General features: G+C 70.5%; 42 protein-coding genes and 4 tRNA genes. 32 read left to right on the forward strand and 14 right to left on the reverse strand.

Translation table 11 applies throughout. From position 1 onward, the window contains the following. Positions 1-108: 108 nt before the first annotated feature. The 4 genes from ACFWY9_RS10615 to ACFWY9_RS10630 form a co-directional block, all read right to left on the reverse strand. Positions 109-183, reverse strand: a tRNA-Val gene (locus tag ACFWY9_RS10615). Between the two features lies 1 nt (position 184). Then, a tRNA-Cys gene (locus ACFWY9_RS10620) sits at positions 185-255 on the reverse strand. 23 nt (positions 256-278) lie between these two features. After that, positions 279-351: transfer RNA gene (locus ACFWY9_RS10625), tRNA-Gly, on the reverse strand. 138 nt (positions 352-489) lie between these two features. Continuing rightward, positions 490-915 (reverse strand): SsgA family sporulation/cell division regulator, encoded by a 426-nt coding sequence (locus ACFWY9_RS10630; RefSeq protein WP_005159130.1) that lies wholly within the window; start codon positions 913-915, stop codon positions 490-492. Between the two features lie 385 nt (positions 916-1,300). Between ACFWY9_RS10630 and ACFWY9_RS10635 the strand changes: the two genes are divergently transcribed. The 5 genes from ACFWY9_RS10635 to ACFWY9_RS10655 all read left to right on the forward strand — a co-directional run bounded on the left by ACFWY9_RS10635 (position 1,301) and on the right by ACFWY9_RS10655 (position 7,112). Continuing rightward, a tRNA-Val gene (locus ACFWY9_RS10635) sits at positions 1,301-1,372 on the forward strand. 732 nt (positions 1,373-2,104) lie between these two features. Beyond that, the gene (locus ACFWY9_RS10640; protein WP_378338709.1) at positions 2,105-3,637 is read left to right on the forward strand and encodes a sugar transferase; all 1,533 of its coding nucleotides are present in this window, start codon (positions 2,105-2,107) and stop codon (positions 3,635-3,637) included. Positions 3,638-3,798: 161 nt separating this feature from the next. Further along, entirely contained in the window at positions 3,799-4,404 is a 606-nt protein-coding gene (locus ACFWY9_RS10645) for a malonic semialdehyde reductase (protein WP_378338710.1), read from the forward strand. 114 nt (positions 4,405-4,518) lie between these two features. Continuing rightward, complete coding sequence (gene thrS / locus ACFWY9_RS10650; protein ID WP_378322421.1) at positions 4,519-6,579, forward strand: threonine--tRNA ligase; 2,061 nt, start codon at positions 4,519-4,521, stop codon at positions 6,577-6,579. After that, positions 6,576-7,112 carry an HIT family protein gene (locus ACFWY9_RS10655; protein ID WP_378322422.1) on the forward strand — a complete coding sequence of 179 codons (537 nt, stop codon included), beginning with the start codon at positions 6,576-6,578 and terminating at the stop codon, positions 7,110-7,112. Before thrS ends, ACFWY9_RS10655 begins: the two co-directional genes overlap by 4 nt. A gap of 420 nt (positions 7,113-7,532) precedes the next feature. Here the strand turns inward: ACFWY9_RS10655 and ACFWY9_RS10660 are convergent, their stop codons facing one another. Further along, a complete protein-coding gene (locus ACFWY9_RS10660; protein ID WP_378322423.1) occupies positions 7,533-8,081 on the reverse strand; it encodes a YceI family protein in 549 nt (182 codons plus the stop codon). A gap of 114 nt (positions 8,082-8,195) precedes the next feature. On the opposite strand from ACFWY9_RS10660, the gene ACFWY9_RS10665 reads away from it, so the two are divergent. The 6 genes from ACFWY9_RS10665 to ACFWY9_RS10690 all read left to right on the forward strand — a co-directional run bounded on the left by ACFWY9_RS10665 (position 8,196) and on the right by ACFWY9_RS10690 (position 12,679). Beyond that, complete coding sequence (locus tag ACFWY9_RS10665; RefSeq protein WP_378322424.1) at positions 8,196-8,726, forward strand: MarR family winged helix-turn-helix transcriptional regulator; 531 nt, start codon at positions 8,196-8,198, stop codon at positions 8,724-8,726. Between the two features lie 99 nt (positions 8,727-8,825). Next, complete coding sequence (gene pgsA, locus ACFWY9_RS10670; protein WP_378338711.1) at positions 8,826-9,467, forward strand: phosphatidylinositol phosphate synthase; 642 nt, start codon at positions 8,826-8,828, stop codon at positions 9,465-9,467. After that, positions 9,464-10,375 (forward strand): phosphatidylinositol mannoside acyltransferase, encoded by a 912-nt coding sequence (locus ACFWY9_RS10675; RefSeq protein WP_378322426.1) that lies wholly within the window; start codon positions 9,464-9,466, stop codon positions 10,373-10,375. Before pgsA ends, ACFWY9_RS10675 begins: the two co-directional genes overlap by 4 nt. A gap of 25 nt (positions 10,376-10,400) precedes the next feature. Next, positions 10,401-11,546, forward strand: a complete 1,146-nt coding sequence (locus ACFWY9_RS10680) for a glycosyltransferase family 4 protein (RefSeq protein WP_378322741.1) — start codon at positions 10,401-10,403, stop codon at positions 11,544-11,546. Next, the gene (locus ACFWY9_RS10685; RefSeq protein ID WP_378322428.1) at positions 11,543-12,025 is read left to right on the forward strand and encodes an NUDIX hydrolase; all 483 of its coding nucleotides are present in this window, start codon (positions 11,543-11,545) and stop codon (positions 12,023-12,025) included. The genes ACFWY9_RS10680 and ACFWY9_RS10685 overlap by 4 nt, the downstream gene beginning before the upstream one ends. A gap of 144 nt (positions 12,026-12,169) precedes the next feature. Then, the gene (locus ACFWY9_RS10690; RefSeq protein ID WP_378338712.1) at positions 12,170-12,679 is read left to right on the forward strand and encodes an XdhC family protein; all 510 of its coding nucleotides are present in this window, start codon (positions 12,170-12,172) and stop codon (positions 12,677-12,679) included. Positions 12,680-12,689: 10 nt separating this feature from the next. Here the strand turns inward: ACFWY9_RS10690 and ACFWY9_RS10695 are convergent, their stop codons facing one another. After that, on the reverse strand, positions 12,690-14,798 hold the full coding sequence (locus ACFWY9_RS10695) for an elongation factor G-like protein EF-G2 (RefSeq protein WP_378338713.1): 2,109 nt from the start codon (positions 14,796-14,798) through the stop codon (positions 12,690-12,692). A 174-nt stretch (positions 14,799-14,972) separates the two neighbouring features. Between ACFWY9_RS10695 and ACFWY9_RS10700 the strand changes: the two genes are divergently transcribed. Next, the gene (locus tag ACFWY9_RS10700; protein WP_378338714.1) at positions 14,973-16,427 is read left to right on the forward strand and encodes an FAD-binding oxidoreductase; all 1,455 of its coding nucleotides are present in this window, start codon (positions 14,973-14,975) and stop codon (positions 16,425-16,427) included. Between the two features lie 105 nt (positions 16,428-16,532). Then, on the forward strand, positions 16,533-17,447 hold the full coding sequence (gene pdxS, locus ACFWY9_RS10705; protein ID WP_378322432.1) for a pyridoxal 5'-phosphate synthase lyase subunit PdxS: 915 nt from the start codon (positions 16,533-16,535) through the stop codon (positions 17,445-17,447). Positions 17,448-17,507: 60 nt separating this feature from the next. On the opposite strand, the gene ACFWY9_RS10710 is transcribed toward pdxS, so the two are convergent. Both ACFWY9_RS10710 and ACFWY9_RS10715 read right to left on the reverse strand, forming a co-directional pair. Next, positions 17,508-19,712, reverse strand: a complete 2,205-nt coding sequence (locus ACFWY9_RS10710) for a penicillin acylase family protein (protein WP_378338715.1) — start codon at positions 19,710-19,712, stop codon at positions 17,508-17,510. A 57-nt stretch (positions 19,713-19,769) separates the two neighbouring features. Then, entirely contained in the window at positions 19,770-20,342 is a 573-nt protein-coding gene (locus ACFWY9_RS10715; RefSeq protein WP_378322434.1) for a helix-turn-helix domain-containing protein, read from the reverse strand. Between the two features lie 68 nt (positions 20,343-20,410). Between ACFWY9_RS10715 and ACFWY9_RS10720 the strand changes: the two genes are divergently transcribed. The 14 genes from ACFWY9_RS10720 (at position 20,411) to ACFWY9_RS10785 (ending at position 33,538) form a co-directional block, all read left to right on the forward strand. Further along, positions 20,411-21,118 carry an AzlC family ABC transporter permease gene (locus ACFWY9_RS10720; RefSeq protein ID WP_378322435.1) on the forward strand — a complete coding sequence of 236 codons (708 nt, stop codon included), beginning with the start codon at positions 20,411-20,413 and terminating at the stop codon, positions 21,116-21,118. After that, positions 21,118-21,438 carry an AzlD domain-containing protein gene (locus tag ACFWY9_RS10725; RefSeq protein ID WP_378322436.1) on the forward strand — a complete coding sequence of 107 codons (321 nt, stop codon included), beginning with the start codon at positions 21,118-21,120 and terminating at the stop codon, positions 21,436-21,438. Before ACFWY9_RS10720 ends, ACFWY9_RS10725 begins: the two co-directional genes overlap by 1 nt. A gap of 63 nt (positions 21,439-21,501) precedes the next feature. Beyond that, on the forward strand, positions 21,502-22,125 hold the full coding sequence (gene pdxT, locus ACFWY9_RS10730) for a pyridoxal 5'-phosphate synthase glutaminase subunit PdxT (protein ID WP_378322437.1): 624 nt from the start codon (positions 21,502-21,504) through the stop codon (positions 22,123-22,125). 45 nt (positions 22,126-22,170) lie between these two features. Continuing rightward, the gene (locus ACFWY9_RS10735; RefSeq protein ID WP_378322438.1) at positions 22,171-22,926 is read left to right on the forward strand and encodes a YebC/PmpR family DNA-binding transcriptional regulator; all 756 of its coding nucleotides are present in this window, start codon (positions 22,171-22,173) and stop codon (positions 22,924-22,926) included. A gap of 89 nt (positions 22,927-23,015) precedes the next feature. Then, positions 23,016-23,537, forward strand: coding sequence for a DUF4262 domain-containing protein (locus ACFWY9_RS10740; protein WP_378338716.1), 522 nt, complete (start codon positions 23,016-23,018; stop codon positions 23,535-23,537). 97 nt (positions 23,538-23,634) lie between these two features. Beyond that, positions 23,635-24,234 carry a crossover junction endodeoxyribonuclease RuvC gene (gene ruvC, locus ACFWY9_RS10745; protein WP_378322441.1) on the forward strand — a complete coding sequence of 200 codons (600 nt, stop codon included), beginning with the start codon at positions 23,635-23,637 and terminating at the stop codon, positions 24,232-24,234. Continuing rightward, the gene (gene ruvA / locus ACFWY9_RS10750; protein ID WP_378338717.1) at positions 24,231-24,827 is read left to right on the forward strand and encodes a Holliday junction branch migration protein RuvA; all 597 of its coding nucleotides are present in this window, start codon (positions 24,231-24,233) and stop codon (positions 24,825-24,827) included. The genes ruvC and ruvA overlap by 4 nt, the downstream gene beginning before the upstream one ends. A gap of 6 nt (positions 24,828-24,833) precedes the next feature. Next, positions 24,834-25,910, forward strand: a complete 1,077-nt coding sequence (ruvB, locus tag ACFWY9_RS10755; protein ID WP_378322444.1) for a Holliday junction branch migration DNA helicase RuvB — start codon at positions 24,834-24,836, stop codon at positions 25,908-25,910. A 133-nt stretch (positions 25,911-26,043) separates the two neighbouring features. After that, positions 26,044-26,457, forward strand: a complete 414-nt coding sequence (gene yajC / locus ACFWY9_RS10760; protein WP_378322445.1) for a preprotein translocase subunit YajC — start codon at positions 26,044-26,046, stop codon at positions 26,455-26,457. Between the two features lie 180 nt (positions 26,458-26,637). Further along, a complete protein-coding gene (gene secD / locus ACFWY9_RS10765) occupies positions 26,638-28,410 on the forward strand; it encodes a protein translocase subunit SecD (protein ID WP_378338718.1) in 1,773 nt (590 codons plus the stop codon). A gap of 1 nt (position 28,411) precedes the next feature. Then, entirely contained in the window at positions 28,412-29,656 is a 1,245-nt protein-coding gene (gene secF, locus ACFWY9_RS10770) for a protein translocase subunit SecF (protein ID WP_378322447.1), read from the forward strand. A 14-nt stretch (positions 29,657-29,670) separates the two neighbouring features. Further along, complete coding sequence (locus ACFWY9_RS10775) at positions 29,671-30,189, forward strand: adenine phosphoribosyltransferase (protein ID WP_378322448.1); 519 nt, start codon at positions 29,671-29,673, stop codon at positions 30,187-30,189. Between the two features lie 112 nt (positions 30,190-30,301). Beyond that, positions 30,302-32,662 carry a RelA/SpoT family protein gene (locus ACFWY9_RS10780; RefSeq protein WP_378322449.1) on the forward strand — a complete coding sequence of 787 codons (2,361 nt, stop codon included), beginning with the start codon at positions 30,302-30,304 and terminating at the stop codon, positions 32,660-32,662. A gap of 96 nt (positions 32,663-32,758) precedes the next feature. Next, a complete protein-coding gene (locus ACFWY9_RS10785) occupies positions 32,759-33,538 on the forward strand; it encodes an enoyl-CoA hydratase-related protein (RefSeq protein WP_378322450.1) in 780 nt (259 codons plus the stop codon). A gap of 4 nt (positions 33,539-33,542) precedes the next feature. Here the strand turns inward: ACFWY9_RS10785 and ACFWY9_RS10790 are convergent, their stop codons facing one another. From ACFWY9_RS10790 to ACFWY9_RS10800, 3 genes are all read right to left on the reverse strand, one after another. After that, entirely contained in the window at positions 33,543-34,193 is a 651-nt protein-coding gene (locus ACFWY9_RS10790; protein WP_378322451.1) for a hypothetical protein, read from the reverse strand. A gap of 86 nt (positions 34,194-34,279) precedes the next feature. After that, entirely contained in the window at positions 34,280-34,474 is a 195-nt protein-coding gene (locus ACFWY9_RS10795; RefSeq protein ID WP_378338719.1) for a hypothetical protein, read from the reverse strand. A 250-nt stretch (positions 34,475-34,724) separates the two neighbouring features. Then, positions 34,725-35,606 carry a peptidylprolyl isomerase gene (locus tag ACFWY9_RS10800; protein WP_378322453.1) on the reverse strand — a complete coding sequence of 294 codons (882 nt, stop codon included), beginning with the start codon at positions 35,604-35,606 and terminating at the stop codon, positions 34,725-34,727. Positions 35,607-35,796: 190 nt separating this feature from the next. Between ACFWY9_RS10800 and ACFWY9_RS10805 the strand changes: the two genes are divergently transcribed. Then, complete coding sequence (locus ACFWY9_RS10805; RefSeq protein WP_378338720.1) at positions 35,797-36,387, forward strand: MBL fold metallo-hydrolase; 591 nt, start codon at positions 35,797-35,799, stop codon at positions 36,385-36,387. Continuing rightward, the gene (locus ACFWY9_RS10810) at positions 36,384-37,040 is read left to right on the forward strand and encodes a hypothetical protein (RefSeq protein WP_378322455.1); all 657 of its coding nucleotides are present in this window, start codon (positions 36,384-36,386) and stop codon (positions 37,038-37,040) included. Before ACFWY9_RS10805 ends, ACFWY9_RS10810 begins: the two co-directional genes overlap by 4 nt. Here ACFWY9_RS10810 and ACFWY9_RS10815 read toward each other — a convergent pair. From ACFWY9_RS10815 to ACFWY9_RS10825, 3 genes are read right to left on the reverse strand one after another with little or no spacing between them, the layout of a single operon-like run. Next, on the reverse strand, positions 37,012-37,287 hold the full coding sequence (locus ACFWY9_RS10815) for a hypothetical protein (RefSeq protein WP_378338721.1): 276 nt from the start codon (positions 37,285-37,287) through the stop codon (positions 37,012-37,014). The genes ACFWY9_RS10810 and ACFWY9_RS10815 overlap by 29 nt on opposite strands. A gap of 38 nt (positions 37,288-37,325) precedes the next feature. After that, positions 37,326-38,864, reverse strand: a complete 1,539-nt coding sequence (locus ACFWY9_RS10820) for a YibE/F family protein (protein WP_378338722.1) — start codon at positions 38,862-38,864, stop codon at positions 37,326-37,328. 48 nt (positions 38,865-38,912) lie between these two features. Beyond that, positions 38,913-39,890, reverse strand: coding sequence for a GlxA family transcriptional regulator (locus ACFWY9_RS10825; RefSeq protein ID WP_378322458.1), 978 nt, complete (start codon positions 39,888-39,890; stop codon positions 38,913-38,915). A gap of 98 nt (positions 39,891-39,988) precedes the next feature. On the opposite strand from ACFWY9_RS10825, the gene ACFWY9_RS10830 reads away from it, so the two are divergent. The 3 genes from ACFWY9_RS10830 to ACFWY9_RS10840 all read left to right on the forward strand — a co-directional run bounded on the left by ACFWY9_RS10830 (position 39,989) and on the right by ACFWY9_RS10840 (position 44,291). Then, entirely contained in the window at positions 39,989-40,693 is a 705-nt protein-coding gene (locus tag ACFWY9_RS10830) for a DJ-1/PfpI family protein (protein ID WP_378322459.1), read from the forward strand. Between the two features lie 152 nt (positions 40,694-40,845). After that, positions 40,846-43,692 (forward strand): tetratricopeptide repeat protein, encoded by a 2,847-nt coding sequence (locus ACFWY9_RS10835; protein WP_378338723.1) that lies wholly within the window; start codon positions 40,846-40,848, stop codon positions 43,690-43,692. Between the two features lie 110 nt (positions 43,693-43,802). Continuing rightward, on the forward strand, positions 43,803-44,291 hold the full coding sequence (locus tag ACFWY9_RS10840) for a hypothetical protein (RefSeq protein ID WP_378322461.1): 489 nt from the start codon (positions 43,803-43,805) through the stop codon (positions 44,289-44,291). Positions 44,292-44,400 lie beyond the last annotated feature (109 nt).

Consider the following 44,400-nt stretch of genomic DNA (forward strand, 5'->3'; position numbering starts at 1 on the left):
CGGGCGGGGGGGGGGGGGGGGGGCCCCCCCCCCCCCGGGTCAGCACGCACCACGAGCACGGGAAAGGGGCGCCCCGAAGGGGACGCCCCTGAACAGCACAAACCCGAGTGGTGCGCGATACTGGGATTGAACCAGTGACCTCTTCCGTGTCAGGGAAGCGCTCTCCCGCTGAGCTAATCGCGCGAGGTGGAGACGGGATTCGAACCCGTGTACACGGCTTTGCAGGCCGTTGCCTCGCCTCTCGGCCACTCCACCGTGCAAGGCTCGCGAGCCTTCCGAGCGGACGACGGGATTCGAACCCGCGACCCTCACCTTGGCAAGGTGATGCGCTACCAGCTGCGCTACGTCCGCACTTCCGCGGATCCAGGCTTCCGGCTCAAGACCTTCGGTCTTGTTTCCTGCCCCGTCTCCGTGGTGTGTAAGTACATTATCGGACCCGGAAAAACCGCCCGACACCGGGGTGTCATCTCGCCGTCGCGGGCCGGTTGATCAGGCCAGATCGTTCGGGATGAGGTGGGTGAGCGCGTCGTCGACGTCGACCCACAGGTGCTCGTTGCCCGGCAGTACGACGTCGTAGGTGCGGTCGAGGAAGTCGGCGAGCTCCTGGGCCGACGCCTCGAACATGGCGTGCCCGGAGGGGGAGTTGAGCTCGATGAGCACGGACTCGGGATCCTCGACCGAGGGACGGATGCGGACGTCCCCGTCACCCGCGTCGGCGAGCAGGCCGTCCGCGAGGAGGTCGCGCGCGTAGACCCACTCGACCCAGCCGGCCCGGCCGGTGCGGAAGGCGGCCACGACCGCGTAGGGGTCGCGGGTGTCGTAGCGGAGCTCCACCTTCACCGGAACCGCGGGAGTCCGCGGCGCCAGCAGGTCGAAGACCGCCGTCGAGCGGAGGGTCACGTGATCGTTGCGCATCGTCCTACCTTTCGTCTCCCTTCCCGGCCCGGCCGACCGAGGACGATGATGAGACGCGCCAGGAGGCCGATTCGATCGCGGGTTCTCCGGAGATCACCCGTCTGGGGTCATCGGCCCCTGTGGCGCTCGTCAACGTCCACGACGCGCAGCCTTCGCGTGCGCCTGCGGGCAGGCCACACGTACATACTGCGCGGTTTAGCCGCCGTGCGATAGCACCGTCGCACGGACGCCGATCGGCGCGTCGGGCGGCCCCGAGCCCGGATGACCTCCGTTAGCTCGGGGTTGTTCGCTCCGTACCTGCGGTTATGCGGAGGGTGGTCGCTTTGAACCACCCGTTTGCAGGCCCCCAAAAGTCGTGTTGTAGAGTCTGTTTCACACCGCGAGGGGGCGATTAGCTCAGCGGGAGAGCGCTTCGTTCACACCGAAGAGGTCACTGGTTCGATCCCAGTATCGCCCACCCCCACAAAGGCCCTGGACCTGCGAGTCCAGGGCCTTTGTCGTTTCTGCGGCCACCCTGCCTCGTCCGGGTTTCCTGCCCTCGACGGCTCTTCCGGCCCCGGCGCCGGGGGCGCGCCCTTCCTGCCGGGCGTACGGCCTGGAGCGGGTGATGTGATCCTGCGCACTCCTTCTCCCCGGGTGCGGTCCAGACCACTGAGAGCGCCCCTCCGTCGCCGTGGCGGCGGTCACGCCGGGTCGCGTCCGTATCGCGGGAGGTGGCTCGCCGGGGCGGGGTGGATCTGTGACGAAAAGGTGTCGTGGTGACAGGTTTCCGGAAAGTGTCACCGGACGGTTACCGGCCACCTTCCGCGCGCCGCGGCGTTCCATTGTGGACGGCCGGGAACTCGATCGTCCACAATGGAAGGTCGAGGGACGGGTCGCGGCGCGTGGTCGGTTAGTCTCTCGCATTGTGGTCGCGGTGAATTTTCCTGCTACTTTCAGTAGTTATCGGCGGGGATACGTCTTACTCCGAGTTGTCATCATCCCGTTATATTGACGCCATTCTTTCGCCGGGACGACCCTGGGGATGTGGCAGAAAATCCTTGTAACGAAGCGTCGAGAGGCGCCGATACCTTGGCGAGCGTCGCTCGTTGGGCGCCCGGACGGGATGAGTGCCGATTACCCGGCGCAATCATTCTCGTTCACGCAGAGTGCTGACGGAGACCCTATTTCCCTGGTTCCGGGAGGTCTGATGGAAGAGTCGGTGCGGCCTTCGTCCACAGTTCGGACACCGCCGCCGCACATCGACCTCCAGGCTGTTCCGCGTCCGGCGGAAGAGATGGCACAGCCCGCCGATGTGCTCGAACCCGGCACGGCGCCGCTGTCGAGAACAATGCCCGCGGCATGGGAAAGACGGTACTGGGCCTGGGTGGTCGGCAGTGACGTTTTCGCGGTCGCGCTGGTGATCGCCGTGAGTGCCTACATCATCGATCGGGTCGCCCCGCACGACATGCACGCGTTCGGCACCGCCGCCGCCGTCCTGTGCTCGCTGCCGCTGAGCCGCGCGTGGAGCCAGCGGGTGCTCGGCGAGGGGGCGGAGGAGTACCGGACGCTCGGGCGCGGCCTCATCCTCGCCGCGGTCGTCGTCGCCTTCGGCGGTCTGCTGTTCGGCGCGCTGGAAGTACAGCCGTGGGTGTTCATCGTGGTGCCGGCGATCGCGCTCGTCGCCTTCCCGCAGCGGTACGTGCTGCGCCAGGTGCTGCACCGGCGCCGCCGCCACGGCCGCTGTCTCCTGCCGGTGATGGCCGCGGGGAGCGCGGACACGGTCGCCGACCTGATCGAGCGCACCCGTAAGGAGGCGCACGTCGGCTGGCGGGTCGAGGCGGCGTGCACGTCCGGCACCGGCGCGGAGCGTGACAGCGGGGAGATCGACGGTGTCCCCGTGGTCGGCAAGCTCGACGAGCTGGCGCGGCACGTCCGCCGCGGTGGTTACCGGGTCGTCGCGATCACCGCGGACCAGTACTGGAGCCCGCGACGGCTGCAGCAGCTGGCCTGGGATCTGGAAGGCACCTCGGCCGAGATGGTCGTCGCTCCGGTGCTGATGGAGGTCGCCGGCCCCCGGCTCAACGTCTCCGGTGTGCTCGGCATGCCGTTGCTGCGGGTCGCGGCGCCGAGCTTCAGCGGCGGACGCCGGGTGGTGAAGGAGATCGTCGATCGCTGTGGTTCGGCCTTCCTGCTGACGCTGCTTCTCCCGCTGCTGCTCGTGATCGCGGTCGCGGTCAAGCTCGGTGACCGTGGCCCGGTGATCTACCGTCAGCGCCGGGTCGGCCGCGACGGCGCGACGTTCACGATGCTCAAGTTCCGCACCATGGTCACCGACGCCGACCGGATCCGCGCGGCGCTCGAAGCCGACAACGAGGGCGCCGGGCCGCTGTTCAAGATGCGCCGGGACCCGAGGGTGACGCGGGTGGGCGCGATCCTGCGGCGCTACTCGCTCGACGAGCTGCCCCAGCTGATCAACGTGCTCACCGGCCGGATGTCGCTCGTCGGCCCGCGCCCGCCGCTGCCGGAGGAGACGGAGAAGTACGCGCCGGACGCGCGGCGCCGTCTGCTGGTGAAGCCGGGGCTCACCGGGCTCTGGCAGGTGAGCGGCCGCAGCGATCTCACCTGGGCCGAGAGCATCCGGCTGGACCTGCGCTACGTCGAGGACTGGTCGCTGGCACTGGATCTGGTGATCCTCTGGAAGACCTTCCGCGCCGTGGTGTTCGGCCAGGGAGCCTACTGACGCCACGCCTCGTTTTCCCCACGCGGCCGCCGTTTCCCGACCGGGACGGCGGCCGTCGTCGTTTCCGGTTGTGATCCACCGCATATCCGGCCGCGCGGGAAATAGTGAAACGCTCAACTATGTTGGTCATGGCAGACCGGCGAGTGAAAGGAACCAGCCCCATGACCACCACCGAGACCGCCCTCCAGCTGCCTGCCGACGTCCAGGACCTGCTGTTCCGCGAGGCGCGCACGGCGAACAGCTTCAGCGACGAGCAGGTCACCGACGAGCAGCTCCGCGCGATCTACGAACTCATCAAGTGGGCGCCGACGTCGATGAACACCCAGCCGCTGCGGGCGCTCGTCATCCGTACCGACGAAGCGAAGCAGCGTCTGCTGCCCCTGATGTCCGAGGGCAACCGTGCCAAGACCGAGGCCGCCCCGCTGACCGTCGTGCTGGCCGCCGACGTCGACTTCCACGAGAACCTGCCCCAGCTGTTCCCGCACTTCCCCGGCGCCAAGGACGTCTTCAGCGAGGAGCCGGGCAGGGTCGAGGTCGCGAAGCTGAACACCTCGCTGCAGATCGGCTACTTCATCATCGGCGTGCGCGCCGCCGGGCTGGCCGCCGGCCCGATGACCGGTTTCGACGCCGAGGGCGTGGACAAGGAGTTCTTCGCCGACCGGCCGTGGAAGTCGCTCGTCGTGGTGAACATCGGCAAGCCGGGCGAGAACCCGTGGTTCGACCGCCTGCCGCGGCTGGCCTTCGACGAGGTCGTCGAGTCGCTCTGACCTGCGTGTTGTCCCTCGCGTAATGCGGATGAGGCCGGGCACCGGCGGCAGATAACATGACGGAGATGTCAACAGCAGTTGGCATCTCCGTCATCCGTCTCCGAGGAGCCGACCGTGTCCCAGCAGCCCCCAGTTTCCGTCGTACCCGCCGCGCGCGTGGTGGTACCGGCGGGCACTACGGCCGGGGCCGCGGTCCGCGAAGCGGGATTGCCGACCAAGGGGCCGGACACCGTCGTCGTGGTGCGCGACGCCGAGGGCAAGCTGCGGGACCTTTCCTGGGCGCCGGAAGCCGGCGCCGAGGTCGAGCCGGTCGCGGCGAGCACCGAGGACGGCCGCAGCGTCATCCGCCACTCGGCGGCGCACGTGCTCGCCCAGGCGGTGCAGCAGCAGTTCCCGGACGCCAAGCTCGGCATCGGGCCGCCGGTGAAGGACGGGTTCTACTACGACTTCGCCGTGGACACCCCGTTCACCCCGGAGGACCTGCAGGCGCTGGAAAAGCGCATGAAGCAGATAGTCAAGGGCGCCCAGCAGTTCTCCCGCCGCGTGTTCGACTCCGTCGACGAGGCGAAGAAGGAGCTCGCCGACGAGCCGTTCAAGCTCGAGCTCGTCGACCTCAAGTCCGAAGTGGACACTTCCGAGGTGATGGAGGTCGGCGAGGGTGAGCTGACCATCTACGACAACCTCGACCCGCGCACCAAGGAGAAGGTCTGGGGCGACCTGTGCCGCGGCCCGCACGTGCCGACCACGAAGTTCATCCCGGCGTTCAAGCTGACCAGGGTCGCCGCGGCGTACTGGCGGGGGAGCGAGAAGAACCCGCAGCTGCAACGGATCTACGGCACCGCGTGGGAGTCGGCCGAGGCGCAGGACGCCTACCTGGAGCGGCTCGCCGAGGCAGAGCGGCGTGACCACCGCAAGCTCGGCGCGGAGCTGGACCTGTTCTCGTTCCCGGACGAGATCGGCTCCGGGCTCGCCGTGTTCCACCCCAAGGGCGGCATCATCCGCCAGGAGCTGGAGGACTACTCGCGGCGCCGCCACGTCGAGGCGGGCTACGAGTTCGTCTACTCGCCGCACATCACCAAGGGCACGCTCTTCGAGACCTCGGGGCACCTGGACTGGTATCGCGACGGCATGTACCCGGCGATGCACCTGGACGCCGAACTGGACGACGAGGGCAACGTCCGCAAGCCCGGCCAGGACTACTACCTCAAGCCGATGAACTGCCCGTTCCACGACCTGATCTTCCGCTCGCGCGGCCGGTCGTACCGGGAACTCCCGCTGCGGATGTTCGAGTTCGGCTCGGTGTACCGCTACGAGAAGTCCGGTGTGGTGCACGGGCTGACTCGCGTTCGCGGTATGACGCAGGACGACGCGCACATCTTCTGCACCCCCGAGCAGGTGCCCGGTGAGCTGAAGTCGTTGCTGGACTTCGTGCTGAACCTGTTGCGCGACTACGGTCTCGACGACTTCTACCTGGAGCTGTCGACCCGCAACGACGAGAAGTACGTCGGCACCGACGAGATGTGGGCCGAGGCGACCGAGGTGCTGCGGGTGGCCGCCGAGGACTCCGGGCTGGAACTGGTGCCGGATCCGGGCGGCGCGGCGTTCTACGGCCCGAAGATCTCCGTGCAGGCCAAGGACGCGCTGGGCCGCACCTGGCAGATGTCGACCATCCAGCTGGACTTCAACCTTCCCAAGCTGTTCGAACTGGAGTACACCGCGGCCGACGGCTCGCGGCAGCAGCCGGTGATGATCCACCGCGCGTTGTTCGGCTCGATCGAGCGGTTCTTCGGGGTGCTCACCGAGCATTACGCCGGTGCGTTCCCGGCGTGGCTTTCGCCGGTGCAGGTGGTCGGCATCCCGATCACCGCCGATCAGGTGGAGCACCTGCAGGGTGTGGAGAAGGCGTTGCGCGCCAAGGGAATACGCGCGCAGGTCGACGCGAGTGACGACCGGATGCAGAAGAAGATCCGCACCCACACCACGCAGAAGGTGCCCTTCATGCTGCTGGCCGGGGCGAAGGATGTGGAGGCGGGCGCGGTCTCGTTCCGGTTCCGTGACGGTACCCAGGTCAACGGCGTGCCCGTCGCCGACGCGGTCGAGGCGGTCGCCGGCTGGATTGCCCGCCGGGAGAACAGTTCGCCCTCGGCCGAGGCGCTGGAGACGATCCTTCGGTGAGTGCGGCGGAAGGTCCCGATCTCGTCGAGCAGGACGGGATCGGGGTCCCGGACGCCTTGCAGCGGCTGTGGACCCCGCATCGGCTCGCCTACGTCCAAAGTGGAGTGAAGGCGGACGAGGGCTGTCCATTCTGCACACTGCCGGCGAAGGATGACGAGACCGCGCTGATCCTGGCGCGCGGGGAACTGGTGTACGCGGTGCTGAACCTGTATCCGTACAACCCCGGTCATCTCATGGTGGTGCCCTACCGGCACATCCCGGACTACACGGACCTGACGCCGGAGGAGACGCGCGAGTTCGCGGAGTTCACCCAGCACGCGATGCGCGTCGTGCGCGCGGTTTCCGCCGCGCACGGGTTCAACATCGGGATGAACCAGGGCGTCGTCGCCGGGGCCGGGATCGCCGCGCACCTGCATCAGCACGTCGTGCCGCGCTGGGGCGGGGATTCGAACTTCATGCCGGTGGTGGGTCACACGAAGGTGCTGCCACAGCTACTCGGCCAAACCCGGAAGCTCCTCGCCGACGCCTGGTAGGCCCTGGCTCAAGCGCCCCAATGTGGCGTTCGGTGCGTTGGACGCACCCAATGCCACATTGGGGTTTCTCGGTAGGTGCGGGGGGGGGGTGCGGTTTTGCTGGTGGGCGCTTTCCGGGAGCTTGGTGAGGTGGTGAAGGGGTCCTTCACGGCCTGCGGTGGGTCCGGGGATGTGTTGCGAACGCTCCGTTCGGGACGTTCATCGTCGGCAACGGAGCGTTCGCGACATCGGGCGAATCGTGTCGGCTTGTGCGAGGGAAGTCCGAGGGACGCCCTGGGTGCGTCCACCGCACCCAGGGACGCCCTTGTCGCACCCCCAGCCAGCGCACCGAAGGCGTCCTACAACACAACCGGCAACACTCAGGGCCCCAGAAGCCTTAGCGAGAAAACCTCATGGGGCGCTCGGACGCGGGGGCCGGGCTCAGCCCTGGAGGTAGGCCTGCAGCTCGATGTCGATCTTGACCTTCTCGGACAGGAAGGCGTTGCCCTCCGGGCCGATGCCGAAGTCGCGGCGGTTCACCGTCGCGCTGGCGGACACGCCGAGCGTGGTCGCGTTGTTGTTGGCCGGGTTGACGCCGATGCCGTTGAACTCCGCCTCGAGCGTCACCGGGACGGTCTTGCCGCGCCAGGTCAGCTCACCGTCGAGGAGGTAGTCGTCGCCGCCCTCGGCGCGGATCCCGGTCGAGGTGAAGGTGATGGTCGGGTGCTCGGCGACGTGGAAGAAGTCCTCCGCCTTGAGGTGCTCGTCGCGGCCGTCGACGCCGCTGGCCACCGAGGCGGCGTCGATCTCGACAGTCACCGACGACCCGAGGATGTCGTCCGCGGTCACGACGGTGCCGGTGAACGCGGTGAAGTTGCCGCGCGACTTCGCCAGGCCCAGGTGCTTGACGGTGTAGGCGATGTTCGAGTGCGCGGTGTCGATCGTCCACTTGCCGGCGACGTAGCCGGGGATCTCCGTGGTGGCGGTCATCAAGTCTCCAGTGGTTCTACGTGGTGGGTCCAGGTTCGCGCCCATCTGGTTGAGCGCTCAATCGAAGTGTAGCGCTACCTAGTTGAGTCCTCAACTAGAGGTACTATGGGAGCCATGTCCGAAACTCGATGGCTCACGGCGGGGGAGCAGAAGGTCTGGCGCGAATTCGGTCAGGCGATCGCGATGCTCCAGGCGCATCTGGAAGGCCAGCTGCAGCACGACTCGGGCATGCCCTATACCTACTACGAGGTTCTCGTCGCGTTGTCCGAGGCCCCCGGCCGCAGGCTGCGGATGAGCGAGCTCGCCGACAAGCGACGTTCGTCACGCAGCAGGTTGTCCCACGCCGTGTCCCGGCTGGAGGCGAACGGCTGGGTCCGCCGGGAGTCCTGCCCGACCGACAAGCGGGGGGCGTGGGCGGTGCTGACGAAGGAAGGCTTCGCCGCGCTCGCGGAGGCGGCGCCCGGACACGTCGATGCCGTCCGCGAGAGCGTCTTCGACCCGCTGACCGAGGAACAAGTGGCCGCGCTGGGCGAGATCAGCGCCGCGATCCGGCGGCAGCTTTCGCCGCGGTGCGCGGCGGCCGTCGCGGCCGAGGAGGCCGCCGAGTACGCGGGCGAGGTCGTCGAGCTGCCGAAATCCAGCTGACCCCGGCGGGTCGGGGGCGGGTACGCGGGCGTCGCCGGGTGGTGTCGATAGGCTTCGCACGCCCACCCGAACCGGCAGCCAGGTGCAACCAGAGAACCGATGCTCAACATCTTCGCGCGTACGTCCGTTTCCCGCGTCACCGATCCGATCGGCCAGGCGCTGGTCAGGGCTGGGCTGACCCCGAACGTCATGACCGTCGTGGGCACCGCGTGCGCGATGGTGTCCGCGCTGGTGTTCTTCCCGAACGGCATGCTGCTGTGGGGCACGTTCACGGTGTGGGGCTTCGCCATGCTGGACCTGCTCGACGGCGCGATGGCCAGGGCCCGTGGCTACGGGACGCCGTTCGGCGCGGTGCTGGACGCGACCTGCGACAGGCTGGTCGACGGGGCGCTGTTCGCGGCGATCGCCTGGTGGTGCTTCGTCCGCGCGGGGAACGAGCGGGCCGCGGCCGCCGCGTTGATCTGCCTCGTCCTCGCCCAGGTCATTTCGTACGTCAAGGCCCGTGCGGAGGCGTCGGGGCTCGAGGCCGACGGCGGGCTGGTCGAACGGGCCGAGCGGCTGATCATCGCCCTGGTCGGCACCGGGCTGCAGGGCTTCGGCGTGCCGTACGCGGTCGAGGTGTCGCTGTGGCTGCTCGCCGTGCTGTCGGTGGTGACCCTGCTGCAACGGGCCGCGGCGGTGGCCGCGGCCGCGCGGGCGGCGCGGCCCGGTGACGCGCGGCCAGGAGGGGCGCGACCATGACGACGCTGTCCGAGCGGTTGAGCGCGTTCGGCTACCTGACGGCCTGGCGGCTGGCGGGCTGGATGCCGCGTTCCTTCGGCTCGGCGGTGTTCTCGCTCGGCGCGGATCTGGCGGTGCGGCGCGACGGCGGCGGCGTCCGGCAGCTGCGGCGCAATCTCCAGCGGGTGGTGCCCCAGGCGGACGGCAAGGAACTCGACGAGCTGACGCGCCGGGCGATGCGGTCGTACGCGCGCTACTGGTTCGAGACGTTCCGGATGCCTTCGACGGACCAGGCCGAGATCCGCGGAAAGGTCATCGCCACCGGCGCGGAGAACATCGACGCCGCGCTCGCCGAGGGCAACGGCGCGGTGATCGCCTTGCCGCACACGGGAAACTGGGACGCCGCCGGGGTCTGGCTCGCCGGGCACACCGGCGGGTTCACCACGGTCGTGGAGCGGCTCAAACCCGAGTCGCTGTACCGCAGGTTCGTGGCCTACCGCGAGTCCCTCGGCTTCGAGATCGTGCCGCTGACCGGGGACAGCTCCAGCATGCGGGTCCTGCTGAGCCGGTTGCGCGAGAACAAGGTCGTCTGCCTGGTCGGGGACAGGGATCTCTCCGGCAGCGGTGTCCCGGTGAAGTTCTTCGGCGAGCAGGCGCGGCTGCCGATGGGCCCGGCCCGGCTCGCCGCGACCACGGGCGCGGCGCTCATCCCGGCCGGGTGCTGGTTCACCGAGGACGGCTGGGAGGTGCGGATGCACCCGCGCATCCGGGTCACCAACCGGGCCGAGGTACCCGCGGCGACCCAGGCGCTGGCGGACATCTTCGCCGCCGACATCGCCGCGCACCCGGCGGACTGGCACATGCTCCAGAAGTTCTGGCCCGCCGACCTCGAAGCCGCCGAACAGCTCAGTGCCAGCGAAGCGAGCTGACGTGGACTCCCCGCCGGCACACGTGATGAACATCGGCATCGTGTGCCCGTACTCCTTCGACGTACCCGGTGGCGTGCAGGGGCACGTGCTCGACCTCGCGAAGGCGCTGATCGCGCGTGGCCACCGGGTGTCGGTGCTCGCGCCCGCCGACGAGGACGCCGTCCTGCCGGAGTTCGTCTGTCCCGCCGGGAAGGCGCTCGGTATCCCGTACAACGGGTCGGTCGCGCGGCTGCAGTTCGGCCCGGTGTCCTACGCGCGCGTGCGGCGCTGGCTGCGCGAGAACGATTTCGATGTGCTGCATCTGCACGAGCCCGCGGCGCCCAGCCTTTCGCTGCTGGCGCTGATGGTCGCCGACGGGCCGATCGTCGCCACCTTCCACACGGCCACCCCGCGCTCCCGCACCCTTTCCGCGTTCCAGCCGGTGCTGCGGCCGCTTCTGGAGAAGATCACCGCGCGGATCGCCGTCTCCGCCCTCGCCCGTCGGGTCCAGGTGGAGCACGCTGGCGGGGACGCGGTGGAGATCCCCAACGGCGTCGACGCCGGTTTCTTCGCCCGCGCGACCCCGCTGGACGGCTATCCGCGGGCCGGTGGGACGGTCGGGTTCGTCGGCCGGTTCACCGAGCCACGCAAGGGAATGGGCGTGCTGCTGGCGGCGTCGCGGATGCTGCTGGACGAGTTCGAGGACCTGCGGCTGCTCGTCGTCGGCCGCGGTGATCCCGACGAACTGCGCCGGGAGGCGGGGCCCGAGCTGGCGCCGCACATCGAGCTGCTGGGACAGGCCGACGACGAGACGAAGGCCCGCGCGCTGCGCAGTGTCGACGTCTACTGCGCGCCGAACACCGGGGGCGAGAGCTTCGGCATGATTCTCACCGAAGCGATGGCCGCGGGGACGCCGGTGCTCGCCAGCGGCCTCGACTCGTTCCGCCGGGTGCTCGACGACGGAAAGGCCGGGATGCTCGTCGAAACCGGAGACGCCGCCGCGCTCGCGGGCGGACTGCGGGAGCTGCTCGGCGACCCGGCCCGCCGGGCCTCGCTCGCGGCCGCGGCGGGGGAGCGGGTCGCGATGTACGACTGGCCGGTGGTCGTCACCCAGGTGCTGAGGGTCTACGAGACCGCCGTCGCGGCCGACCCTCGCCGGGTCGGCGCCACGGATCGGGAGCCCGCGCGGTGACAGTGCTGGGCTGGCTGCTGCCCGCGGTGGCGGCGATCGTCGTACTGGGCGGGCTGTTCCTGCTCGCGACCGCGAACCGGCTCGACCGGCTGCACATCCGGACCGACGCGGGCTGGGCGGCGCTCGACGCCGCGTTGGCCCGCCGGGCGGTGGTCGCCCGCGCGGCCGCCGCCGTCCTCGGTGAGGACGATCTGCGTACCGCGGCCGAACGCGCCGAATCGGCGGCGCGGCCGGACCGGGAGGCCGAGGAGAACGAGCTGACACTGCGGCTCGCGCGGGTCGACCGGGTCCGCCTCCCCGCCGCGCTGGCCGGGGAACTGACCGACGCCGAACACCGCGTCGTCATCGCCCGCCGCGTCCACAACGACGCCGTCCGCGACACGCTGACCCTGCGCCGCCGCCGCAAGGTCCGCTACTTCGGCCTCGCCGGCACCGCGCCGCTCCCCGAATACTTCGAAATCGCCGAACCCGACCTCTGAACACGCGAGATCTCCGTCTGATCACGCGAGAACGCGATCCGATCACGCGAGGTCTCCGAATCGGGTCCGGCGGCGTTACGTGTGCAGGCGGAGATTTCCCGTGTCTGGATGGAGATCTCGCGTGATCGGGCGGAGACTGAGCGCATGACTGGAGCGGAGGCGTGCGAAGTCGCGCATGGGAAGGCCGAAGCGGAGCACGAGAGGCGGACGCTCGTCGCGGTGTTCGCCTCGCCGGTGGCGCGCTATCTGCTCGCGTACGGTCGCGACGTCGGCTATGACGTCGTGCTGTTCGAGCCCGACGCGGCCCGCGCGACCGATGTGCCGGAGGATTTCGAGACGAGCACGACGTTGCCCGAACTCGACGACACCGCCGACGTCGTCGTCACCGACCACCACCGCCCCGAGCTGGGCCCGGCGCTCCAGACGGCGTTGACCGGCCGGGCCCGCTGGATCGGGGTGCTCGGCAACCCCCGGCATCCCGGCCCGCACGTGGCCGCGCTGAAGGCACTCGGCGTGCCGGAGCCCGACATCGCGCGGGTGCACCGGCCGGTCGGGCTCAACATCGGGTCCCGCACCCCGCCGGAGATCGCGATCGCGACGATCGCCGGGCTGATCGCCGACCGGACCGGACGCCCCGGCGGGTTCGCGTTCTAGGCGTCGCGTGCTACCGGGCGGCGACTCCTTCCGGCATCGGCTCGAACCGGGCGTGGCGCCGGGTGAACGTCGCCGTGCCCGAGGTCATCGAGCGCAGGTCGATCAGGTACCGCAGGAGCTCCGCCGCGGGCACCTCGGCCCTGATCATCGTGCGGCCGCCCTGGCCGGACTCCGTCCCGAGCACCCGCCCGCGCCGGGACGAGAGATCGCCGAGCACCGTCCCGAGGTGGTCGTCCGGGAGGTGGATGGCGACCTCCTCCAGCGGTTCGAGCAGCGTGACGTGCCCGGCGGCGGCCGCCTCGCGCAGGGCGAGGGCACCCGCGGTCTGGAACGCGGCGTCGGAGGAGTCGACGCTGTGCGCCTTGCCGTCGACGAGCGTGACCCGCACGTCGATGACCGGATGCCCGTCGACGAGCCCGCGTTGCAGCTGGGCCCGCACGCCTTTCTCCACGCTCGGGATGAACTGGTGCGGCACCGCGCCGCCGACGACCTTGTCGACGAACTCGAACCCGCTGCCGCGCGGCAGCGGTTCGACTTCGATGTCGCACACCGCGAACTGCCCGTGCCCGCCGGACTGCTTCACGTGCCTGCCGTGTCCTTTGGCGGGTTTCGCGAACGTCGAGCGCAGGCTGATCTTCACCGGTTCGGTGTCGACGTCGGCACCGCCCGCCCGCAGCCGCGAGAGCACGACGTCGGCGTGTGCCTCGCCCATGCACCACAGCACCAGCTGATTGGTCTCGGCGTTGCGGTCCAGCCGCAGGGTCGGATCACCCGCGACGAGCCGGGAAAGGTTGCGTGCCAACGTGTCCTCGTCGCTGCGGGTCTTAGCCACGACGGCGACCGGCAGCAGGGGTTCCGGCATCGCCCACGGCCGCATCAGCAGGGGTTCCTCCGGATACGACACGGTGTCGCCGGTTTCCGCCGAGCCGACCTTGGTCAGCGCGCAGAGATCGCCCGCGACGCAGTACGGGACCTCGCGCAGGTTCGCGCCCAGCGGCGAGTAGAGGTGCGCGACGCGTTCGTCGGCGTCGTGGTCCTCGTGGCCGCGTTCGGCGAGCCCGTGCCCCGAGACGTGTACCGGCCGTTCCGGGCGCAGGGTCCCGGAAAACACCCGCACCAGTGACACCCGGCCGACGTAGGAATCGACCGCGGTCCGCACCACCTCGGCGGCCAGCGGCCCGTCGGGGTCGGCCTTCAGGTCGGTGTGCGGCGCGCCGTCGGGCGAGGTGACGTCGGGCGGCGTGTGCTCCAGCGGCGAGGGGAAGGCGCGGACGATCCCGTCGAGGATCTCGGCCAGCCCGACGCCGGTCTGCGAGCACACCGGGATCACCGGATGGAAGGTACCCCGTGCCACCGCGGTCTCCAGATCGGCGATGAGCGTGTCCTCGGCGATCTCCTCGCCGGCGAGGTACCGGTCCATCAGGGTCTCGTCCTCGCTCTCGGCGATGACGCCTTCGATCAGCTCGTTGCGTGCCTGCTCCATCCTGGCGAGGTCGGCCGGGTCGGGCTCGGCCACGCGCGGTGGGTGACCCGCCGAGTAGTCGAAGTACCGTTGCGTGATCAGGCCGACGAGCCCGTCGCCCGCGGGCAGGTAGAGCGGGAGCACCCCCGCCCCGAACGCCGCCTGGCAGGCGGCGATCTCGGCCGCCGGGTCGGCGCGGTGGTGGTCGAGCCGGGAGACGACGACGGCGCGGGGCATCCCGACGGCGGCGCACTCCTCCCACACCGCGACCGTGGCCGCGTCGACGCCTTCCGCCGCGCACACCACGAACAAGGCGGCGTCGGCCGCGCGGAGCCCGGCGCGCAGTTCCCCGACGAAGTCCGCGTAGCCCGGGGTGTCGATCAGGTTGATCTTGTACCCGTTGTGCAGCACCGGGGCCACGGCCAGCCCGACCGAACGCTGCTGGCGCACCGCGGCGGGGTCGTGATCGCACACGGTGGTGCCCTCCACGACGGAACCGGCCCGAGGCACGGTGCCGGACGCGGCGAGCAGCGCTTCGGTCAGCGTGGTCTTCCCGGAACCGGAGGGCCCGACGAGCACGACGTTGCGGACCTTCGCGGGGTCGTCCACAGCGACGGCGGCCCCGGGATCGGAGTTCCTGCTCTGCTTTTCGGCCATGGCGGCCTCCTCACCGGACGGCTCTGGAACCAGCTGTGTCCCCGATCACACACCCGTGGCCCTGGTCCCGGCAAGGTGAGGGCGCCGGGACCAGCCGAATGGCCAGCTTTCGCGCTATGCTCACGGCTGCTCGCGGAGCGTGGCGGAACGGCTCGGGCGATCTCGGGGGAAGCGATGGCGCTCACCAGGAGGACCTTTCTCGCCGCGGCGGGTGCGGTGCCGGCCGCGGTGGCCACCGGGGACGGGTGGCCCGGCGCGGATCGCTGGGAACGGCTGCGGCGCCGGCTGTCCGGTCCGCTGTACCGGCCCGGCGAACCGGACTACGACACCGCCCGCCAGGGCTTCATGGCGCTGTACGACCGGCGGCCCGCCGCTGTGGCGCGCTGCCTGCGCGCCGAGGACGTCCAGGCCTGCGTCGGGTTCGCCACGGAGTACGGGCTCCCGATCTCCGCGCGCAGCGGCGGGAACAGCTACGCCGGATACTCCACTGTGGACGGTGGACTGGTCGTCGATCTGAGCCGGATGACCACGGTGCGGCCGCGGCCGGACGGGCAGGCCGAGGTCGCTCCCGGTGCCCGGCTGGGCCCCGTCTACACGACGCTCGGCGCCGCCGGACGCCTGCTGCCCGGCGGCACGTGTCCCGCCGTCGCCATCAGCGGGCTGGCGCTCGGCGGCGGAATCGGTGTCGTGGCGAAGAAGTACGGCCTCACCTGTGATCACCTCGTCTCGGCGCGGGTGGTCACCGCGGACGGGCGGCTGCGCACCGTGTCCGCGGCGTCGGAGCCGGACCTGTTCTGGGCGCTGCGGGGCGGTGGTGGCGGGAACTTCGGCATCGTCACGTCCTTCACCTTCCGCACCGTGCCGGTGCCGGACCTGAGTACGTTCCGGCTGGAGTTCCCGCGCGGCACGATGGCGGCCCTGCTGGCGGTGTGGCCGCGCTGGCAGCACGCCATGCCCGACGAGCTCTGGGCGAACTGCGATCTGTTCGGCGACGGCCGGGTCGTCGCGAGTGGCTGCCTGACCGGGCCGGTGGGGAGACTGCGGCCGCTGGTGGACGAACTCGTGCGCCGGGTCGGGACGCGACCGGTGGATCGCACCGAGCGGGAGCGGGACTACCTGGCGGCGATGGCGTACTACGCGGGCTGCACGGATCTCGCCGGGCCGGGCTGCGCGCCGTCGTGGAACGGCGGGGGCGGGGCGCTCGGGCGGGGCAGGTACGTGGCGGCGTCGCGGATGCTGCGGCGTCCGGTCACCGACCCGGACGCGGTCGCGCGCCTGCTGACCAGCGATCCGGCGCTGCACACGATCGTCGACGGTTTCGGCGGCGCGATCGCGGCGGTGCGGCCGGAGGATTCGGCGTTCCCGCATCGCGACGCGCCGGCGAGTATCCAGGTCCTGCGCGACGTCGAGCAGGTGGACGGCGGCGAGGCCGCGGCGCGACGCGCGGTGGGTCTGGTGCGGGACGGGCTGGGGGAGGACGTCGGCACCACCGGGTACGTCAACTACATCGACCCGGAGATGCCCGACTGGGCGCGGGCCTACTACGGGCGGAACCTGCCACGCCTGCGTGCCGTCGCGGGCCGCTACGACCCGGACCGTCTCTTCGCCTTCCCGCAGGGAGTGGACTGACCGCCGAAGTGGACTGGCCAGATAGTGGCCTACTGGCCTGCTTCAGCGGTCCACAATCGGCTTACGCTCGTGGGGTAACCACCGTGTTCCCCGAAAGGTCCAGCCGTGTCTGAAGTCCAGTCCACCCCAGCCGTCCAGCCCGAGACGGGTACCGCCAAGGTGAAGCGCGGGATGGCGGAGATGCTCAAGGGCGGCGTCATCATGGATGTCGTCACCGCCGAGCAGGCGAAGATCGCCGAGGATGCCGGCGCGGTCGCGGTGATGGCGCTCGAGCGGGTGCCCGCGGACATCCGCGCGCAGGGCGGCGTCGCGCGGATGAGCGACCCCGACCTCATCGACGGCATCATCGAAGCCGTCTCGATCCCGGTGATGGCGAAGGCCCGCATCGGCCACTTCGTCGAGGCGCAGGTGCTGCAGTCGCTGGGTGTCGACTACATCGACGAGTCGGAGGTGCTGACGCCCGCGGACTACGCGAACCACATCGACAAGTGGGCGTTCACCGTGCCGTTCGTGTGCGGGGCGACGAACCTGGGCGAGGCGCTGCGCCGGATCACCGAGGGCGCGGCGATGATCCGCTCGAAGGGCGAGGCGGGCACCGGCGACGTCTCCAACGCGACGACACACATGCGGCAGATCCGCGCGGAGATCCGGAAGCTGTCGTCGCTGCCCGAGGACGAGCTGTTCGTCGCGGCGAAGGAGCTGCAGGCGCCGTACGAGCTGGTCAAGGAGGTCGCAGAGAAGGGCAAGCTGCCGGTGGTGCTGTTCACCGCGGGCGGCATCGCGACCCCGGCCGACGCGGCGATGATGATGCAGCTGGGCGCCGAGGGCGTGTTCGTCGGCTCCGGCATCTTCAAGTCGGGCAACCCCGCGCAGCGCGCCGAGGCGATCGTGAAGGCCACGACCTTCCACGACGACCCGGACGTCATCGCGAAGGTGTCGCGTGGCCTCGGTGAGGCGATGGTCGGCATCAACGTCGAGGACCTGCCCGAGCCGCACCGGCTCGCCGAGCGCGGCTGGTAAAGCCACCCAGGTCGATCGAGAGCCCCGTGGACGGTCGTCCACGGGGCCTCCGGCGATTGATCATTCGCCTGGGTGGTAGTTCCGCTCGATATGGCCGTGGAGGTCGTCGGGATGGAAGTAGACGGGCCGGAGGTTGCCGCTCGCGTACCGTTCGACTTGGTCGGTGAAGTGCGGCGAGTCGGGGTGTCCGCTCGCGCCGCCCTCCCGCACCGCCCTGGCACGTAGCCTCGGCCCGAATTCCACGACCGCCACGAATGTGTTGCCACTGGTGCCGTAGAAGCGCTTCGTGGTGCCACCGGACGGTTCCGGCTGGCGTTTCGCCCCGAACGAGGCGAGGGAACCCCACGACCCGGAGACGAAAGGCACCGGGGTGCTCGGTTTCGCGTCGTCGAACTTCTGGTCGATCGCGTCGTCGAGGCGCTGAAAGCGGTTGATCTCTCCCCAGGGCACCTGCCAGCCGCCGAAATCGTGCGTGAGCCGGTCCATCGCGGCTTCCAGCGATGCGAGTCGCTGCTCATCGGTGTCACGTGGCCCCGTGGCCCAGAACACGGCCAGCGAAGTCGCCGTCGAGTCCGTGTCCCAGCGATAGTCCCAGTCACGCAGCAGGCGGATCGGGCCGGCGAGCTTCGCCTTTCGGGGGTTGTCCCCGGGTAGTTTGTTCCACGACTCGACCAGCTGCGGGACGAGACCGCTCACCGGCTCCCCATTACCCGCGTCAGGGGCGAAGGCGGGAATGTGGGAATCGAAGGCGACGTCGCGCAGGGTCTGGGGGGTGAAGACATTCCTCGTTGTCAGCAACTGGGCGGCATGCGGTCCGCGTTCGGTCTCACCGGCTTGGTCGAAGTATCGCGGATAATCGGTGGCTTGGGGGCTGTCCGGCCCGGCGCAGGTCCAGGGCCAGTTGTTCGAGTTGAACACCCAGCCGTTCTCCGGATTCACCGCCCGCGGTAGGTCCTCCAGGCGGTGCAGCCCCTGCCAGTCGGTGGCCGGATCGCTGCCGTCGACGGGTTTCGTGTAGTCGAAGCGATCGTCGCGGACCGGCATGAACTGCGGCATGAGGAAGGCGATTTCCCCCTTCGAGTCCGCGAATATCGTGTTGTTCGAGCTGTTGGCCTTGAATTCCGCCACCCGGATGTATTCCCGGTAGTCCCGCGCCTTGGTGCGCAGATAGCTTTGCTGCAGCGCCTCGACGGGCTTGTTCATCAGCGCGAACGCGATCCACTTGTCGTCCGCCTTGCCCACGATCGGGCCGTGATGCGTGGCGAAAGTGGTGAAGCCGCGCTGGGCCCGCCCGCCATCCGCGGTGCGATAGGTCAAGGTGATCGTCTTCGTCGTCACCGGACGCAACTCGGCGCCGTACCGGTAGAAAAGGCGGCCGTCCGCCGCCCGCACGATCGTCTCGGCGAACTCGTCGACGTTGTCGACGCCGGTCGACGTGTGCATCCAGCCCACGTTCGCGTTGAAACCCTGGTAGAGGAAGAACTGGCCCCAGGTGGCCGCGCCATAGGCGTTGAGCCCTTCGCCGCTTGTCACCTGCTGTTCCGAGCGGAAGTAGAAGGTGGTGTGCGGGTTGATCAGCAGCAGCGCGTGGCCGTCCCGTGTGCGGTCCGGCGCGATCGCGATGCCGTTCGAGCCCGTGGGCTCGCGCGGCGGTAACCCGGGCTCCGCATCGGTGGGCGCCACCGCGTTGTTGTCGTAGAAAGCTTGGAGCCGGGTCAGCGACGCTCGCGTGATGTCACCGCCGATGCTGCCTTCCGTGAAGCTCAGCGCCATCCAGGGCTCGAACCGGGTGATCACGAGCGGACGTACCCCGGGGTGCGTCGCGAGATAGTAGTTCAGCCCGTCCGCCCAGGCCTCCATCAGCTTGCGCAACCAGGCAGGGCAACGCGGATAGAGATCGCACTTCAGTACCTGGGGATCGACGAACAGCCGCTGGCGCAGGTCCTGCCAGATCGCGCTCTCGCCGTTGGCCTCGGCGAGCCGGCCGAGGTTGGTCAGATAGTTGACCTCGATCCGGTTGAAGTCGTCCTCGGCCTGGGCGTACATCATCCCGAACACGGCGTGGGCATCGGTCCTGCCGTGGACGTGCGGGATTCCCCAGTCGTCGCGGGTGATCGTCACCTGCTCCGCCTGCCGACGCCAGCGAGCGAGATCGGGTGGCGGTTGCGCCGGATCGGCCGCCGCGCGGCCGGCCGGCAGGCTCGCCGTGACGGCGGCGGCCGCCGCTCCACCCAGGAACCGGCGTCGGCTCAGTCCTTCGTTCATGCGATGGTCCACCTTCCGCGGGCGTCGTGAGACGACAGACGACAGTGGTGCCGGAATTCAGTTGTATTCGGAGATCTCGACGGCGAAGGTGCCCGGTTCGAGCGCTTCGAAGATGTGCGGCACGTCGGCGGGGTAGCAGATGTAGTCGCCCGGCAGCAGCTCGACGGGGTCGTCCATGATGCCGACCCGCGCGCGGCCCGCGCACAGCACGGTGTGCTCGACGACGCCGGTCATGTGCGGGTCGGAGCGGCGCGGGGTGCCCGGCTCGGCGCGGACGACGTAGACGTCGCGGCGAGCGGCGGTCGGGCAGGCGCTGAGCAGGGTGCAGGCGTAGTCGGCGTGTTCGGCGAACACCGTGGGGCCCTTGCCCGCCCGGATCACGCGGACGCGTGGCCGGTCCGGTTCGACGAGCCGGGAGAACGGGACGTCGAGGGCCACGCCGAGCGCCCACAACGTCTCCACGCTGGGATTCCCGGTGCCCGATTCGAGCTGCGACAACGTGGACTTGGCCAGCCCGGCGCGGCGGGCGACCTCGGTCAGCGACAGCCCGGCGCGGGTGCGCTCGCGGCGCAGGGACGCGGCGATGATCTCCAGCGGTGCGCCGCCGTTGGGCGCACTGTCCTGCGACATGTGTTCGCTCCATCAGTCTTCCCGTTCGTCTTGACGAACAGGGGATGCGTTGTTCAGTATATGGCACTATGCGTTCGATTTGGCGAACACTCGATCGGGGCCTCGCACGGGACGTCGGGCTGGTCTGTCTGGCCGATTGTCTCGTGGGGGTCTCCTACGGTGCCATCACGGTGAGTTCCGGCTTCCCGCTCTGGGCGCCGATGCTGCTGTCCCTGCTGGTCTTCGCCGGTGCCTCCCAGTTCATGTTCGTCGGGATCGTGGCCTCCGGCGGCAACCCCCTCGCGGCGGTCGTCGCCGGGCTGCTGGTCAACGCGCGGCACGTGCCGTTCGGATTCGCCGTCGGGGACGTGCTCGGCAAGCGGTGGGCGGCCCGGATCGCGGGCAGTCACCTCATGATCGACGAGTCGGTGGCCTTCGCGCTCGCCCAGAAGGACGCGCAGCGCAGGCGGGCGGCCTACTGGGCCTGCGGGATCGGGCTGTTCGTCTGCTGGAACCTGGGGGTGCTGGCCGGGGCGTTCGCCGGAACGGCGATCAGCGACACCGACGTGTTCGGGCTGGACGCCGCGTTCCCCGCGGTCCTGCTCGCGCTGGTCCTGCCGTCGCTCAAGGACCGCGCGGCGCGGCTCCCGGTGCTCGTCGGCGTCGTGGTGGCACTGGCGACGACGCCGTTCCTGCCCGCCGGGCTCCCGGTGCTGCTCGCCCTGGTCGGCGTGCTGGCCGGGATCGCCGCCAAGGAACCGGGCGAGCGGACACGGGAACTGGAGGAGGTGCGCTGATGGACGGCGTGGAGCTGCTGGTCGCGACCGGAATCCTCGCCGCGGGGACGTTCGCCTTCCGCTTCGCCGGGCCGGTGCTGCGGAGCAAGGTGAAACTGTCGCCGAAGGCCGAGCGGCTGATGACGCTGGCGGCCGTCGTGCTGCTGGCCGCGCTCGTGGCGACCAGCGCACTCGTGGCGGGGCACGGCTTCGCCGGGTTCGCCCGGCCCGCCGGGGTACTGGTCGGGGGAGTGCTCGCCTGGCGGAAGGCGCCGTTCGTCGCCGTGGTCGTCGCGGCCGCGGCCACCGCGGCGCTGCTGCGGCTGGCCGGGGTGCCCTGACCTGCTGTTCGCGCCGGTCCGGGGGCGGCCTAAGCTGGAGGGAAGGTCTTTTCGGGAGGTCGGGTGGCGATCACGTCCGGAGCGGCGCCGGTCATCGGCGTCCTCGCGTTGCAGGGCGATGTGCGGGAGCACATGGCGATGCTGGAACACGCCGGTGCACGGGCCACGGCGGTCCGTCGTCCCGCCGAATTGTCCGAAGTGGACGGTCTGGTGCTCCCCGGCGGCGAGTCGACCACGATGTCGCGGCTGCTGGAGAGCTTCGAACTGCTCGAGCCGCTGCGGGAACGGATCGGCGCCGGGATGCCCGCGTTCGGTTCGTGCGCGGGGATGATCCTGCTCGCGCGCCAGGCGCTGGACGGGCGTCCCGACCAGCAGCAGCTCGGCGGTCTCGACGTCGTCGTGCGGCGCAACGCGTTCGGCAGGCAGGTCGACTCGTTCGAGGCCGATCTCGACTTCGCCGGCATCGAGGGACCGCCGGTGCACGCGGTGTTCATCCGCGCCCCGTGGGTGGAAAAAGCGGGTGACGGTGTCGACGTGCTGGCCGAGGTCCCCGGGGAAACGGGCTCGGTCGCTAGGATCGTCGCGGTCCGGCAGGGGGCGGTGCTGGCGACCGCGTTCCATCCGGAGATCACCGGGGACGAGCGGGTGCACCGGCTGTTCGTGGACCTCGTGCGACAGCACGTCTGACGCGTACGCGTGCCCAGTGCCGGGCACGGAACGGATGGAGGAGAGATGAGCGGCCACTCCAAGTGGGCCACCACGAAGCACAAGAAGGCCAACCTCGACGCGAAGCGTGGCAAGCTTTTCGCGCGGTTGATCAAGAACATCGAGGTGGCCGCGCGGACCGGCACCGGTGGTGGCGACCCGGATGGCAACCCCACGCTCTACGACGCCATCCAGAAGGCGAAGAAGAACTCCGTCCCGCAGGACAACATCGAGCGCGCGCGCAAGCGCGGCGCCGGTGAAGAGGCCGGTGGCGCCGACTGGCAGACCATCACCTACGAGGGCTACGGCCCGAACGGCGTGGCGGTCCTGATCGAATGCCTCACCGACAACAAGAACCGGGCTGCGATGGAGGTGCGCACCGCGCTCACCCGCAACAACGGTTCGCTCGCCGACCCCGGCTCGGTGTCCTACATGTTCAACCGCAAGGGCGTGGTGATCATGCCCAAGGGCGAGGCCACCGAGGACGACGTCCTGATGGCGGTGCTCGACGCCGGCGCCGAGGAGGTCAACGACCTCGACGAGAATTTCGAGATCGTCTCCGAGGCCACCGACCTCTTCGCGGTGCGCAAGGCACTGCAGGAGGCCGGATTCGACTACGAGTCGGCGGACCCGACCTTCCTGCCTTCGGTCAGCGTGCCGCTGGACGCCGACGGCGCGAAGAAGGTCTTCAAGCTGATCGACGCGCTCGAAGACTGCGACGACGTCCAGAACGTCTACGCCAACTTCGATGTTTCGGACGAGGTTCTCGCCGAAGTCGGCTGACGGGTTTTTCGTTGCGTAGCCGGAATCCTTGACACATCCGGAGATTTTCCGGGCGTGTGCACTGTCCGAGGACGCCGCCGTACGGCACAATGTCCGCCGTGACGACTCCAGCCCTCTCCTCCGCAGAACAGGAACTGATCACGTGGATCGAGTCCCAGGCGAAGGAGAGAGGCAACGCGGTCATCGCGGTTCCCAGTGACGACAAGGGTTCCGGCTACTGCTTCACCGCGTGCGCGTGGGCGCTGCACAACGTTCCGGAGGCGGTCGTGGTCGGCTTGCCGGAGCAGATGGCGCCCGTGCTGCTCGACGCCTATGTGGACCGTGCGGCCGCCGGGGAGATCTTCGAGGTCGGCAAGACGTACGAGGATTTCTTCGAAGGCGTCCCGGTGGTGTTCGAGCGCGTCGCCAAGGGGCACTACATGGAGTACTTCGGCAGCGCGTTCCTCGTCTATCCCGACGGCGACTTCCCGGCGCTGCAGCTGATCGTCGCGACCCCGGACGGGCATTTCCCCTGGCACGCCGACGCTCCGGAGGGCTTCGCCGAATGGCAGCCGGTGCTGACCGAGAGCGGCGCGCCGGAGAGCTGGCGCCCCGGCGTCGACGGCCCCTGATCCGGCCGCGCGTCTCCGCTCGGCATGTCCTGCGGGGCGCGGGCGGAAGCGGACGGTAGCCTTCACCTCGAACTGATGTTCGTCGAGGAGGAGACGCGTGCGCGTGCTCGGGGTCGACCCCGGTCTGACCAGATGTGGTCTCGGAGTGGTCGACGGCGGCAAGGGCCGCGCTGTCCGTTGCGTCGCCGTCGACGTGGTGCGCACGCCCGCCGACGCCGAGCTGTCCCGGCGGCTGCTCGGGATCTCCGACGAGGTGGAACGCTGGCTGGACAAGTACAAACCGGCCGCGGTGGCGGTCGAGCGTGTCTTCGCCCAGCACAACGTGCGCACCGCGATGGGCACCGCGCAGGCGGGCGGGGTGGTCGCGCTCGCGGCCGCGCGGCGGGGCCTGCCGGTCGTGTTCCACACGCCGAGTGAGGTCAAGGCCGCGGTCACCGGGTCGGGCCGCGCGGACAAGGCGCAGGTCACCGGTATGGTGATGCGCCTGCTCAACCTCGAGGTCAAACCGAGCCCGGCGGACGCGGCGGACGCGCTCGCGCTGGCGATCTGCCACCTGTGGCGCGAGCCGATGCGGCAGCGGCTCGCCGAGGCCGAGGCCCGCGCCGCCGAGATCGCCCGGATCCACAAGGCGCGGCTGGCCGCGGCGGCCAAGGCCAGGCAGACGGGCCCGAAGAAGAACACAGGAGCGGCGCGATGATCTCCTCGGTACGCGGTGAAGTGCTTTCCGTCGGTCTGGACCATGTGGTGGTCGAGGTCGGCGGTGTCGGCTTCGCCGTGCAAGCGACCCCGTCCACCCTCGCGACGCTGCGGCGTGGCGAGGAGACCCGGCTGCACACCGCGCTCGTGGTCCGCGAGGACTCGTTGACGTTGTTCGGGTTCGCCGACACCGACGCGCGTGACCTGTTCTGGTTGCTGCAGACGGTGTCCGGGATCGGGCCCCGGCTCGCGCTGGCCACCCTCGCGGTGCTCGAACCGGACAAGCTGCGCGCCGCGCTCGTGGAAGGCAACATCACCGTGCTGACCCAGGTGCCCGGGATCGGCCGCAAGGGCGCCGAGCGGCTGAGCCTGGAACTGCGGGACAAGGTCACCGCGCTCGGTGGCGCCGAGGACGCGCCGGCCGTCACGGCACCGGGCGCGCTGCGGTCCGAGGTCGTGGAAGCGTTGGCGGGCCTCGGTTTCCCGGCGAAGCAGGCCGAGCAGGCGGTGGACAAGGTGCTCTCCGACGGCGACGGGCACACGACGTCCACGGTGCTGCGTTCGGCGCTGGCCATGCTCGGGCGCAAGCGGTAGGGGCCCGTGGAATACGACGCCGTGACGGAGTACGAGCCGGACGACGAGACGCTGTCCGCGTTGCCGCAGACGGGGGAGCGGGACGTCGAGACCACGCTGCGCCCGCGCAAGCTGGAGGAGTTCGTCGGCCAGCCGCGGGTCCGCGAACAGCTGGAACTCGTGCTGGAGAGCGCCCGGCGGCGTGGTGTCCCGCCGGACCACGTGCTGCTGTCCGGTCCGCCCGGTCTCGGCAAGACGAGCATGGCCATGATCGTCGCGGCCGAACTCGGCGCCGCCATCCGGATCACCTCCGGCCCGGCGCTGGAACGCGCGGGCGACCTCGCCGCGATGCTGTCCAACCTCGCGCCCGGCGACGTGCTGTTCATCGACGAGATCCACCGCATCGCCCGGCCCGCCGAGGAGATGCTGTACCTGGCGATGGAGGACTTCCGCGTCGACGTCGTCGTCGGCAAGGGACCCGGCGCCACCAGCATCCCGCTGGAGATCGCGCCGTTCACGCTGGTCGGCGCGACCACCCGGTCCGGCTCGCTCACCGGGCCGCTGCGCGACCGCTTCGGCTTCACCGGGCAGATGGAGTTCTACTCCGACAGCGAGCTGGAGCTGGTGGTGCGCCGGGCCGCGACGATCCTGGACATCCCCATCGACCGGGACGCCTGTGCCGAGATCGCCCGCCGCTCGCGAGGTACGCCACGCATCGCGAACCGGCTGCTCCGCCGGGTCCGCGATTACGCTGAGGTACGAGCGGACGGCGAGGCCACCCGTGAGGTGGCACGCGCGGCGCTCGCCGTCTACGACGTCGACGAGCTGGGGCTGGACCGGCTGGACCGGGCCGTGCTGTCGGCGCTGACGCGTTCGTTCGGCGGCGGGCCGGTCGGGATTTCGACGCTCGCGGTCGCGGTCGGTGAGGAGGCGACCACCGTGGAAGAGGTGTGTGAGCCCTATCTCGTGCGCGCCGGTATGCTCGCCCGGACGCCCCGTGGCCGGGTCGCTACCCCGGCCGCGTGGGAGCACCTCGGCCTGGTGCCGCCCGCTGACCCCGGACGGCCCGAACAGGGGGGCCCGACCCTGTTCGACCAGGACTGACGAGGCGTCGAACCGGGTACCTACAGACGGTGGGTGCTGGCGTTCTCGCCGGCACCTGGCACACTCGAACAAGAGCACATCCCGCCAAATCGGACGTATCGGCGAACATGCGGCGTCCGCCGAATGGAGAGTCATGAACCAGTTACTGCTGCCGTTGCTGCTGATGCTTGTCGTGGCGGTGCCACTCATCATGGGCACGCGCAAGCAGAAGAAGCAGGCCGCGGCGCAGAAGGAGCTCCAGGACAGCCTGGGCCCCGGCGACCGGGTGATGACCACCTCGGGCCTGTACGGGACCGTGGCCGACGCGAGCGGCGACACCACGATCGACATCGAGATCGCCCCCGGCGTCGTCACCACCTGGCTGCGGCTCGCGGTGCGCGAGAAGGTCCAGCCGACCGTCGAGGACGACACCACCGAGACCGAGGTCGCGGACGCCCCTGTCGAGGCGGACGTGAAGGCCGAGGTCAAGGAGGAGGCCAAGGACGAGCCCGTCGAGGCGACGTCGACCGCGCAGGTCGCGCCCCCGCTGGAGCACGGGAAGAAGTAACTTCCCCCGGCCGCTCACATCCCGACGAAAGTCGGTGTGTGGGTCAACGCCAGGCTCACGCAGCACCGAGTAAGGTCTCGGTGCTGCGTGCGTGTCGTCCTGGTCACGTCCACGGTCGCAGCCAAGCGCGCCTGACCGAAAACCGATGGGGAACACCCAGTCCGAGGAGACCGAAGCACAGTGCCAGCATCGGCCGGGCATCTCCGCCCGGGACGCTATCTCGCCTTGTTCGCCCTGATCGTCGTGGTGTTGTACGCCCTGGTGTTCTTCACCGGTGGCGGCAAGCCGACGCCGAAGCTCGGCATCGACCTGCAGGGCGGCACCCGGGTCACGCTCACCGCGCGCACTCCGGACGGCAGCACGCCGACGAAGGAGTCCCTCAACCAGGCTCGGCAGATCATCGAGAGCCGGGTCAACGGGATCGGCGTCGGCGGGACCGAGGTGCTCCTCGACGGCAACAACGTTGTCATCACGGTCCCCGGCTCGCAGGGCGACGAGGCGAAGAACCTGGGCAGGACGGCGAAACTGGGCTTCCGCAAGGTCGTCACGTCCCAGCCGGTGGCGCCGCAGCCGCAGCAGCCGGGCCAGCCGCCCGCTTCGCAGCCCGGCCAGCCCCCGGCGACGGGCGCGCCCTCCTCGAACGCGACCCCGCCGCCCGCCCCGAGCACCAAGCCCGGCGGTGGCGGAGCTGCCGGCGCGCCCGCGCAGCAGCCGAGCGGCACGCCCGCTCCGCCGTCCTCGCAGGCCCCCGCGTCGCAGCCGGCCGACGGCTCGGTCGACGCGCAGGCCGCGAAGGAGATCCAGGAGGCCAAGGCGATCCGGCAGAACCCGGCGCTGGCCCCGGCCAACCCGAGCGATCCGGCCGCCCAGGCCGCGCAGAAGGCCGCCGCCGAGAAGGCGTTCGCCGCGCTGAACTGCACGCCGAACGCGAAGGACCCGCTGATCGGCAACGACGACCCGAAGCTGCCGCTGGTCGCCTGTGGTGACAAGGACACGAACAAGTACCTGCTGGAGCCGGAGTTCCTGCCCGGCACCGAGATCTCGAACGCCTCCTCGAACTACAACCGCGAACGCGGCCAGTGGGTGGTGGACCTGAGCTTCAAGAGCGCGGGCACGAAGGTCTGGGCGGACTTCACCTCGAAGAACACCAACCAGCAGGCGGCGTTCGTGCTCGACACCAACGTCGTGTCGGCGCCGACCATCCAGGTCGCGATCCTCGACGGCAACACCCAGATCACCGGCAAGTTCACCCAGACCGAGGCGAAGCAGCTGTCGGACATCCTCAAGTACGGCTCGCTGCCGCTGTCGTTCGCCTCATCGGACGCGACGACCGTGTCGGCCACGCTCGGCCTCGCCTCGCTGCAGGCCGGTCTGATCGCGGGTGGCATCGGCCTGCTGGTGGTGTTCATCTACTGCCTGTTCTACTACCGGCTGCTCGGCATCCTGACGATCCTGTCGCTCGGCCTGTCCGGGTTGCTGGTCTACGCGGTGCTGGTGCTGCTGGGCCGCTGGATCGGCTACACCCTCGACCTCGCGGGCGTCGCCGGTCTGATCATCGCCATCGGTATCACGGCGGACTCGTTCGTCATCTACTTCGAACGATTGAAGGACGAGATCCGCGAAGGCAGAACATTCCGTTCCGCCGTGCCACGAGGCTGGGTCCGGGCCCGGCGCACGATCCTGGCCTCCGACGGCGTGAGCTTCCTGGCGGCGGCGATCCTGTACATCATCGCGGTCGGCGACGTGAAGGGCTTCGCGTTCACCCTCGGTATGTCCACGGTGCTCGACCTGGTGGTGGTCTACCTGGTGACGCATCCGCTGGTCGCGATGGTGTCGACGTCGAAGTCGAAGTTCCTGTCCAACCCGAAGCATCTCGGCCTCGGGGCCGTGCAGCAGGTGGGTTCGCAGCGCAAGCCGGCTCGCGTCGGCCGCGCGCACGTGAAGGAGGCCTGACGTGGGCGTTGACGAGCTGGGCACGGACGCCGAGGCTGCCAAGCCCGCGCCTGCCAAGAAGGAGAGCCTCTTCCACCGGCTCCACGTCGGCACCGGTGCCTTCGACGTCGTCGGAGCCCGTAAGCGCTGGTATGTCTTTTTCGTCGCGCTGGTCCTGATCAGCATCGGGTCGATGGTGTTCCGGGGCTTCAACTTCGGCATCGAGTTCGAGGGCGGGACGCAGATCCAGCTGCCCGCGCACGGCACGCACGGCGCGATCACCGAGGACCAGGTGAAGCGGACCTTCATCGACGCGCTCGGGGACAAGGCGGTGGAGACGCAGAAGGTCGGCACCGGCAACGCGACGACCATCCAGATCCGCTCCGAGACGCTGGACGCCGCCCAGGTGTTCAAGGTCAAGGAGTCGATCGCGAAGGAACTCGCCCCGATCGGCGGCAACGGCAAGGCCGACGTGCAGGCCATCAGCGACAGCGCGGTGAGCGCGTCGTGGGGCGGGGAGATCTCGCAGAAGGCCCTGATCGCACTCGCGGTGTTCCTCGTCGCGGTCACGATCTTCCTGGCGGTCTACTTCGACCTGCGGATGGCGACGGCGGCGCTGATCTCGCTGCTGCACGACATCGTGGTGACGGCCGGGGTGTACTCGCTGGTCGGCTTCGAGGTCACGCCCGCGACCGTGATCGGCCTGCTGACGATCCTCGGGTTCTCGCTCTACGACACGGTGGTGGTGTTCGACAAGGTCCGGGAGAACACCCGCGGCCTGCTCGGGCTGACGCGCCGCACCTACGGCGAGGCGGCCAACCTGGCGTTGAACCAGACGCTGATGCGGTCGATCAACACCGCGGTCATCGCGATGCTGCCGATCCTCGGCCTGCTCATCGTCGGCTACGTCCTGCTCGGTTCCGGAACGCTCCAGGACCTGGCGCTGGTGCAGCTGACCGGCACCATTGTCGGTGTGCTGTCCTCGGTCGCGCTGGCGACCCCGCTGCTGGTCGACTTCAAGATGCGCGACCCGAAGTACCGGCAGCAGGCCGCGCGCGTCGAGGCGCGCCGCAAGAACCAGGCGCGCAAGGCCGCCGAGCAGGCGGAAGAGGGCGACTTCGACCCGAACGACGACGACGCGCTCCAGGCCGAGCTGCGCAAGGAGAAGGCGTACGCGGCCGCGGCGAGCGTCCCCGCACGTCACCCGAAGCAGACTCCGCGCAAGGGCAAGCCGTCCGGTAAGCCGTCGGGCAAGCGGAAGCACTGAGCGGGCCCCGACGGATGGAGCTGGACCAGGCACTCGGCCGGATCGCCGAGGTGCCGGACTTTCCCGAGCCGGGCGTGCTGTTCCGGGACCTGAGCCCGCTCTTCGCGGACGCCCCGGCGTTCGCGGCGGTGGCTGACGCGCTGGCCGCCACGGTCGATCCCGGGGTCGACCTGCTGGCCGGTGTCGAGGCACGGGGCTTCCTGCTCGCCGCGGCCGTCGGGTACGCCCGAGGCCTCGGCGTGGCCCTGATCCGCAAGCCCGGCAAGCTGCCGAGCGTCGCTGGCCGGGTCGACTACGCGCTGGAGTACGGCACCGCGAGTGTCGAGCTCCCGGCCGGGATCGTGCGTCCCGGCCAGCGCGTAGCGGTACTGGACGACGTACTGGCCACCGGGGGCACGGTCGCCGCGACCTGCAAGCTGCTGGAGGACGCGGGCGCGGTCGTCGACGGCGTCTCGGTGGTCGTCGAACTCGCCGCGCTGGGTGGCCGGAACGTGCTGTCCGGCCGCGCGGTCCACGCCCTCGAAGTCTGCTGACCGGAGACATCTCGGTGCGCCGGTGACCCCCTGGGTGGGCGTCGTGCGAAGTCTTTCGGCGTAAGCGGTTACCCTTGGTGTTTCCAGGCCGCACGAGCAGCAGGAGGTGCGGGTGAGCCAAGAGCTCGACGCCGGGACACCGGGGAAGGCCGCGTCCGCCAAGGACGGCACCGAGCCACGCGGCGCGCAGGGGGGCCAGCCCCGGCAGAACGGCGCGGCACCCACGCCCTCGGCGACGCGGCGCGTCCGCGCGCGGCTGGCGCGCCGGATCACCGCGCAGCGGGCGGCGCCGGTCAAGCAGGTGCTCGAGCCGCTGGCCGTCATCCACCGCGAACTGCACCCGAACGCCGATCTGGCGCAGCTGCAGCATGCCTACGACGTCGCGGAGGAACTGCACCGCGACCAGCGGCGGAAGTCGGGCGACCCGTACATCACCCACCCCTTGGCCGTCGCGACGATCCTGGCCGAGCTGGGCATGGACACCACGACGCTGGTGGCGGCCCTGCTGCACGACACCGTCGAGGACACCGGGTACTCGCTGGAGGCGCTGAAGGCCGACTTCGGCGAGAAGGTCGGCGAGCTGGTCGACGGCGTCACCAAACTGGACAAGGTCAAGCTCGGTACCGCGGCCGAGGCCGAGACCATCCGCAAGATGGTCATCGCCATGGCGCGCGACCCCCGCGTACTCGTCATCAAGCTGGCCGACCGGCTGCACAACATGCGCACGATGCGGTTCCTGCCGCCGGAGAAGCAGGCCCGCAAGGCCCGCGAGACGCTGGAAGTGCTGGCGCCGCTGGCCCACCGGCTCGGCATGGCCACGGTGAAGTGGGAGCTGGAGGACCTCGCGTTCGCGATCCTGCAGCCGAAGAAGTACGACGAGATCGTGCGGCTGGTCGCCGACAGGGCGCCGTCGCGCGACATCTACCTGCGCTCGGTGATCACCGAAGTCACCCAGAACCTCGTCGACGCCCGGATCACGGCGAAGGTCGAAGGCCGTCCGAAGCACTACTACTCGATCCACCAGAAGATGATCGTCCGCGGCCGCGACCTCGACGACATCCACGACCTGGTGGGCGTGCGCATCCTCGTCGAGGACGTCCGCGACTGCTATGCCGCGATGGGCGTCGTGCACGCGCTGTGGCAGCCGGTGCCCGGCCGCTTCAAGGACTACATCGCGCAGCCGCGGTTCGGCGTCTACCAGTCGTTGCACACCACCGTGATCGGCCCGGACGGCAAGCCCCTGGAAGTGCAGATCCGCACCTACGAGATGCACCGCACCGCTGAGTACGGCATCGCCGCGCACTGGCGCTACAAGGAAACCAAGGGCACGCACAGCGGCAACGCGATGGACGTCGACGAGATGGCGTGGATGCGCCAGCTCCTCGACTGGCAGCGGGAGGCCGCCGACCCCGGCGACTTCCTCGAATCGCTGCGGTACGAGCTGGCCGCGCGCGAGATCTTCGTGTTCACGCCGAAGGGCGACGTCATCACGTTGCCGGTCGACTCGACGCCGGTCGACTTCGCCTACGCGGTGCACACCGAGGTCGGCCACCGCTGCATCGGCGCCCGGGTCAACGGCAGGCTCGTCGCGCTGGAGCGCAAGCTCGAAAACGGCGAAGTCGTCGAGATCTTCACCTCGAAGGCGGAGAACGCCGGCCCCAGCCGGGACTGGCTGCAGTTCGCCGGTTCGCCGAAGGCACGGGCCAAGATCCGGCAGTGGTTCGCCAAGGAACGCCGCGACGAGGCGATCGAGGCGGGCAAGGAGGCCATCACCAAGGAGGTCCGCAAGGTCGGGCTGCCGATCCAGCGGCTGGTCTCCGCGGAGTCGATGGGATCGGTCGCCACCGAACTGCGGCATCCGGACATCAGCTCGCTGTACGCGGCCGTGGGGGAGGGCCACACCAGCGCGAAGCACGTCGTGCAGCGGCTGGTCGCGCTGATCGGCGGGGTGGACGAAGCCGAGGAGGAGCTCGCCGAGCGCGCGACGCCGTCCACGGTCACCCGCCGCCGCGGCTCGAACGATGTCGGCGTGGTGGTCAAGGGCGCCAGCGACATCTGGACCAAGCTCGCGCGCTGCTGTACCCCGGTACCGGGTGACGAGATCCTGGGCTTCGTCACGCGCGGCGGTGGCGTCAGCGTGCACCGGACGGACTGCACCAACGCCGACGACCTGCGCGCGCAGCCGGAGCGGCTGGTCGAGGTCGAATGGGCGCCGTCGGCGTCCTCGGTGTTCCTGGTGGCGATCCAGGTCGAGGCGCTGGACCGGCACCGGCTGCTGTCGGACATCACCAAGGTGCTGGCCGACGAGAAGGTCAACATCCTGTCGGCCTCGGTCACCACTTCGCGGGACAGGGTCGCGGTGAGCCGGTTCTCGTTCGAGATGGGCGATCCGAAGCATCTGGGCCACGTGCTCAAGGTCGTTCGCGGTGTCGAGGGCGTGTACGACGTCTACCGCGTGACGTCGGCGTCCTAAGTGGACTCCTGAACCGGGTGCCGGTGGGCCCGGCCGCCGAACGGGACATTGCTCACAGCCGGTGATGCCCCGCGACGATCCGGTTAGGGTGCATCCATGACCGACGGTTTCGAGTTCACGCGGGACGGCGATGTCGCGCGGCTGACGTTCGCGCGGCCGGAGAAGATGAACGCCATCACCTACGGCATGTGGTCGGCGATCCCGGACATCGTGGCCGAGGCCGAGGCGGATCCGGCGCTGAAGGTGCTCGTCATCGCGGGCGCGGGCAAGCACTTTTCGGCGGGCGCGGACATCAGCGAGTTCGGCGAGCTGCGGACCACGGCCGAGGGCGCGGCTCGGTACGACAAGGCGGTCGAGGGCGCGGTCGCGGCGCTGACGAACATGCGGAAGCCGTCGGTCGCGATGATCCAGGGCAACTGCATCGGTGGCGGCTGCCAGGTCTCCGTGGCGTGCGATTTCCGGTTCGCTGCCGAGGGATCCCGCTTCGGCATCACCCCGGCGAAGCTCGGGATCGTCTACCACTTCGACTCGACCCGTCAGCTGGTTTCGCTCGTCGGGCCCGCGCACGCGAAGTTCTTCCTGCTGTCCGGGGAACTCGTCGACGCCACCCGCGCGCGGGAGATCGGACTGCTCAACGACGTCTTCCCGGCGGACGGCCTCGAAGCCTCGACGCTGGCGTTCGTCGACACGCTGTGCTCGCGCTCGCAGGCCTCGATCCGCGGGATGAACCGGATCATCGAGAAAATCGTTGCGGGACAACAGGAAAATGACGCCGAGGTGGACGAGATCCGGCTCGGCGCGCTGCACGGCGAGGACTACGCGGAGGGGGTCGCGGCCTTCCTGGACCGGCGGCCCCCGCACTTCCTGTTCCGGTGAGCGGTCAGTTCTTGAGGTAGGGCGCGAAATGCCCGGCCACGACGTCGGTGACGGCGTCGGGGCCGAGGAGGCCGTCGACCTCGATCACCCGGATGCCGTGCTTGCGCGCCGAACGGATGACGTCGGCGGCGACGAGCCGGTCGCGCGCGATGCGGTTCCGTTGCGCGCGCAGGGGATCGCTGACCCGGGTGGCGAGCGCCGCCGCCCGCGGCAGCTGACGGATCTGGTGCTGGCGGAACAGTTCGGTCGGCACCAGGACGACCATGCGGGCGGGGGAGTCCAGCAGCGGGGCGACGAGTTCGGGCCGCAGTCCCCAGCCCTCGGCGATGATGGGGCGTTCCGAGTCGAGCGCGCGGAGGTCGTCCAGCGCCCACTCGAAACGCTGCGGGAACCCGGCGAGGGTTTCGTGGGTCATGCGTTCGGGAGTGGTGTTCACCCAGACGGCCTCCGGGTCCGGGTCGGCGGCCGTCTCCTGGCGCCGGACCCGGTGCGCGACACGGCGATCGAGGTGACCGCGAGCGTCGTGGTAGTCGTAGTGATACGCGGTGAGGCCGTACCGCGCCGCAAGCAGCCGGGCCACCGTCGATTTGCCCGCCCACTGCGCGCCACCGATCCAGAGTGCCTTGCTCAGCGTTCCGAACGGATCCGAGGTCATCACACGACTATTGCCCGGTGCGGGACCGAAAACCAGTCTTGAGTTTCCGGACGGTCGCAGGATCGTCGCTCAGCGTGTGTGCGGGGTCAGCCTTCCCGGTCCCCGTCCGGGGCGAACGTGAAGATCCGCGCGACCGGGAGGGGCTGGGTGGGCGGCTCGGGCGGAGGCGGAGCCGCTGCGATGGCAGGCGCGGTGCTGCCGCGCCGGAATCGAAGCCAGCCGATCATCCCGAGTGCGCCCAGCACGACACCGCCCGCTCCCGCGCCCAGTGTCGTCAGCATCCGCGTCCACCTGCCCGCCGGACGGAAGTCCGGTCTGCGCGGCGAAAATCCATCGCTCGTCTCTCCCGCGTTCCTCTGCGTGTTCGGATTGCCCCCTACACGGCGAAGGCTTCGAGACGGTTCGAGAAAACGGCGAAGTTGGGACATCCGGACGCGCCGGAGCCGCCGATCGGATGGGCGAAATCCGTGAAGGACCCCTTACCGGCACTGGGCGCCGGGAAGGAGTCCTTCACGGACTGGAGGGCTGAGATCAGTTGGCGACGCTGACGCCGGTGAACTTCACCTGCATCGCGGGGAGGCCGGTGCCGTCCGGGCTGCTGGCCTGCGACTCCGGCGTGATCCCGGCGCGAGCGACCTTGTCGAGCACCTTGAGGCCCTCGTCGGAGATGCTGCCGAACACGGTGTAGTCGGGCTGCAGCTGCGCATCGCCGTACACCATGAAGAACTGGCTGCCGCCGGAGTTCGGTTCGCGCGTCTTGGCCATCGCGAGAATGCCGCGGCCGTAGGTCAGCTGCGGGAAGTTCTCGTCCTGGATCGTGTAGCCAGGGCCGCCCTGGCCGTCGGTCTGCGGGTCGCCCTTGGCGCCGGGGTCGCCGCACTGCAGCATCTGCAGGCCGCTCGTGCCGAGCCGGTGGCACATCGTGTCGGTGTAGAAGTTCTGCTTGGCGAGGCTGAGGAAGCTGTTGACCGTGCAGGGGGCGAGGTCGCGGTCGAGCGTGACCGGGATGTCGCCCGCCGTGCTCTTCAGCGTCACGTTGACCGTGCCGGTCGAGGGCACGTTCTTGCCGTCCGGCACCTCGGCCTTCTTCGGCGTCTTGCCCTTGGCGTCCGCCTTGTAGTCACAGCTGACCGGGTTCGCCAGCGGCGTCGGCCGCTTCGGCATCGGCGCGCGCTGGGTCGGGATCTGGATGGGCGGCGTGGGCGCGGCCGAGCTGGACGGCGGGTTCGCCGCGTCGTTGCTGCTCCCGCTGCTGTTCACGATCCACACCACGGCACCGGCCACGATGAGGACGACACCGCCGACCACACCAACGCCCACGATCTTCCGGCGCTTCGCCCGCTCCGCACGGCGTACGAGCTGACGCTCGAGTTTGCGCTTCGCAGCTTCGCGGCGCTGCTGGTTGGTCGCCACCGGAGGCCCTCCAGGTTTCCGCTCGGTGTCACACGTCTGGGTCACCCGCCGCCTCGACGGCGCGAAGCCGCCTCGGTGGGGTAGCGGCAGTGTATGGGCACAGCCTGTGAGGCCCATGTACAGGGGCGGCTAGTCTCATCACGATCGTGAGCGGCGTCGCCAGGATGCCGCCGGAAGCAGGAGGCGTTTCGTGCTCGTAGTCGGGTTCGGGTCCGGCCCGCTGCAGGCGAACTGCTATCTGCTCGCAGACGCCGCCGGTGGCGACTGCGTGCTCGTCGACCCAGGCCAGGAGGCCACCGAACCGGTGGCGGAGGCGCTGGCCGAGCACCGGCTCACCCCGGTGGCGATGCTCGCCACCCACGGCCACCCCGACCACGTCGGCTCGGCCGCGGAACTCTCGGCCGCCCACGGGATCCCCCTGCTGCTGCACCCGGCCGACGCGGCCGCGTTCGACGTCGCGAGCGAGCCGCTGGAGGCGGGCACGCACACCCTCGCCGGACTGGACGTCACGGTCGGCCACGCGCCGGGGCACACGGCCGGGTCGGTGGTGCTCGGGCTCGCCACGGAGGAGGGCGGCAGGCTCGTGCTGACCGGGGACACGCTGTTCGCCGGCTCGATCGGGCGTACCGACGGAGCCGGCGCCGAACTGGAGAAATCGTTGCGCACCTTGCTGTTGCCCCTGCCCGAGGACACCGTGGTGCTGCCCGGCCACGGCCCGGCGACGACGATCGGGCAGGAGCGTGCCGCCAATCCGTTCCTGACCGAGATGAGCAGGGCATGAGCGAAGCGAACGGGGAACCCGCCGCGCCGGAACGGCTTCCGCTCTTCCACGAGGAAACGCGGTCCCGGCGCCGGCGCGGCTGCTCGGGCGTCGCCGGGGTGGTGATCTTCGCCGCCGCGTTCGGCGGCATCGCGGGGCTCATCGGCGGTCAGGTCGCCGGGCTCGTCGTCGCCGGGGTGATCGCGCTCCCGCTGCTGTACCTGCTGGCGTACAACCTCCGCCGGCGCGTCTGGCTGGAGGGCACCGTCCTGCTCGTGCGGACATGGGGGATCCGGCGGGTCGACCTGGTCACCGCGGAGCGGCTCGACCTGGTGATCAGCGACGTCCGCGGCACCAGGACGGTGAGCCTGCTCGTCAACGCGGGGCAGCGCCGCAAGGTCGCCAAGGTCGATCTGGCGCTGTTCTCCGGCGCGGGCGGGCGCGAGCTCGGTGTGCTGCAACTGCGCAGGCTCGCCAATGCGCTGATGAACAACACCGAGGCCAACGGGCTCGTCTTCTCCGAGCTGCTGGTCGCCGAGCTGAAGGCCGAGGCGCGCGGGGACGCGGTGGCCGACCGCCCGCTCTACCGGCTGGCTTCGGCGGCGCCGTCCGGGAAGTACGTGCAGCGGTTCACCATGGAGGCGGTCAGCCGGTTCGTGGCGACCCTGGACTGACCGCCGGTTCGGCCTTCTTGTCGAGCTCGTCGACCCGGGCCCGGATCAGTTCCAGCTGGTACACCAGTTCCGGGACTTCGTGGGCCACGTAGCTCGCCAGCCGTTCGACGTGCTTGAGCGTGGCGCGGACGTCCTCGACCGCGGACGCGATCCGCGGCACCGACTCGGCGGCGTCCAGCGCGGCGCCGAGCAGCCGCCGCGCCAGGCGCACGGCTTGCCGCGGACCAGCCAGCACGAAGTCGAACACGGTCCCTCCCACCGACGCTGTGTGCCCGACTTCGTACCTCACACGGGGCCGGGTTCCCCCGCCGGGGTTCGCTTGCGTGACAGGAGTGAACGCGGGGGACTGGTGGTGCCGCTGAGGTGACCCGCGGGCTCTCGCGACGCGATCAGCGCGGCCAGCAGCGTCGTCACCGGGACGGCCGCGACGATCCCCACGCTGCCCGCCAGGGTCCGGATGATCTCCGCGGCGATGTTCTCGCTGCCGAGCAGCGCGCCGAGTCCGACGCCCGAGATCGACGACGTCAGCAGGACCGGCAGCGCGGCCCCGGCGTAGGCCATGACCAGGGTGTTGACCGCGGAGCCGACATGGTCGCGGCCGATCCGCAGTCCGGAGCTGTACAGCTCGCGCCAGGTCAGCGCCGGGTTGGCGCGCCGCAGCTCCCACACCGCGCTGGTCTGGGTGACGGTGACGTCGTCCAGTACGCCGAGCGCGCCGATGACGACGCCCGCGAGCAGCAGCCCGCGCGCGTCGATGCCGTGGCCGAGGGAGCCGATGAAGCTCGCGGTGTCCTCGTCGAGCCCGGTCAGCGAGGCGGCGGCGGAGAAGATCGCGGAGAGGACTCCGATGAGCGCGAGGCTGACGAGCGTGCCGAGCACCGCGGCCGAGGTTCTCGCGGAAAGCCCGTGCGTCAGGTAGAGCGCGATGAACATGATCGCCCCCGCGCCCGCGATCGCCACCAGCAGCGGATTCTCCCCGGCGAGGATCGCGGGCAGGATGAACAGCGCGATCACGACGAAACTCAGCACCAGCGCGACGAGTGCGGCCAGGCCCTGCCAGCGGCCGAGCACGAGGACCGCCACGGCGAACAACGCGGCCAGGACGAGCAACGGCGTCCCGCGCTGGAAGTCGACGATCTGGAACGACGCCGGATCCGCGGCGTTGCCGCCGTTGTAGGCGAGGACGATGTCGTCACCCGCGGCGAACCTCGGCGTGCTGGGTTCGATCGGGACGGACAGGCGCAGCGTCTTGCCCTCGCCCGGGCCGTCGGTCATCTTCAGCTCGGCGGTCAGGCAGGGCTTGCCGTCGGACGGCGGCGGCGTGCCGACCTGGACCTGGCCCGGCGCGAGACACGGCCCGGTGACCGTGCTCGCGATGGTCGCCTTCACCGGCGTTCCCTGCTGGATGACGCTCTTCGGCGACGCCTTGCCCCACGGGTAGAGCACGATCATGCCCACGACGGTGGCGAGGGCGAGCGGGGTCAGCAGCCAGATCAGCAGCAGGCGGACCCGGTGGGACGCGGGTGCGGCCGGGCCGTGGCCATGGCTGTGCCCATGCCCGTGGCCGACGTCGGCGGCGGTGCTCTTCGCGGTGGGTTTCGGCGCGGGCCGGGTGGGCGGTTTCCGGCGCGGTGCGCCCGCGCGGGTGCGTGGCGTCTCGCCGGTGTCGGCGCGGCGGCGGCCGCCCTCGGGGGGCGTGCGCCGGGGCGGATTTCCGGCGTTCCGGGCCGTTCCGGGCACGCGGCGCGGTGTCGAAGGCGACGGACCGTCCGAGACCCGGCGAATCGGGCCTGTGTCGTCATCGGAATTGTCTCGGCGATCCACGACCACATCCTCCACAGCGGGCGCGGCCGGGTGGCGGCGGGGCTCGGATCAGGCCGGCGACTGGCGAAGGTGGACGCGGCGATACGCCGAGGGCGGCGTGTCGAAATGATCGAGGAACGCCTGACGCAGCGTCTCGGTCGAGCCGAACCCGCACCGGCGCGCGATCGCGGTGAGCGGGAGCTCGGTGCAGGAGAGCAGCCGGGCCGCGTGCTCGGTGCGGACCGTGCGGACATACCGGCTCGGCGAAGTCCCCAGATGCGCGTCGAAGAGCCGGGTCAGCTGGCGGGCACTGACGCCTGCCCGCTGCGCGAGCGCGTTGGTGCCGAGGTCGGCGTCGAGGTGTTCGCCGATGTACGCGGTCAGATCGCGGACCTGGCGGTGCTCGGGCGGCGGCCCGGACAGGAACATGCTGACCTGGGCCTGGTTTCCCGGCCGTTGCAGGTAGGTGACCAGCGCGCGGGCGGTCTCGCGCGCCAGGCTCGGGCCGTTGTCCTCCTCGACGAACGAGAGCGTCAGGTCGAGCCCGCTGGTCACTCCGGCGGAGGTGTAGACGTTGCCGTGCCGGACGTACAGCGGGACCGGGTCGACGGTGATCTGGGGGAAGCGCTCGGCGAGCCGGTTGGCGTAGATCCAGTGGGTGGTGGCCCGGCGCCCGTTGAGCAGGCCGGCCGAGGCGAGGACGGTGGAGCCGGTGCAGACCGAGGCGATCCGGCGGCTGCTCTGGGCGAGCCGCCGGACGTGGCCGAGGATCCGCTCGTCCGCGGCGGCCGCCTCGTGCCCGAAACCACCGGCGATGATCAGCGTGTCGAGGTCGCCGGTGATCTGGTCCAGCCGGTGCTGGGTGCGCAGCGTGAGCCCGCACGAGGACTCGACGTCGCGACCGTCCACAGTGGCCAGCCGGATCTCGTACCCCGGCCGCGCGCCGAGCTTGTTCGCCGCGTGGAGCACGTCGGCCGGGCAGGCGATGTCGAGGATGTCGGCGTCCGGATAGCCGATGATCACGACACGTCTGGGTGAACCCGGCATACGCCGCACGGTAACACCTGAACTGGCGGTGAGACACGGTTCGCAGGATTCCGGACATCCTCGCCGCGTGCGGTCCGGCCCGCTGCCACGGTGACGGCATGACGGAAGAACAGAAGACTTTCGCCTTCGTGGTGTACCCCGGATTCACCGTGCTGGACCTGGTCGGTCCCCTTCAAGTGCTTTCGGCGCTGGCGAGCTTCGACGCGCGGTACCGGGTCGTGGTCGTGGGGGAGACGCTTGACGGGCTCGGCACGGACACACCACTGGGGGTCGCGCCGAGCCACACCTTCGCCGACGTGCCCGCACCGTACGCGCTGCTCGTGCCGGGCGGCGGCCCGCCGACCATCCGCGCGCTGGCGAACGAGCCGTTGCTGGGCTACCTGCGTTCGGCGGCGTCGAGCGCGAAGCTGGTGACCTCGGTCTGCACCGGCTCGCTGCTGCTCGGGGCGGCCGGGCTGCTGGAGGGCAGGCCCGCGACGACGCACTGGATGTTCCGCGACGTGCTGCGCGCGTTCGGCGCGAAGCCGGTGGCGCAGCGGTGGGCCGAGGACGGCCCGGTCATCACTGCGGCGGGCGTGTCGGCGGGCATCGACCTCGCGCTGCACATCGTCGAGCGGCTCGAAGGCGCCGAGGTGGCCAGGATCGTCCAGTTCGCCGTCGAGTACGATCCGCAGCCGCCGCTCGGGCCGCTCGACTGGTCGAATCCGCCGTTCGGCCCGCTCACGCCGCTGCGGGAACGCGCGCTGCGTGAGGGCCTCGCGGACAACCCGGAGCTGCTGGAGAAACTGCTCGCCCACGCCTGAGCGTCCCGCTGCACCGAACGGAGGCGGCCAACCGGGTGAGGTCCGTGCGAGAGGGTCCGTGACGCCGCGTCAGCGGCTAGATTCGCCTCTGCCCGTGCGATGCAGACGCGACGCTGGTGGGGACGTCAGTGCGGTTCCAGATTCTCGGCCCGTTGGCTGCTTCCGTGCCGCTGCCGTCCGCGGCCCAGCCCCGGAGGCTGCTGGCTATCCTGCTCGCTCGCCCGAACGAGTTCGTCTCCCGGGACACCCTGGTCGACGAGCTGTGGCCGGACGGGGCACCGCCGAGCGCGGCGGCGATCGTGCAGGTGACGGTGTCGAAGCTGCGCAAGACGGTGTCGCCGGGTCATGCGGTGGACGACGCCGGGCAGCGGCTGCGGTCGGGGCCGCGCGGGTACGCGCTCACCGTCGCGGAGGGGGAACTCGACGCCGACGACTTCTGCGCACAGGTGAACGCCGCGATGGTCGCGGCGAATCGCGTGGAGCGCCGGAATCTCTTCGAGCGGGCGTTGTCCTGCTGGCGCGGCGGGGCGCTGGCCGACGTCGCCGGGGGCCCGCTGGTCGAGGCGCACAAGCTGTGGCTGGAGGACCGGCGGCGGTCCGTGCTTCTCCAGCTGGCCGAGCTGGAGCTGGCCGACGGTGCCGGGGCGTCGGTCGTCGCCCGGCTGGATCCGGTGCTGGCCGCGCGTCCCGCCGACGAGCGGGTCGCCGCGCGGCTCGCCTGCGCGCTCGACGCGCTGGACCGGCGCGACGCGGCGCTGGACGTCCTGCGGCGGACCCGCCGCGCGTTGTGGGACGAGGCCGGGGTACATCCCGGCGAGGAACTGCGTTCGGTGTACCGGCGCGTCGCCGGTACCGAGTGGACGGCGGGCGGCGCGCCCGCCCAGCTCCCGCCGGACCTCCCGGACTTCGCAGGCCGGACAGCGGAACTGACCGCGGTGGCCAAGGCGTTGCGCGGCCAGGCGCCCGTCGTCGTGCACGGGCCGGCCGGGTCGGGGAAGACGGCTCTCGCCGTGCGGGCGGCGTGGCGTGCGCGGAGACGATTCCCCGACGGGCAGCTCGTGGCCAGCGTGACCGCCGAGCCGCGCGAGGTACTCACCGGTTTCCTCCGCGCGCTCGGCGTCGCTCCGGCCGAACTGCCCGCAGACTTCGCCGGGCTGGTCGCCACCTGGCGGGGGATGACCGCGGACCGGCGGCTCCTCGTCCTGCTGGAGGACGCGACCGCCGAACGCCGGATCCGGCCGCTGCTGCCCAGCGGGCCCGGCTGCGCCACCCTGATCACTTCCCGGCGAGCACTGCCGGGGCTGCCGGGCGCGCGTCCGATCGTCCTGCCCGAGATGTCCACACTGGACGCTCGCGAGCTGTTCGGGGCGATCGTGGGCAGGGAACGGGCGCGGGCCGAACCCGAGGCCGTCGCTGAGGTGCTGCGGCAGTGCGCCGGGCTGCCCCTCGCCGTGCGGATCGCCGCGGCGAAGCTCGCGCAACGGCCGCGGCTGCGCGTCGACGACCTCGCCGCCCGCCTCGCCGACGAACGCCGCAGACTCGACGAACTCGTCGTGGGCGACCTCAGCGTTCGGACGCTACTGGCCTCGGCCCTGCGCGAGCGGACCTCTGGCGAACGGGACGTGCTGGCCCTGCTCGCCGCGTTCGGCGGCCCGATCACGGACTGGTGCGCGGCCCTGCTGCTCGGGCGTCCGCTCCCGGAGGTGCGGGACCTGCTCGACACCCTCGCCGACGGGCACCTGCTGCTGCCGGGGCCGGCGTACACCCTGCCCGGCTTCGTCCGGCTGGCTCTGGCCGAGCAGCCCCGGGCCCGGCTCGATCCGGGGAAACTGCGCCAGGCGCTCGAAACGATGCTCGCCAGGACCCGGGGCACCGCGCCAGGACCGGACACCGAGCAGCTCGCCGCCGCGGTGCGCCTCGCGTCGCGCCACGGCTGGACGGAACTCACCGGGCAGCTCGCCGACGCGTGCGCCGCGCGGGCGGGCACGCCGTGGCTGGGCCGCGCCGCGTGGGCCGTCTCGGTACGCGGCCTGGTGGCCGCCCGGCGCCGGGGCGATCATCGCGCGGAGGCGGGGAGGCTGTTGACCCTCGGTTCGGTGCATGCCCAGGGCGGGCGCTGGCGGTTGGCCCGCAGCTACTACGTCATGGCCGAGTCCCGGTTCCGTGCGCTCGGCGAGCTGGAACAGACCGGTGCGGCGCTCAGCGCTATCGCCGACATCGACCTCGACACCGGCCACGCGCGGGCCGCGGTCGAAGGACTGCGCGAGGCGCTCGAGCTGTTGCGCGCCTGCGGCGCCCGGCGGCGTCAAGCCGTCACGGCGGCCCAGTTCGGTTCGCTGCTGGAAGACCTGGGCGACTTCCCCCGTTCCGTCGAGAGCTTCGAGGCGAGCTTGCTGCTCGCCCAGCACAGCGACGACGAACGTTCGCTCGACCAGGTGACGAAACGCTACGCCGACGTGCTGCGCCGCGGCGGCCGGACGGACCAGGCAGCGGACCTGCTCGACGACGCGCTGGGCGGCGCGGTCCGGACCGGGGAGCGGCACTGGGAGGCCCACGTCCTGCGGAGCATGGGGGATCTGCACACCGAGGCGGGACAGTGGCGGGAGGGGGAGCGGTGCCTGACGCGCTCGTTGACGCTGTTCGACCACATCGGGCACCGGCACGCGGCCGCCTACACGCATCGCAGCCTCGCCGAGGCCAGGAGGCTGGCCGGTGACTACGCCGGCGCGCGGGCGCATCTGCGGGCGGCGATGAGCGTCTTCCACGATCTCGGCGACCGGCGTGGCGCCGGGTACGCCCTGATGAGCCTCGGCCGTTCCTACGCCGGAACCGGCGCCCTCGCGGACGCCCGGCGAGTCCTGCGCCGCGCGGCCGACCTCTTCGCGGGACTGGGCTTCCCGCTGTGGGAGTTGCGGGCGCTGGGCGAGCTGAACGCCGTCACCGGCAACTCGCCCGAGTTCGCGCGGACTCGTGAAGTCTTGACGAAAATCCGGACCTGACGGGCTCGCCTGGGCACCGCAGGGCCGGGTGTTTGGCGAAGTTATGGCGACACCGATTTGGCTGTCCTCTGTCGGGCACCTCTGCCGGACACCCCCGAGGAAGGCAAGTCATGCGGTTCTCACCCATGCTGCCCCGAGCGGCCTTCGGACTGACCGCGGCGGCCGCGACGATGGTGTTCGCCACCATCGGCACGGCGTCGGCCGTCACGAAACTGACCCAGGCGCAAGCGGCGGCGAAGCTGAGTGCGGCGGGCGTCACCCACTCGTCGAGCGGTGACTGCACCACCCGGACCAACTCCCACTGCACCTCCTACGAGCAGATCAACGTCAGCACGGTGGACGGCGTGCTGACGCTCAAGCGCGCGAGCGGCTGTGCTCTCGGCATCACCGGCGGGACCGAGGTCGGCCACGCCGCGGGGACCTACAGCCACTACAACGGCTACAAAGTGGACATCTCGCACAACAGCTGTCTCGACGGCTACGTCAAGCGCAGCTTCACCTACGCAGGCAAGCGAGGGGACGGCTACCCGCAGTGGAAGGCGGCGTCGGGCAACCTCTACTGCGACGAGGGCGACCACTGGGACATCACGTACTTCTAGCGAGGACCGGGGGGGGACACGTGCCCAGGCGGGGGGACGACCGCGCACCGCCCCCCCGAGAGGGAAACCCCCGGGGGCAAGAGGGGGCGGGGGGCCCGCGGGGGGTGTG

Origin of the sequence: Amycolatopsis sp. NPDC059027, assembly GCF_042739735.1 — a bacterium.
Classification (GTDB): Bacteria; Actinomycetota; Actinomycetes; order Mycobacteriales; family Pseudonocardiaceae; genus Amycolatopsis.

Excerpts from the sequence above, each read along its gene's own strand:
- ACFWY9_RS10630 (WP_005159130.1), bottom strand. The coding sequence starts at position 915 with ATGCGCAACGATCACGTGACCCTCCGCTCGACGGCGGTCTTCGACCTG.
- ACFWY9_RS10640 (WP_378338709.1), top strand. The coding sequence starts at position 2,105 with ATGGAAGAGTCGGTGCGGCCTTCGTCCACAGTTCGGACACCGCCGCCG.
- ACFWY9_RS10645 (WP_378338710.1), top strand. The coding sequence starts at position 3,799 with ATGACCACCACCGAGACCGCCCTCCAGCTGCCTGCCGACGTCCAGGAC.
- ACFWY9_RS10660 (WP_378322423.1), bottom strand. The coding sequence starts at position 8,081 with ATGACCGCCACCACGGAGATCCCCGGCTACGTCGCCGGCAAGTGGACG.
- ACFWY9_RS10665 (WP_378322424.1), top strand. The coding sequence starts at position 8,196 with ATGTCCGAAACTCGATGGCTCACGGCGGGGGAGCAGAAGGTCTGGCGC.
- pgsA (WP_378338711.1), top strand. The coding sequence starts at position 8,826 with ATGCTCAACATCTTCGCGCGTACGTCCGTTTCCCGCGTCACCGATCCG.
- ACFWY9_RS10675 (WP_378322426.1), top strand. The coding sequence starts at position 9,464 with ATGACGACGCTGTCCGAGCGGTTGAGCGCGTTCGGCTACCTGACGGCC.
- ACFWY9_RS10680 (WP_378322741.1), top strand. The coding sequence starts at position 10,401 with ATGAACATCGGCATCGTGTGCCCGTACTCCTTCGACGTACCCGGTGGC.
- ACFWY9_RS10690 (WP_378338712.1), top strand. The coding sequence starts at position 12,170 with ATGACTGGAGCGGAGGCGTGCGAAGTCGCGCATGGGAAGGCCGAAGCG.
- ACFWY9_RS10695 (WP_378338713.1), bottom strand. The coding sequence starts at position 14,798 with ATGGCCGAAAAGCAGAGCAGGAACTCCGATCCCGGGGCCGCCGTCGCT.
- ACFWY9_RS10700 (WP_378338714.1), top strand. The coding sequence starts at position 14,973 with ATGGCGCTCACCAGGAGGACCTTTCTCGCCGCGGCGGGTGCGGTGCCG.
- ACFWY9_RS10710 (WP_378338715.1), bottom strand. The coding sequence starts at position 19,712 with ATGAACGAAGGACTGAGCCGACGCCGGTTCCTGGGTGGAGCGGCGGCC.
- ACFWY9_RS10715 (WP_378322434.1), bottom strand. The coding sequence starts at position 20,342 with ATGTCGCAGGACAGTGCGCCCAACGGCGGCGCACCGCTGGAGATCATC.
- ACFWY9_RS10720 (WP_378322435.1), top strand. The coding sequence starts at position 20,411 with ATGCGTTCGATTTGGCGAACACTCGATCGGGGCCTCGCACGGGACGTC.
- ACFWY9_RS10725 (WP_378322436.1), top strand. The coding sequence starts at position 21,118 with ATGGACGGCGTGGAGCTGCTGGTCGCGACCGGAATCCTCGCCGCGGGG.
- ACFWY9_RS10735 (WP_378322438.1), top strand. The coding sequence starts at position 22,171 with ATGAGCGGCCACTCCAAGTGGGCCACCACGAAGCACAAGAAGGCCAAC.
- ACFWY9_RS10740 (WP_378338716.1), top strand. The coding sequence starts at position 23,016 with ATGTCCGCCGTGACGACTCCAGCCCTCTCCTCCGCAGAACAGGAACTG.
- ruvA (WP_378338717.1), top strand. The coding sequence starts at position 24,231 with ATGATCTCCTCGGTACGCGGTGAAGTGCTTTCCGTCGGTCTGGACCAT.
- yajC (WP_378322445.1), top strand. The coding sequence starts at position 26,044 with ATGAACCAGTTACTGCTGCCGTTGCTGCTGATGCTTGTCGTGGCGGTG.
- ACFWY9_RS10775 (WP_378322448.1), top strand. The coding sequence starts at position 29,671 with ATGGAGCTGGACCAGGCACTCGGCCGGATCGCCGAGGTGCCGGACTTT.
- ACFWY9_RS10785 (WP_378322450.1), top strand. The coding sequence starts at position 32,759 with ATGACCGACGGTTTCGAGTTCACGCGGGACGGCGATGTCGCGCGGCTG.
- ACFWY9_RS10790 (WP_378322451.1), bottom strand. The coding sequence starts at position 34,193 with ATGACCTCGGATCCGTTCGGAACGCTGAGCAAGGCACTCTGGATCGGT.
- ACFWY9_RS10795 (WP_378338719.1), bottom strand. The coding sequence starts at position 34,474 with ATGCTGACGACACTGGGCGCGGGAGCGGGCGGTGTCGTGCTGGGCGCA.
- ACFWY9_RS10810 (WP_378322455.1), top strand. The coding sequence starts at position 36,384 with ATGAGCGAAGCGAACGGGGAACCCGCCGCGCCGGAACGGCTTCCGCTC.
- ACFWY9_RS10825 (WP_378322458.1), bottom strand. The coding sequence starts at position 39,890 with ATGCCGGGTTCACCCAGACGTGTCGTGATCATCGGCTATCCGGACGCC.
- ACFWY9_RS10830 (WP_378322459.1), top strand. The coding sequence starts at position 39,989 with ATGACGGAAGAACAGAAGACTTTCGCCTTCGTGGTGTACCCCGGATTC.
- ACFWY9_RS10840 (WP_378322461.1), top strand. The coding sequence starts at position 43,803 with ATGCGGTTCTCACCCATGCTGCCCCGAGCGGCCTTCGGACTGACCGCG.